Source organism: Pseudozobellia sp. WGM2 (genome assembly GCF_017810075.1).
Classification (GTDB): domain Bacteria; phylum Bacteroidota; class Bacteroidia; order Flavobacteriales; family Flavobacteriaceae; genus JADNYK01.
In genome coordinates, this window is the sequence record NZ_JADNYK010000003.1 from 230,687 (window position 1) to 288,357 (window position 57,671).

Genomic DNA, 57,671 nt, shown 5'->3' on the forward strand with positions numbered 1-57,671 from the left:
CACATCACCAAAAACATGAAAAAGCGTGGCGGGGGTATCACCAACATTGAACTTAAAAATAAAACTGACAAGCTCGACCATTACTTTCAACTGCATTGTACTTTTGAAACCCTAGATGCCATGGGGGCAAACTTTATTAACTCATGCTTAGAAAGCTTTGCCGAAACCTTAAAAACTGAATCTCTAGCCAATCTTGACTTCTCTGAAAAAGAAAAGAATATAGAAATTGTCATGAGCATATTGTCGAACTATGTACCGAACTGTGTCGTCAGGGCCGAGGTGAGCTGCCCAGTTGACGAACTCAACATAGACCACCAAATGCCTTCTAAGGAATTTGCACAGAAAATAGTGCAGGCAGTGAATATAGCCCAAGCAGAACCCCATAGGGCGGTCACTCACAACAAAGGCATTATGAACGGGGTCGATGCGGTAGTATTGGCTACAGGCAACGACTTTAGGGCCATAGAAGCAGGCGTTCATGCTTATGCAGCAAAAGAAGAGGGTTATTCGAGCCTAACACATGCCGAGGTTGAGAACGAAATTTTTAAATTTTGGATTGAACTTCCCCTTGCCTTGGGCACTGTTGGAGGTTTGACCAGTTTACACCCTTTGGTAAAACTGGCTTTAGAAATCTTAGGAAAACCATCAGCTACCGAACTTATGCAAATAGTAGCCGTAGCCGGTCTGGCGCAAAACTTTGCAGCGATCCGTTCTTTGGTGACCACAGGTATTCAAGAAGGCCATATGAAAATGCACTTATTGAATATTCTAAACCAATTAGGTGCCACCGAGATCGAAAAAACGACCCTGACCAACTATTTTAAAAAACATACGGCAACCCACAGCTCAGTGGTAGAAGCTTTTCAGAAATTACGACAGTGAGTACAAAAGAGTTTTATAGTAGCGGAAAATTGCTTATTACAGGGGAATATGCCGTTTTAGACGGTGCTTTGAGTCTCGCCGTACCAACACGTTTTGGGCAAGCTTTGAAAGTTAGTCCGATTGCTTCTCCAACAATAGAATGGAAAAGTCTTGATCAAGCAGGAAAAATATGGTTCGAGTGGACCTATCAAACAGAAAATTTAATCACCGACGATGACAAGGCCCTTGAAAACGATACTGCCAAGACACTTTTGAAATTAATTCGTGAAGCAAAGAAACTGAATCAAAATTTTTTAATCGGTGCTACAGGGTATAATGTTGAATCTAGATTGGAGTTTCCACGTAATTGGGGGTTAGGTTCATCTTCTACATTGATCAATAACATTGCACAATGGGCAGAGGTAGACCCTTTTGAACTTTTATGGAACGCCTTTACGGGCAGTGGATATGATATTGCCTGTGCACAGACAAATTCTCCGTTGACCTATAAAGTACTTGATCAAAAACCATTATTCAAAGCTGTAGATTTTTCACCCACTTTTTCAGAGAATCTTTTCTTTATACACTTAGATAAAAAGCAGAATAGTAGAGAAGGCATAGCCCGCTATCGAGACCAAAAGGGCAATAAAAAGATATTGACAGAGCAAATATCATCGATAACAGAAGATGTACTTAAGTGTTCAAATCTTAAGGGTTTTGAATTTTTGATAGAACAGCATGAAAAATTGATTTCAGAATACATTCGCCTACCTACCGTCAAAGCAGAACTATTTTCCGATTATTTCGGAACACTCAAAAGTCTTGGAGCTTGGGGAGGTGATTTTATTTTGGCCACCGGCAACGAACAAACACCGGCTTACTTTCGCAAAAAAGGTTATAGAACCGTATTATCATATAAAGAAATGATAGCATAAAAAAACCCTCATAAAGAGGGTTTTTAATTAGTTATATACGTTTTTCTAGTAGAAAGCAGATCGATTATCCTCAATTTCAGAATCGTCTTTCAGTGCTTGGTAGACCGAAGTATTAACTCTAGCTTCTCTAGAACTTCTAACTGAATTGGAATACGTACTATAATTATCCAATTTCGGTCCTTCAGTTTTCTTGGTGACCGTTAATTTGAAGACTCCTGTATTACCTTCAATGAGCTCAGAAGTGGCTCCTTCAGCTAAAGCATAAGCAGTGCCGACAACCGCAGGTTCAGAACCTGCACCTGGTATCGTAGGTGACTTTACATTCAATGCAGAAGCTGTTGAAACATTCGTATTATTATCCTTGGCCAAATCATCAAGAGATTTACCCTTGTTGTTTGCTATAATCTGTGCTGCCTTACGTTCTTTTCTGATAATGGGCAGTACTGTTGGTGAAGCATCTTCAACGGCCATCAAACCTTCTTCATACTTTTTTGTCAATTGCACTACGGCGTAGCCGCTAGGCAAGTCAAAACGTTTGATATCTCCTACACTGGTTTCACCGTTGAAAGCCCACTGAACGATACTACGTTGTGAAGATAGACCAGGCAGATTTTCATCGGTAGATTTAATTTGATTGACCGGCCGTACCGAATAACCTGATTCTTTAGCCAAATCGGGGAATGCATTATCGGAAGAAATAGACTCCATCTCAAATTTAGTAGCGTCGGTAAACAAGGTATTGACCGTTTCTTCTGAAGGTTCGATTTCACGAGCTAAGGTAGCTACTTGAACGATATCTTGCTTATCGTCTATTTTAATAACATGAAAACCGAAATCGGTTTCTACCATACCGATGGTACCAACACTGTTGTCGAAAGCGAAATCATTAAATGCAGGCACCATAGTACCTTCTTGAAAGTAACCAAGGTCGCCACCGTTCGGTGCAGATGGGCCATCAGAGTTATCACGCGCCAACTCGACAAATTTCGCATCTTTCTTTCTCGCTTCACGTAACAAACGTTTGGCTTCCGCTTCCGCTTCCTCTTTAGTACGTGTAACCTCTGGGTTGGCTCGTTGAGCACCTTCATACGCAAGAAGAATATGACTGGCCTTTACAGAACCATTGCCCTTTCGCCCCATCATTCTAGAAACTTTAAAATAATCCCCATCTCTGTAAGGGCCGTAAATTTCACCAGTTTGTAAGGTCATTAGAGTATCGGCAACTCTTGCAGACAAACTATTCTTTGCCTTATAAATCGTATCGAACTTGATATCTGAATGCCTATCTAAAAAAGCAGCCATGTCATCGGTAGTTTTAAAACCTTTGATCGTATCGTTTTTATCGGTCTGTGCGTTGTATTCTACCGTGTCATCAAGTAATTTACCCAAGGCATCTTCAACCTCTTTTTCATCAGCAGCGGAAGCTTTCTCCTCAAAATAAACGAATTGTATATCACGAGCAGGTTCTTGCTTATAATCATCTTTATGTTCGTTGATGTACGACTGAATTTCACTTTTGGAAACTGAAATTGTGCTATCAGGTATAGAAGAGTACGGCACACGCACGTATTTCACATCTATCTTATCATTACCCAATTTATAATCGAATTCACCTTCTTTAAGCGTAGCACCTACCCCGGCCTTGATCAAATTGAAATAAACCTGTTGCTTGGCATTTTCAATAATCGCTTTTTCATCTTGCAACCAAAGATTATACTGGGCAGGGTTGTTAACCTTAAGATCTGCGATAAACTCCCTGAATTTATTCTGATCAAAAACACCATTTTCATTTTGAAACTGTGGACTTTGAGAATAACCGGGAATAGTACCGATATAGTTCAATATTTGATCTTGCTCGATATCGATACCCAGACCTTCTAACTGTTGACCAAGAATTGCATTTCTCACCTCTTGTTCATATACTTGGTTCACCGTCTGCATCGTCGAGGCGTTCGGGCCTGAACGTCTTGATGCCAGGTCTACCTTTTGACGAAACTCGTCTATTGATATATCTTCATCATTAATTTCGGCTATACTTGAACCTACTTTACCACCACTAAAATCACTATTGGTAAAAACACCGGAAATCACAAAAGCGAAAAGTGCCAAACCTATAATAAGAATTAGAACCGTTGTTCGTTTTCTTATATTCTCTAAAATTGCCATCTAAGGAGTTTTAAAATCAGTGTGCGAAATTAGTATTTTCTTTTGGAATATTAAAGACTTTAAGAACCACGCTTTCAGGTTTATTACTTATATCTCAGCGATACTCTTAAATGGAGTTCAATAAATAGTATAAGCTTAGCTATTCTTTATCGAGAATTTGCAGAGACACCAAGTCGATTTTGGTGTTGGAAACTTCTAAAATTTTAAAGAGGAAATGTTCAATCTGAATCTCAGAGTCTTTCTCGGGTATTTCGCCCTTATCGTTAACTATAAAACCACCAAGAGTTTCATACTCATCACTTTTGGGCACTTCAAGCTTATAAGTTTCATTGATATAATCAACCTCTAACCGAGCAGAAAATTTATACGATCCGTCTTCTAGCTGTTCTTCTATCAAATCGGTTATATCGTGCTCATCTTCAATTTCACCGAACAACTCTTCAACAATATCTTCAACGGTCATTAAACCGGAAGTACCACCATATTCGTCTAAAACCACGGCTATACTCTTTCGCTTTTTGGTCAGAACATTTAAAATGTCTTGAACAAGCATTGTCTCAGGCACAAATTCTACAGGCAGCAAAATACTTTTTATCGTTTTCGGCTTCTTGAACAACTCGTATGAATGTACATAACCTATAATATTATCGATGGTATCTTTGTAAATCAATATCTTAGAGAGGCCTGTTTCAGTAAATAATTTGGCCAAATTCTTAGGGGTTTCATCAAGTTCTACCGCCTTTATTTCGGTACGGGGCACCATGACCTCCCGAGCTTTTACTTCTGCAAACTCAAGGGCATTTTGAAAAATTTGTATTTCAGAGTCGACCTCATCTTCTTCATTGACGGTTTCCATCTGCTCATTAATATAATCTCCTAACTCTATTTTGCTAAAAGACAGTTGCACCTCATCGCCATCCGTCTTAAAGAACACTTTGAGTATTAAATCTGAAACCCAAATAACAAAGTCGGAAATCACCGAAAACAGAAGATAAAATAGATAGGCAGGTACTGCCAAAAACTTAAGTAAGTTATTAGAATAGATCTGGAACAAAACCTTAGGCAGAAATTCGGCCGTAAAGAGAATGATCAAGGTAGAGATTACCGTTTGCACCAAGAGGCTAAAATCTGTCAAAATCAGATTTATAAATTCACTGGAAGATGGCAACATACTTTGAAACCAATACATCAAAAGGTCTCCCATAAAAAAACCATAGATGACCAATGCTATATTGTTACCTATGAGCATGGTAGCAATAAACTTAGAAGGCTTTTTGGTCAGCCGTGTCAAAACCTTGGCCAAGATACCTTCTTGCTTTTTCTCTATTTCAATATGAATCTTATTCGCCGAGATAAAGGCTATTTCCATACCCGAAAAAAAGGCGGAAAAAAGAAGGGAAAGAATTATTATAAAAATAGCAGTTTCCAAAATCACTGCTGGTTATCGCGCTTGCGCTGTTCAAATTTTTTACGGTAATTTCTTCTGAACAAGAACATACCTATAGAGACTACGGCAAAGAAAATAAACAAATAGGCACTTTGTCGGTCTACATTCCAGTCTGTATAGATACGGTACAGCGAAAAACCGCATACCGCTAAATATAAGTATTCGGTATATCTTAAAATATTAATCATTCGTTTCTTCCTTTATCGTCATTAGACCAAAAGTCTTGTGTGCATTAAAAAAACTAAGGTCTTTATTGAAATCCATTCCCTCACCATCCATCACCGTTCCATCTTCAGGATTGGTAAACTTAAACTTTTCTTGAGTGAAAATCCAATCACTATCTTGATCCCAAAAGAGCTGAGGCGCTTCTAACTTTTTACCATCGTGGCTTTCAATTACCACATTGCCTTGCAAATCTATTACATTTGTAGCTGAATAGATAATTCCGTAGTCGGCCTTTATAATACTTTTATCGCCACTCTCATTATAGAAATCTATTAGTAAGCCCTTCGGAAACGTACGGTACGGAAATTTGAGATTTTCGTAATCATTATTTATCGGACTGGTCAGCACTGCAATAACCCGAGTACCCGTAGAATCTTCAGAACCTAACTCTTCCTTTGCTTCAGTATAGGTTAAGGTGAAATCTTCTGTAATCCCCATGGGGTATACCAATGGCACTTTCTCTTGCCCAGATCGCTTATAATTATCGTCACATGAAAAAAAAAGTATTGCCATGATAACTACCATGGCAATACTTTTAAAATTTATTTGAAACGATTGTTTCATCTTATAGATTAGGCACTTTAACGCTACCACCAACCCAACAACTAAAGCTTACCGTTTTACCGGCCATACCAGAGTTGAATATATCGGTTTTAGACGGGGCCTTTGCCGCGTAACTTTTAGCCGATTGATTGGCATTCGAACTTAAAGATGGATCAACACGACCTGCTTGTCTGGCCAAATCTGCTGCTTTCCAATAAATCGCACGCTTTTCAAATGGCGTACTACCACAATCGTTAGCACTAGTCGCATATAAATTAGCGATTAATAAATATGCCTTACCGTTTGCTTGATTGGCATTTATCGCCATTTGCGCATATTTTCTAGCGGTAGACTTACTACCTTTTCTCTTATTGATAATTGCAACTTTATAGGCTATATCAGATTTCTTGTAAGGATCTGTTTCTAAACTCATGGCTTTATCGAAATCTTCTAAAGCACCTTTCGAATCACCATTCTTCATTTTTAAAGTACCACCATAAACATAGGCACTTGCAGATGGATCTAAAGCCAACTGAGCCTCGAACAACTTCTGGAATAGAGGGTCATCGGTACATTCTTTATTAAACATTCTACCGACAGCTCTTTTTACCCAAGTAACGTCTCCTTTTTTCTCTTCAAAACTCTTTTCGTAAAGCGGAATCAAGTTTTCACAATCAGCCAAGGCACCCAATTTAGAATCGACACTACCGGCAATCTTACCGTAAGACTCCGAGTTGGTCGTAGCAACCCGTAATTTTCTTTTCTCCTTAGAAGTTAGCGTACCTGTCGAATCTTTTGGAAGCAATTTTGTAATGATATCAGTCAACTGCTTGTTCTCTTCTTCTATTTTGTCATTCACATTATCGTAAACATCGAATACTTCTTGAAGTTCTTTACTTCCACTCTTATGCAAATCAACTAGACTAGAGAAATACAGATAAAGAGCCCTAGGGTTTTTGAAGTTCTTAGGGTCTTTTTGAAATGCTTCATCTAACATAGCATAGATTTCTTCATCAGAGCCCATTTTGTTTTCGTACATAAGCAATGCCTTGTCGATAGCCACTACTGCAGGAGTGTATCTTTTTGGAAAGTACTTAGCACTATTATCATAAAGCGCCATCATATCTTTGATGTAGCCATCTTTCTCGGCACCTGAAGATTTTTCAATCTTATCGTCCAGAATCTTTTCTCCCAAAGAAAAGTTCGCCTTGTTCAAATCAGGACAGTTTTCATAGACCATTTTCCATGGTGTATATGCCGCCTCATAATTCTTTACCTTGGCATGCTCTGCATAGATTGAAAGGTTGGTCATACATTCTGGGTTCTGGGCCTGTGCATTAACTGCCACAATGAACCCGAAAAGCATAATTGCAGTAGAGTAAATTTTAGTTTTCATTTGTTCAATTTTATTTATTTTCAAAAAGTCAAGCACAAATTGCTTTCAAAAGCTATTTATCGAATAAACTTCATATGAGCGCTTTGTGTCTAGGTTTCCGTTTTTGAGGGGGTTAATGTACTAATTTTTTGCCAAGCGAGCCATTTGAAATTTAGAAATTAGGCTCGAGCATCTTGTTTTTAAGGTTGTTTTTCAACATTATGAAAATTTAGAGCTGATTTTTAACAAAACCTCAATACTTTATTCTCTAATTTATCTTGCGCTTTCTGAACCAGACATCGTTTAAAGAAAGGCCTACATTCACCTTAAAGTAACTTTCTTCGATCAAGTCTGCCGAAGTGGTACCTCTTCGACCGAGCTCGAAACCTAAATTAAGGTTCGATAGATTGTTCCCAAGCGGAAGACCTAATCCAAAAGTTATGCCAAAGTTGTTTACTTCTTTATCGTTTACCACCATACCGGTCTGATCCATTCTTACACCGGCCCTATAAGTTACTCTGCTAAGATAGCTTTCGAAAGAACTACTATTGGGAATATAGAAACCTCCCAATGCAAAAGTACTTGCATCGTCATATACCAGATTATCTATTTCTAAAAATACATTTGAATAGTCAGACAACTGCTGATAGCTGTATTCGAAACCTAAGAACCATTTCATTTTCTCACCGTAACCTAAGCCCACGGTGGCTGTTGTAGGTATTTTAATTCCGGTTTCTTTCAGGCCTTGCGCCTCTAAATTTACATCTATGGCCTCAACATCTTGCTGAGTCAACAATGAAAACGAACCTATTCTTTTTGTATTTCTTGCGGAAAGGTTCGCCTGTGTATTTATGCGTAACGATGTATAAAGCGTATGCTTCTCATCCACTTCAGGTGTATAATACACCGCATAATTCAGATCCATGCCATCAATTCTAGAGCTACGCTCATCTTTGACCCCATATTGCACATTCTCGGTACTTTGAATTCTAAGACTCTCAACGACACCAAAATTGTAGTTGGCCGAAACACCTACACTAAAATTTTTGAACACTTCATAACCTAAAGAAAGGTATATACGGTTCAGGCCACCTTCGCCACTATATTCATTAATAATACGCGACCCTTCAGCACCCTGCTCATCAACAAAACTGTAACCTACCGAAGTATAGGGCATAACACCAAAACCTAGACCCAATCCTTTCTTAAGCGTAAAACCCAAAGAAAGATAATCGAGATTGGTGACCGCACTACTCTGTTGGTCGCTAAAGCTTTTCAATTGGGTCTGTTTGTGTGAAATACCTGCAGTATACGTGGTAATACCAAAACTTTCACCAGCCTTGATACCTAACTTACTGTAGGCAGCAGGGTTTCTTAAGTTCACATGTATACTATCGGCATACACCCCAATGCCACCCATCATTTGATTTTCTACCGTCGAAGAGGCACTTGTTTCACCAAGACCAAAATAAGAATAAGGAGAAACGGTACCATTTTGGGCGTAACCGTTCAATGCGACTAGGCACACTAAAACAAAAACTATTTTTTTAACCATTTAATGTTTGTTGTATTCCAACAGATAGTTCAACCCTTTAAGGAGAAATTTGGAATCCGCAAATATGGTATTTTTTAACCGTTTTGACAAAAATGGGGCATCACCGCCTGTTAAAATAACTGTTAAATCTGCAAAACGCGTTTTGTAACCGCTAATGACCCCGTCAATTTCATGGCAGATACCATTTACAACACCACTATGTATACTGTTATCAGTAGAATTTCCTATAAAATCAAAAGGTGCTTTAGGTTCTAACAACGGTAGTTTAGCCGTTTGTACTTGAAGCGCCTTGTAACGCATTTTTAAGCCTGGTGAAATAGCCCCGCCTAAATATTCACCATAGTCATTAACCATATCGTAGGTAACACATGTACCCGCATCGATGACCAATGTATTTCCCCTAGGGTTATGATAAAAAGCCGCAGTAGCTAGGGCTATTCTATCAACCCCTAATGTTTGCGGAGTAGCATATGAATTCTTATAGGGAGTTTTGGAAGAGGGAGTCAATTCGTGCACATCACAAAAAACTGTGAGAACTGCTACCACCTTAACATCAAGATTACCTACACTAGACACGATACCGTTAGATATTTTCGGGTAGTGATCACAAACCTTCTTTACTTGTACAGGTATTTCTTCACCATCGACTTTTTGATAAAAGATAAGAGCACCTTTATCAAAAACCGCAAGTTTCACAGAAGTGTTTCCGGCATCTATAATTAAGTTCATATTACAAAGATCAAAAAAAAGAGTGAGAACAAATCACCTTTTTTTCGAGAAATTGTTTGGATATCGCAAAATTGAAATTATATTTGCAGCCCCTTACAGGGATGGTGCCTTAGCTCAGTTGGTAGAGCAATGGACTGAAAATCCATGTGTCCCTGGTTCGATTCCTGGAGGCACCACAAAAAATCCTTACGATTCGTAAGGATTTTTTTGTTTTTACAAGTATATTGCATAAAACTCCTGTTTTGAAAGCAATAGATATTTCAACACCTATTCCTGAGCTAGAAAACTACCTTTCCAAAAATTCTTGGCTCAATTCCGGAGAAAAAATAGAATCGGTCGAACAACCTGGCGAGGGCAATATGAATGTTGTCGTACGGGTCAAAACCAATGAGCGTTCTTTTATTTTAAAGCAATCGAGACCTTATGTTCAAAAATTCCAACAGATTTCAGCACCCTTAAATCGAATCGCTGTTGAGAAGAACTTCTATCAAGTGGTTCGAGAAAATGCAGTTAGCGCACACATGCCGAAAGTTATCGGGTATGACAGCGTTGAGAACCTTTTACTTCTTGAAGATCTAGGGCACTGCGAAGATATGACCCTAATCTACAATAATAAGACAATAGCAGCGGCACATCTTGATCGATTGGTTTTTATTCTTGGCCTCATACATCGCACAGAGGTCAATACTAACTTTCCTGAAAACCTGCAGATGCGTTTTTTGAACCATAAACATATATTCGTTCTTCCGTTTTCAGAAGACAGTGATATGAACCTTGATGAAATTCAAGAAGGGCTACAAGAACTCTCTATGGCTTTTAAGTCGAGTAAAACCATTAAATCTGTAGTTGACCAAATAGGCGAGAAATACCTTTCTCCCGGCAGTACGTTAATCCATGGCGATTACTACCCCGGCAGTTGGATGACCGAAGCAGACAATCTGTATATTATCGATCCGGAGTTTGGTTTTCCCGGTTTTCCCGAGTTCGACCTTGGGGTTATGGCCGCACATATTATTATGGCCACCGGCAAAAAAAGTTATTTGAACAGAATACATTCTATTTACCAAGGTGAGGCCGACAAAAAATTAATGGGCCAAGTTGCGGGTATTGAGATTGCCAGGCGTATTATCGGACTTGCACAACTACCTATGGAAAGAACACTTAAAGAAAAAGCCAAGCTCTTAAAAAAGGCCCGCAAACTAATTTTGGCTCAATGACTAAATTCTTCTCAGCGGCATTATTTCTTCTCTTTTTTCTTTCTTGCCAAGAACCTACTCCCAAGATGGATATTCCATCTCCGAAAAAGCAACAACATACGGGTTCAAAACCCAATCTAAGCAAAGAAGAATATTATGATAAGGTATTAGGAGCATTGGTAGGTTCAGCCATAGGTGATGCCATGGGTGCTTCGACCGAAATGTGGCACAGAAAAGATATTCAGTTAAAACACGGTTATATTACAGGCCTGACGCCGGCAGTCAGAAACCAATCGCCCGAAGGCACCTGGGACCATAATCTATTGGCCGGTGCAACCACTGATGATACCCGATGGAAATTGGCCATGGTAAAATATCTAACCCAAAACAAGGGAGAACTCAACGGTGAAAGTTTTATTAATTTCATTATTGATTACTACGGCTCACTAACCCGCACCTTATCCGATGGAAATCGAATTCCGGATACTGATTTTCTTGATGTTCAAATAGAAAAGATAGACTGGGTCAAAGAATGGGCACGTGTTTCAATGGCCTACAAAAAGAGCGATGCAGAATACCAAAAGGCACTTAACCGTTTTTACGGCGGCGAAATGTCTTGCGCAGGGCAATTATACACTCCTATGTTCGGGCTAATTACTTCCGACCCTGAAGAAGCCTATAATTTAGCCTATGAGCACACTTTGTTCGATATTGGCTATGCTAAAGATATTTCTGCCCTGGTTTCTTCGATGACTCAAATGGCCATGCAGACCAGTGATATAGATTCTATAATAAATACAGCAACATTCGTCGACCCGATCGGTTATCAAGACAGCAGGTTGGTAGGGCGTATTTCTCATGATGTCGCAGAAACATCTGTAAAGAGTGTCATGGCTATTAAAAATTTGATTTTCGTCGACTCGCTATTAGCAAAAGACTCTTTACTTTATCGTGTACCCCTGGGGTTCTATGAATCAAAACAGGAGTGGGCAAAGCAAGAAATGGCTTATCAATTTTTGGAAAAAGACAAAAAAGCCATTGCCTTTCACTCAGGTGAAATTTGGCAAATTCTAATAACTGCTCTTGAATTCGGAGAAGGTGATTTTGAAAAAACCATGCAATTTATCGTTAACTACGGCCGTGACAACGACACAGTTGCCGCAGTGGCCGGCATGATACTTGGTGCTAAAGACGGCTACTCAAATCTATCACCGGCATTGCGCACACAAGTACTTTCGGTCAACAAAGATAATATGGGCATTGATCTTCAAGCTTTGGCCAAGGAACTCACCGAAATACAGGAATTCAATTAGGTTACCAAATACTTTCAATTTTACTGATTTTAAAATTATTGAAGTTCAACGCCTCATCTTCTAAATTCTCTATGGTCAATTTTGTATACACCTCATTCGGAAACAACTGTGCAGTCATCACGTACTGACCTTTATTAATAAATATTTCAATCGAAGACCGGTCTATGAGCATTCGAACCTCATAAACTTCGTCAGGCAAATTGGGCACGGGCATTATTTGAACCCCCTCTCCAAAATCTTTTTGAAAATCGACTTTACCCGAGTTTGATCGATTCAATAAAAACTGTTTGCCCCCTCCTCTCATGCTCAGCAAAAGCTCTTGACCTAATTCATTCGATAACTTTAATTGAAAAGTTTTTGCGTCTGTGTTGAAAATAACCTCAGCCTGCTGAAGCCCCCTATTTTCGATTGTTCGAGTAGTGTGGGCCCCTATGACCAAATTCTCTGAAGAAGATTTAGTTATGACCTCGTTAAATTGGCGCACAGGATAATTGGAGAGGTAATATTCTCCGTTTACTTTTTTCAAATCAAACTTACGGGGCACTGTCATTGCGCTACGCCATTTCTCGGTAGGGGTGGCTTGTGCATAGAGCCAGTTGCTCATCCAACCAATAAAAATCTTCTCATCATTTGGGGCGTTGCTGTAGGTTACCCCAGCATAGTTGTCTGTTCCCCAATCGACCCAGCGATTTGCTTTCTGCTCGGTAACAAAGGTGCTTCCATCAAAATCGCCAACAAAATATTGTGTACCGCTACCTCCGTTCGGAGCTCCGGGATTGATACTTATCAGAAGCACCCATTTTTCTTCATCAGAATCAGCTACTTTTAACTTAAAAAGATCAGGACACTCCCAAACTCCGCCATGGGCTCCCTTTTCTTTTCCGAATTCACCGCTAAGTTGCCATTCCTTTAAATCTGTAGAACTATAAAATTGCGCATGGTCACCGGCTACCAAGGTCATTACCCAGCGCTGAGTTGGTTCATGCCACATGACCTTGGGATCGCGAAAGTCTCTAACACCCTCATTACCTATCACAGGGTTATTTTCATACTTTGTCCAGCTATCCCCATTATCTAAACTATAGGCAATACCTTGGGTCTGAAATGTAGAATCTCCCCGTTTTTCACCCTTCGGGTCATGATACGTATAGATTGCGACCAATGGCGGGTTCTCATCAGTACCGAATCCCGAAGAATTTGACTCATCAAGTACGGCGCTACCAGAAAAAATGTAACCCAATTCATCAGGGTACAGTGCAACGGGTTTGTGCTGCCAATGTATCAAATCTTTACTTATCGCATGACCCCAATGCATCGGGCCCCAAACTATACTATCAGGATAGTATTGATAGAACAAATGATAAACCCCTTCGTTATAAACCATACCATTGGGGTCGTTCATCCACATTTTTTCAGGGGAAAAATGAAATTGCGGCCTGTAATCTTCACTATAGTACGGATTTGATTTTTCAGTAATTTCAGAAGGCTGCTTTTCTGTTTTATCCCTACAAGAAGGAAAAATTATAACCAGGGAAAAAAGAATAAACCAAACGGAGCAAAATTTCATAAGTTAATTTTAAGAGGAAACACGACAATTAAAAGCCTACCTAAAATACTATCTTTACGTCAATAATCTATGGTTACTATGAGATTTAAAATTAGCGTTCTTTTGGTTTTTCTTTTGGCCGATTCCCTTTTAGCGCAGAATAAGATGGACAAGGCCATAAAAAAATGGAACAAAGCAAGTGTACCCTATATTCAAGTAGAGGAACTTGAAAAATCAGACGATGTCTGGCTTTTAGATACTCGAAAAGTGGAAGAATTCAGTGTCAGCCATATCAAGAATGCCCTTTGGGTCGGTCATAAAGAATTTGAAATCGATTCAATAAACGAACATATCAAGGACAAAGACAAGAAGATAGTGGTTTACTGTTCAATCGGCGTAAGGTCGGAAGATATAGGAGAAAAATTATTACAAGCCGGCTACTCGAATGTGCAAAATCTTTATGGCGGTATTTTCGAGTGGAAAAACAAAGGATATACCGTATATGATATAGAAGGAAATGAAACAGAGAAAATACATGCTTTCAACAAGCATTGGGGCAAACTTTTAAAGAACGGCGATAAGGTGTTTGATTAAGAACATGCTGTAAGCAATCAGCCCCGATTTCAACTAATAAATGGAAAAACTTCGGGTTCACTTCGAAAAAATTAAAAAATTTTGAGCATAATTCTTCCTATAGATAAATTGCCGGAGCTTTCCGCTATCAATTATCACAACTTGACTTCTAAAAATTTACTTCTCATTTTTACCAGAAATCCACAGTTGGGCAAATGCAAAACTCGTTTAGCCGCTACCGTGGGCAATCAAACTGCGCTAGATATCTATAAATTTTTACTGAACCACACAATAAACATTACTAAAAACCTGAATGTAGCCAAACAGGTTTGGTATTCTAAAGAAGTGTGGGAAGATGATATCTGGGACGGTAAAATATATGATAAAAAATTACAGAAAGGCGATGATTTAGGCACTCGAATGGGTAATGCTTTTCAAGAAGGTTTCGAGCAAGGTTTTGAACGCATTATTATTATTGGTAGCGACATGTTCGACCTCAATCAAAAAGATTTGGAAAAGGCTTTTAAAAAACTTCATGACCATAATTATGTCGTGGGCCCTGCTGATGACGGCGGATACTACCTTCTAGGAATGACCAACTATAAAAATGAACTTTTCATAGGAAAAAATTGGGGCCAAGACACGGTTTTGCAAGACACTTTGACAAACCTCAAAAATGAAAAATGTCATATATTGGATACCAGAAACGATGTTGACCTCTATGAGGATATTAAAGACATAGATGCCTTTCAACCTTTTTTTAAAAATATTGAAGAATGACGCAAAAGCAACTGAAAGATTCGACTGCTTATCTACAAAGTAAAGGGTTCGACAAGCCAGAAATCGGTATTGTTCTGGGTACCGGCCTCGGCAAATTGGCCGACCAAATCGAAAACCCCATAATCGCCCATTACAATCACATTCCTTTTTTTCCTTTAGCTACTGTAGAGTTTCATTCGGGCAAACTTATTTATGGTACACTCGAAGGTAAGAAGGTCGTAGTTATGCAGGGGCGTTTTCATTTGTACGAAGGATATGATTTCATTGATATTACCTACCCAATTAGGGTGATGCATCAACTAGGTATTAAAACCCTGTTCATTTCGAATGCCGCTGGTGCTATCAATCTTGATTTCAACAAGGGTGACCTTATGCTCATTGAAGATCATATTAATCTTCAAGGCGGCTCGCCATTGGCGTTTAAAGGGGTTAGTAAATATGGAGAACGTTTTACCGACATGGCGGAACCCTATGACCCATCGATGAGAAAAAAACTTCTCGAAATTGCAAAGAACGAGAATATCGTTTTAAGACAAGGTGTCTACGCATCGGTAGTAGGACCTCAATTGGAAACTAAGGCCGAATACCGAATGCTTAAAATTATTGGTGCAGATGCGGTAGGCATGAGCACGGTGCCCGAAGTTATCGTTGCCAACCATTTGAATCTGCCCATAGTTGCCGTTTCAGTACTTACAGATGAATGTGACCCCGATAGTCTAGAGCCTTTAGATGTTCAAGAAATAATTGATACAGCCGCCAAGGCAGAACCTAAAATGGTAAAATTGTTCAAAGAACTGATCAAACAAATATAAACTGCTAGGGCCCACCATTTGTTATACTGTTCGACTAATGAAAAAGACGCCAACTATCAGTATAATCATTCCGGTTCTTAATGAAGAAAATTATATCAAGAAGTTGCTTGACTATTTAAAACCCTATCAAGCTTCATATTTGCTAAAAGAAATAATAGTAATCGATGGGGGCAGTTCAGACCATACCCTAAAAATTATATCGGAGTATAAAGTAAAAGTTTTTCATTCAGAAAAGGGTCGCGCAAAACAAATGAATCTTGGAGCAAAACATGCCACTGGGGATATTTTATATTTTCTTCACGTGGATACCAAGCCCCCAGAGAATTTTCACTTTGATATTCTTCAAGCAGTGAAACATGATTTTAAGGCTGGTTGCTTTAGAATGCGATTCAATAGTCGAAACTTATTTCTCGCTTTCTTCGCGTATTTCTCCCGATTCAATCATATTATTTGCAGAGGGGGCGATCAATCTCTCTTTGTTACTCGACATCTTTTCGAAAAGGCCGGAAGGTTCAATGAAGAGTACATTATTTACGAGGATACCGAATTTATCGGCCGGTTATACCAACTGTGTAATTTTAAGGTAATACCCGACTACATAACTACCTCAGCCAGAAAATACGATCAAGTGGGTACAGCCAAGTTACAATACTATTTCGGGGTTATTCATTTCAAACGGCTATTTGGGGCGACGCCGGAAAACTTATATCGATACTACAAAAGAAAAATAACCGTCTGAATACTATTTTTCATAATCTAAAATAACCCCTTCCGAAATCCATTTGGCTAATGCCTGCCGATTATCGGGGTCTAAGATTCGACGCTGATCTTTCTTACTTCGAATATTACCTATTTCTATAAAGGTCATTGCCGGATGTGTTTTTTTGACCAAGTACAAAGATGAACGGTCTTCAAAAGTACCCGAATAAATCCGATTGGGTTGAAATTTTTTATACTTCTCTTGAAACGTTTTATGTATACTTTCCGCTAACTTTTTACCGTTCTTACTTTTTTCATGGTGATAGAAGAAAACATCTATATTCTGCCCCCTACTTCTACTATCAACGTGGGTAACGATTAAACGTTGATACTTGCCACGATTTTCCCTATAAAGTTCATTCACAATTTCGACCCGTTGCTTCAAGCGTGCCACTTGATTCAAGGGTATAGTCTTATTTGGGTAGGCTACTTCGTCATGATCAATTTTTAATACACGCTCGTCACGAATGCCATCATTTTCATCTCTAATGATAATGTATACAAAAGCCCCATGCGACATCAGTTCTTTTGCCAATCTTAAGGTAATATCATATGCATATTCATCTTCAGCGATCATTTGATTGCCATACTTCGCCATAGCACCGGGGTCAGGGCCACCATGCCCTGAGACCAAGTAGTAAACATTACCCTTCAACCGCTCACTCTTTTCTAATACAGTCGCATGTTTTTTACCAAAAATCGCAAAATCTTCACCCTCGATTTTTTTAATCTTAGTACTATTCTTTTGAATAGTCTCTACCACTTCGACCGTATCGAGTTCAACAGGGGGAATCAGATATTTACGACCTGCATACAAATGAATGCTGTCACGAAGGTTATCAACATTCATGGCTATAAAATCATCGTAGTGATCATAAGGATCGATACCTTGTTTTCTCAAAAGTGAAAGTATGCCGTCACCTTTTTTGGCCACTACTACCTTTAATGAATCTTGACCATAAATAGTATTCTCAGCACCGAAAAGAAGTGCTAAAACAAAAAATGTTTTGAAATATCTAAAAAAGGTGTGATTCATTTTCTATTCTTGAATACCTTGAAAAAAACAAAAACAATGCCTAAAATTACTCTGATAGCGCAAAAATAAATAACCCTCGTATATCCGCAGACAACCATTAAAAAAATTAGTTAACTATTTATTCAACAATACTAAACTAATAATGTTCCTATCAATTTTCAGCTTTAAAGCATTTCATTGACATTAACTTTGTATAAATTTTCGTTTTATTACGACCTATTAACCACTTCAACAAATCAAACCAATTCATATGAACAAACATTTTGCATTCTTTAGCATTTTGTGCTTCCTACTTTTTACCGCTTGTAAGACAGACAAGAAAACTAACCCGAACATGGCCGAAGAATCAAAAATATCCGATTCTACTGAAGTAACTTATGGACCGAGCAAAAGTGAACGGTTAATTCAAGCCTCGATTAAAGCACACGGAGGTCAATTATATAATAACGCCCACTACGGTTTCACCTTTCGAAATAAATATTTCACTTTCAAAAACAGCGATGGTAAGTTCACATATACCATGGAGGAAACAAAAGAGGATGTGAAAATCAAGCACATATTGTCAAATAATAAACTTACTCAAACCCAAAACGGGAATCTGGTCAAGCTAACCGAAAAAGATAGTATCAAATATACCGAGGCGGTAAACTCGGTAATCTACTTCGCTACCTTACCCCATAAACTGAACGACAATTCGGTAATCAGTGAACATTTGGGTCAAACTAAAATTAAAGGCAAATCTTATGAAGTGGTAAAAGTTCACTTTAAACAAGAAGGAGGAGGCGTTGATTTTGAAGATGTTTTTCTTTATTGGTTCAATGCCCAAACAAAGACGATGGACTATCTTGCCTATAAATACAAAACCAATGATGGTGGTGTACGATTTAGAAGTACCTACAACCCTAGAACCATTGATGGAATACGTTTTCAAGACTATATTAATTACAAAGCTGAAATCGGCACCCCAATGCAAGACCTACCCGAACTTTACGAAAACGGCAGCTTAAAAGAGCTTTCGCGTATTGAAACAGAAGATGTGGTAAATTTGAACAAATAGTATATTCATGCCGACACTGGAAGTCATTAAAATGGGAAATCCTTTATTACGAAGTGTTTGCCAACCTGTAACCAACGACGAAATCGCATCACAAGAATTTCAAGCATTTATCGACAGCTTGATTTTAACTATGCAAGAAGAAGACGGAGCGGGTATTGCCGCACCTCAGGTTGGGATTTTAAAACGGCTTTTCGTTATAGAGATGGATGGTAACAAGAGGTACCCAGATGAAGATAATTTTCCAATGACTGTTATCATCAACCCTGAAATTAAGATTTTATCGAATGAAATAACCGATAGTTGGGAGGGTTGCTTATCTATACCGGGAATACGAGGGAAGTTAAAACGGTCTAAACAAGTTCAACTTAGTGGAGTGGATAGACACGGAGAACCTTTTGAAAAGATTCTCGATGGTTTTCCTGCGATTGTTGCACAGCACGAATTAGACCACCTCAACGGTATTCTTTTCATCGACCGCATGAAAACGATGGAGACTTTAACTTTTGAAGAAGAATACAGCAAGTACTGGAATGTTTAAAGGTTAAAAGTATTGTCCTATACCAAAGACCAAGCCTCTTGCAGCATCTTTAGTAATACCGTACCCGTAGTCGATTCTAAAAATCACATTGAATATGCGTTTATGCATTACGCGCAGACCTATCCCAGGATAAACCCGTAAATTTCTGCTATGGGTAAAATCATCAAAACCACCACCGGGATTTCGCCACGTGCCTCCGTCGACAAATACATTTCCCTGAAGAACAAACCAATTTCTATCGATCAAGGTATGACGGTACTCCGTATTAAGCACGATTGCTCCTGTGCCCCGATCTATAGTATTGCCCACACCCCGTAAATTCAGATTGTTATCAACGGTAAAGGGTGCGAATGGTGTATTTATATTACTGGCCAAACCTAAACGAAGTCGATTGGCCCAATTGCCCTTGGCACCAATTCTTTTAAAATAAATGAAGTCGTTAAACCCTATTAAAAATTCGGGCAGGTTCTCATCTGTACTTCCAACATATTGAAAATTCAAGGCGCTTCGGAAACCTGATATGTATTGATAAAAGTAGGTGACGGCATCATAGTTATATATCAATTTAAACAAATGCTTATCAACATCTAAGTTCTGCGGCACACTTGAACTTATAGCCCCAGAAAGGTAACGGTAATTCTCTGTAAACAGGCTGCCCCCAAGTTCTATTCTGTTTTTGAAGTTAAATTCGTAAAGTCCCATTAATTCAACTCCTCGATTACTATACCTGTAATCGGCAGTATTGCCCTCAAAAAAAACAGGCTCTTGAGTCACAAAATTGTTGTAACTCAATGATAGTCCGATTTTGTTACTGAACAAATAAGGTGCTCGCAAACCAACTCCGAAAGAGTTAAATACATCATGTTGGTAAAAACCGCCCAAAGTTATGTTTCTACCCAATAAGTTAAATTCTTGTAGACCTATTCGAAATGCAAAATCGTCGTTGGATGATGAAAATAAATTCGCGAAAGGTATCAGCGTAAAATTTTCGGCAACCTCATAAACAATTTCGTACTGCCCTACTGTGGATGAAGAAACCTTAAAAGAGGCGTGTGATATAGAAGGAAGTCGAATCAAACGAGTTACATCTTCGGCCAATAAAACGGAATCTAATGGCATACCCGACTTTACGTTCAAAAGACTTTTCAGAAATGACGGCTTACTTTTAGAAGCGCCATCAATCTCAACCGAGTTCACTACACCCTCTTGGGCCTGAACGAAAGAACATATAAAAAAAAGAAGATATAAAGATCTAACATTCATGAATTAGAAATCTCAAAATACTAAAATAGGGTATTGATTTGGCATGCAAACTTAAAGACCATTCAAATTAGCTCAATTAGCATTAAAGTCAATTTCTGAAAAAAGATTCACCCAATTGTCTTCACTTACAGCAAGCAAAGTAAAGTTATAAGAAGTATTCGCCTTTAATGCAGACGGTGTTCCTTTCGTAATATTGAGCACTACATTCTCCAGTTCATAGTATTGAAATGACTTATCAAGTGTATACGTGCCCGAAAGCAAATTGTTATTCACATCTGAGACCACTTGAAAATATATTCTAGAGTCTGAATATTGGCCATCATCCCAAGAAAAAACCGGCATTCTTGGTTCGATTTGGTCTACGGTAACATTTTGAGGTAAATATTCTGTCGGTTTGGTCGTCTGCTTTAATCGAATAGGATTCGACAAATGGGTTCGACCACCTTCTTCAAAAGAAACAATGACCCATTTTTCTTCGGAAACAGCGACTTCAAACTTTTCAAGATAACCATTGAAAACATCGGTCGTAGGTAGGTCGATGCGATAGTAATTACCGAAATCGTTCTTATCGACATTAACATTCTCTGTTTCAAAGTACTTAACATTGCTAGCACCATCTCTTGGATAAAAGAATACACTAACCAAATCATCATTTTCATTACTAGCTGCGCATGCTATAACATTATTAAGAACCGGATTATCATCTGATAAAGATTCTTCTAATGTAGAATCGCGATTGTCCATGTCAGTCGAGCATCCCACCAAAATTGTGACCAGTATGAGAAAATAAAATCTTCGCAAATCAATATTTTTCATAATATTCTTTTATGATGTCTTGAGCTGGTTTATTCTGTGGAGTAAAGCGATTGTCATTCGCCCCACCAGATTCTTTGTGGTTTATAAACCATTTCCAAACATAGCCGCCGGCAAACCAGTCTTCCTCCCAAAATTCTTCAAAAATAGCTTTGGTAGCGTTTACTTGGCCCTGCATATTTACTGGGTTATCGTGACGGTCGACCAACCAAGGTTTCCATGCCGTTTGGTCTGTACTCCGATAACCGAACTCGGTAAACAATATTTGTTTGTTCTCAGCTTTTGAAAGTTGTTCTATCTCAGGTTTATGCCTTTGCCAGCCCTCTCGACATTGTGCAACGGTCGGGGTTTCATGCTCACATAAAGGAAAATATGCATCAATACCAATATAATCTAAATCTTGCCAGAAAGGGGTGCGTTTATACTCGTCCCAATTGGCGGCATAGGTAAGTTTGCCCTTATATACCCTTTTGATTTTGACGATAAGCTCTTTCCAAAATTCGGGTCGATTGGTCACAAATTTTTCTAATTCTGTACCGATGCAATAGATATCTACCTTAGTTTCCGATGCCAGTTCGGCATAGTTAAGTATGAATTTCTCGTAAGAGGTTTCAAACTTCTGCCAATCTTCTTCCGATTTCATTTCAAGGCTTCCGGTAAATATTCCTTTCCAAATCCATATTTGAGGCTTCAACAGCACTTTAATACCGTTTTTATGCAATAGCTCAATATATTGCTTTGCCCCCTTTTTGGTTTCACCATGCCACTGTCTTTCGGTATCGAAAACGACCTCAGGGTTTTCAGGGTTGCGAATAAAGCCAAAAGGCATGACTGCCGCATGATTGGCATGTATGTTCATCACTTCTTGCACATGCTCCTGAGCTACGGCTTCACGTGAAGCCACAAAACTCACCCCATTAATTTTTTCATGAACTTGACTCGCGCAAGAGAATTGCAAAAGACATAAAAACAAGACCCCAATTAATCTCATATATCGGTTTTTCCGGGCCTAAAATACAGTATTTCTATGTATTAGCTTAAAAAAGAGCCCTCAGGCCTAGGCTAAACGTCTGGCCCAGACCTTGAAAACTGCTGCCACGAACAAAATTATTATACGATAGCTCGATGTTAAGCTCATTGGTCAGTTGGTATTTACCCCCCAGACCAAGTGCGGTATAATTTTGCGAAAAGTTATTTCCATTGGCATCGGGGTTATCGTAGCCGATGAAAAAAGATTGTTGGGCATTAATAAATACCGTAGACTTGGCGGACGGAAAATAGCTTAAGAAAACACTTAGCGGTACTACCACACTGTTATTGGCAAAACGCTCTCCTATATTCTCTGAATTCGGGTCGGCATCCGCTCTCTTCTCACCAAAATTAAAACCTAGGTCAGCTTCGGTGAACAACTGCCAGTTGTTATTACCAAAAGTACGGTCAAAGAAAAATTTGGTTTCCCAGAAAATACTTCTTTTATCGAGATAGGGGGCATTAGGCACATCTTCGAACACCGGAAAAAACAACGAACTGGTGAATGAGAAGTTACCCATACTCGCAAAAGGCTGTACCCGAATCGATGGTGCCAACGTGGTGAGGCCGCTTCTGGCATCTGTACTATTATTTTCAAAACTGAGAGCACTCAAGGCCTTGGCCCCATTATAGGTATTTGCCCTTACTTGAAAGATAAGACCAACATTGATTCTAGATGTTTCACTAATACCAGTATAAACTTCTGTAGTATTAGTGAAAAATGTCTGACGAGGAATATCTACTGCCCTGCTTCCTTCTTCTGTCTGCCGCGTTTGGGTATATAGTCCATTGAAAAATTTAATGTCCCATTGCCCACGCTTTAATAGTTTTGAAGGAGTATAAGTCTGTATGTTACTGCTTTGAGCGGCCGGTTGGTCATCATCCTGAGAAAAAACAGGAATAACCGTTAATAATAACATCGATAATGAAAAAACCTTGGCCATTGGTTTCATAAAGTTGGTTTTTAAGATTGGTCGATACTGTGTAGAGGCCTATTTTACCTCATTAAGAGTCCAATCATAGGGATAATAAGAAACTTTGGTATTTTCGGGCAACTCTTCAGACCTGAATTCATTAATAAAATCTACTAAAGTTTGTCCACTGGTAAAGTCATCGTTATACCATTCAAAAATTTGAGAAACCTTAACCTTATTCTTATTAACCCTAATAAACATTGGGTCATTTATTGCCAACTTGGTTTGTCGCTCTAATTGTTCATCAAGTTTAGTGGGTCTGTATGCCTCGTTAATAATTGGAGGACACCCCAAACCGGCACATACCAAAACAAAATGAAAACGGGGCTCATCAGGAAAATTACCACGTAACAATTTGTTCTCGACCTCATCGAGAGTAACATTTTCGCCCCCAAACTTATGTTTCTTTACATCGAAAAAACCTTTTACATCTACAGGAGATTTCAAAGGATAATTTTCAACTATACTTTTTATCACCAATATATTATAGCCGTTTATCCAGAATGCCTGAAACTCATTGGCATTTTCTTTATCTACCCTTATATCAGCTGCCAAGGTCAGTAATTCATCTAATTCAGAACTATCGTTCTTAATTTCTTTGTAATCTACCTTTCCATCTTTGACATAAGTGGAGAAAAAAGATTCGGCCTTATCTAAATACGCATTGACTGATTGGGAATATCCGTTGCCCAATGCGAAAATACAGGTGAACAGAAGAATTAGATTTTTCATTTAATAACTTATTTATAAAAATTTAGGTCGCATTTTATTCCACCTTCTTACAATTGAAAAGCCACAAATCAAACATTCTCAAGTTCAATTTCAAATATTGTACCGAAAGATGACCTAATTTACCACTTCATGAAAACGACCTCTTTGATGAACTAACATCAAAAAGGTCTTAAAATCAACTAACAGCTATTGAGCCATTGCCGTAGATTGGGTGTTAAAAGAAAATGTGACACCCACATTAAAGAAATTGGTGTCACCGATATTTCTACCGTCAATTAAAGTACCATAACCCGCACTTAAACCAATTAATGTTGTAACCGGAACATATGCAGAAACACCCAAACGCGTATAATTCACTCTAGTTTCAGGAAAATTACCTGCAAAACCAGGCCCCATGATATCTACTCCGTCCGATGAAGTTGCTTGATGATCCACCCAAAGTTCTCCGTAGAACTTAGAACCGGCATAACCCACTTTGGCCATCGCCAAAATTGCATTCGGCACATCATAATCCTCTCCGTTATTCACATTAAAATCGTCATCTGTTTTACCCCTGAGACTATAACCTGCAACAAGAGTGGTGAAAAAACCTTGGTTCAATTGTAAGTGTCCACCAATGTGAAGATTGGTCTTAAAAGCACCATTACCAATAGCCAAAATACTGTTGGCATCGTACCCTCCCGGAATATCAAAACCTAATGCCGTGATTCCATCAAATTTACCACCCTCAAAAGCGGCCCTGAAAGGCCTATATTTTGCTGCTATGGAGATGTCTTGAAAACCGGACTCTTTGGTATTACCACTTATGGGATCAGGTGTTCCTTCTCCTTTTGCCGAAATGTAGGGCGCATTGACTACCAAGGTCAAAGCATCCGTCAACCCCCATTTGGCGTACAAACCAATAATATCTTGAGTTATTTTTTCGTGAGCGGGTACTGGGCCCATCTTTTCTTCACCAACATAAAATTCATCATACGAAGCCCCTGTGTAGGATGCAGTGAGAGAAACATCACCTTTATTGCTGTAAAAGCCATCTATCAAGCCTTGAGCAGCTAATGAATTTGCACTAAAGGCCGCGCCGAACAAAACTAAAGTGCCAATACTAATTTTTAATTTGAATAATTTCATTTTCAAGATTTTAAGGGGTTAGATTTATTGACCGAAAATGAACGAACATTCAAAACGAACTGACCTCACGTATTTATGTTTGATTCTTACTCATGAGACTTCAAAATTCATTTTGAAGAAAGGGACTGAAAATCAATTTTTCTTTCATCATTTTCATTTTCAGCCACAAATAAAGCCTTAACTTATCACAATTCTATAACAGAAACTACACATTAGTGTCCTTATTTAAAATCTCTAAAAATTAGATTTTATCGGTAAGAATTAGAAAACTTATCGACTGAAACTAGTATTAATTCCCACAGGTCAACATGGATAAGATTGTAATTATTGGAAATGGGATCGCCGGTGTTACGGCAGCCCGGCACATTAGAAAACTATCGAACAAGCAGATAGTTATTGTCAGTGCAGAAACTGATTACTTTTTTTCACGTACAGCTCTCATGTACGTCTACATGGGCCATATGAAGTTCGACCATATTAAGCCTTACGAAGATTGGTTCTGGAAAAAAAACAGAATTGACCTAATAAACGATTACGTTACAAGCGTTGACCATCAGGGTAAAAGATTGATTCTTCAGAATGGAGAAGATGTGACCTATGACAAGTTGATTTTGGCCACCGGATCAAAACCGAATAAATTTGGTTGGCCGGGTCAAGATTTAGAAGGAGTGCAGGGGCTAGTCTCCAAGCAGGATCTAGACCTACTTGAAAAAAATGCTCCCAATAACAAAGTATGTAAACATGCCGTGGTTGTGGGTGGCGGTTTAATCGGCATCGAACTATGCGAAATGCTAAGGAGCAGAGAAATACCCGTGACATTTTTGGTGCGTGAAAAAAGCTTTTGGAACGGAGTGCTACCGGATGGTGAATCTGCAATGATCAATGAACATATTTTAGAGCATCATATCGACTTGCGCCTCGGCGTTAACTTAGATGAAATTTTATCCGATGAAAAACGAAAGGTAAGGGCTATTACCATAAAAGAAACAGGCGAAGAAATAGCTTGTGACATCGTCGGCCTTTCAGCAGGGGTAACACCAAATATTGATTTTCTGAAAGATTCAGGAATAGAATTGAATAAAGGCATTAAAGTTAATCGCTTTCTAGAAACAAACATTGAAGATATTTACGCAATTGGCGATTGCGCCGAACAGCACGAGGCCATTGGCAATCGCAGACCTGTGGAAGCCGTATGGTACACAGGTCGCATGATGGGTGAGACAGTTGCCCAGACCATATGCGGCAATAAACGCGAGTACAACCCCGGACATTGGTTCAATTCAGCCAAATTTCTTGATATCGAATACCAGACCTATGGTTGGGTTTTTAGTACAAATGGAAAAAAAGAGCATGAATCACATTTTCATTGGAGACACGAAACGGAGAAAATCTGTATAACACTCTCTTATGATACCAATTCCGGTAAATTTTTAGGTATTAACACCTTTGGCATCCGTATGAGACATGAGGTTTTCGACCGATGGCTGACTGATGAGCGACAGGCCGATTATGTTATCGAGCATCTAAAAGACGCCAACTTTGACCCTGAATTCTATGCCCAATATGAATCGGATATTGTTGGCAAATACAATTCGGAAATGAATAAAAACATTCAACTCAAGAAAAAAAGTTGGAAACGTATTTTAAGCCTCGGAGCATAACCGATAAGACCCATAATAAATACTTAGATACATGAGCACTTACGACAGAAGCATGGCCCTTACCGGTGAACCACCAAAAGCATTGAATCTACAACAAAAATTGGCGACTTTTATTGGGGTTACAGGGTTGGGCATTCTAACCCTCGCCGTGTTCAACGTCTATTTTCCGAACAAAGCATTTTGGCTGACTATTTCTTTGGTGGCAATTTCTGCGGGTATAGTGTGGTTTTCCGTTGCTGCATATGCTCAAAAGCATAAGGGCATAAAAAATGATGGCGTCATGTTCAAGTCTATCTCAAGCCGCGGATTTTGGGGCTGGATCGCTGGTATTCTTCTCACAGGGTTTTATATTGTATTATATTTTTATCCGCAGTATTTAGGTCTTGTGAAAGAGGGTGACAATACAGGCGTTATTGCACTCTTCGACCCCTTAAGCAAATTATTGAGTGGTAACTCCGCAAGCCAATGGTTCGTTTACGGCACCTTGTATACCATAGCTATTTTGGCCTTTGGCATCAAATTTCTCTGGAAATATCGTCATAATTCATACGAGAAAATACGAACGTTGAGCGTTATGTTCTTTCAGACCTCCTTCGCGTTTTTAATTCCAGAGTTTATGGCCCGGCTAAACAGCGATACGTTTTCACTGCCCTATTACGACCTAAAAAACATATGGCCCCTGAACTATTATAACTTTGAGCGCTACCGCGTAAACAGTTTCATCGATGCCGGCGATATTGGTCTGGCTTTGTTGATTTTCGGTATTCTATCCATATTTGTAATCACCCCCATTCTTACCTATAAATACGGTAAACGCTGGTACTGCTCTTGGGTCTGCGGTTGCGGTGGTCTAGCCGAAACGGCGGGCGACCCCTTTCGTCATTTGAGCGACAAAAGTCAGTTCGCTTGGAAAGTCGAGCGTTGGGTAGTGCATAGCGTAGTGGTGTTTGTAACGCTTATGACCACCGCCGTAGTCTATTCGTACCTTGGTGATGACACAAGTAAATATTGGTTGACAAAAACTTCGTTTCTCATAAGTGTGGCGGTAATCCTGACCTTGGTTTTCGCTTGGGTAATGATTTATAAAAGAGAACAATTACAAAAAGACGCGCAATACGGGGCCGTAGGCTATTTTGTGATAATCATGGCCTTGGTAAGTTTTCATTTTTTCAGTGGAGACGGTAACGTATTTCTGTTCAAGGCCGAAACACTTAGAACTACATATGCTTTTCTTATAGGTAGCATCTTTTCAGGGGTTATTGGTACGGGGTTCTACCCTATTTTCGGCAATCGGGTCTGGTGCCGATTTGGTTGCCCTATGGCTGCCATATTAGGTTTTCAACAGCGACTGTTCTCAAAGTTTCGTATTACTACTAATGGCGGTCAGTGTATTTCGTGCGGAAATTGCTCGACCTATTGTGAAATGGGTATCGATGTACGCGCTTATGCCCAAAAAGGGACGAATATTGTTCGGTCAAGCTGTGTCGGATGCGGAATTTGCTCTGCCGTTTGCCCACGCGGTGTTCTGAAATTGGAAAATGGACCTTTGGAGGGAAGAATCGATAGTAAAGAGGTCTTATTGGGCAATGATGTCGATTTGATGGATCTCGTTAATAACAAGTAAATTATGTTGCGTAAACTCTCTTTTGTCATCTTGACTATTTTTTTTCTTGCAAGCTTTTCCGAACAGAACGGTACCTATCAAAAAGAGTATTATGACAATGGAAGACTTAAGTCTGAAGGTTGGACCAAAAATGGAATAAAAGTCAATTATTGGAAATTCTACCATCCCAACGGAAAATTATCCGAAGAAGGGCACTTTCAGAATAATAAGCGCATCAAATATTGGCACTTTTACGACCAAGACGGAAAACACCTGCAAGAGGGGCACTACCAAAAAGGAACAAAAACAGATTGGTGGCTTTTTTACGACTCTAACGGCAAGGTAAACCATAAATGTCAATTGAAGAACGGCAAGAAAAATGGATATTGCCTAAAGTACCTTGATGAACAACTTACCTCTGCGGAAAAGTATCAAAATGGAAAAAAAGTCAAAGAATGGTTTAGTTTTGCCAGCTTTAAGCGAGAAAATAATTTATCAGACTTAAATTAATGCCGAACCAACTTAACAATTTGCCCGATATCAAGGTAATCATACCTGCCTTTAACGAAGCGGAATCTATTGCCGAGGTCATTAAAGAGATTCCTGATTCGGTATCTGAAATTGTAGTGGTCAATAATAATTCTTCCGATAAAACTGTTGAAAATGCGAAGGCTGCAGGGGCAACGGTACTGTCAGAGAACAGAAAGGGTTACGGCTATGCCTGCCTAAAGGGAATGGATTATATATCGAAACAATCCAAAGCACCCGATATTCTCGTATTTCTCGATGGAGACTATTCAGACTATCCCGAAGAGCTAGACAAATTAACGGTACCAATTATCAAAGGTGAGTTTGATTTTGTAATAGGAGCACGTGTAAAGCGACTAAGGGAAGAAGGAAGTATGACTCCGCAGCAAATTTTCGGTAATTGGTTGGCCACATTTTTAATGAAGGTCATGTTTGGGGCAACATTTACCGATTTAGGTCCGTTTAGAGCTATAAGGTATGATAAATTGCTCTCACTGAACATGGAGGATAAAACCTATGGATGGACGGTGGAAATGCAATTAAAGGCTCTGAAAAAGAAATTAGCATATACCGAAGTACCAGTACGTTACAAAAAAAGAATTGGAGTGTCTAAAGTTTCAGGAACCGTAAAAGGTAGTATATTTGCAGGCATAAAAATTCTAGGTTGGATTTTTAAATACAGCATTAAATAATATGGGATTATTAATCTCTTATATCATCTTGGCCATATATAGTATAGCGCTATTATTGATATTTTTTTACAGTCTGGCACAGTTGAATCTACTGGTCAATTACTTGGGCTATAAAAGGCGAAACCAGACCGCTCCGAAATTTAACCTTCTCGACCCCAAAGAAATTCCTTTTGTTACCATTCAACTTCCAGTTTACAATGAGGAGTATGTAATGGAACGCCTCTTAGAGAACATATCAAAAATAGAATACCCCAAGAGCAAACTTGAAATACAGGTGCTTGATGATTCTACCGACGATTCGGTAATCGAAACCGCCGCTCGAGTAAAAGCCTTGCAACAGACCGGGCTCGATATTCAACACATTCGTAGGGAGAATCGTAAAGGTTTCAAAGCAGGTGCACTTAAAGAGGGCCTCGAAATTGCAAAGGGTGAATTTATAGCCATCTTCGATGCCGATTTTATGCCATCGGGCGATTGGTTAAAGAAGACCGTAATTTATTTTAAAGACCCTGAAATCGGGGTTGTTCAAACACGATGGGGTCATATTAACCGAGAATACTCGACCTTGACCCGAATACAGGCATTTGCCCTTGATGCTCATTTTACTTTAGAACAAGTAGGCAGAAATGCCAAGGGGCATTTCATTAATTTCAACGGTACTGCAGGCATCTGGCGTAAGAACTGTATTATTGATGCAGGTAATTGGGAGGGTGATACCCTTACCGAAGACTTAGATTTAAGTTACAGGGCACAACTAAAAAACTGGAAATTCAAATATTTGGAGGATGTCGAAACCCCAGCTGAACTTCCCGTAGTCATCAGTGCCGCTCGTTCACAACAATTCAGGTGGAATAAAGGCGGAGCGGAAAACTTTAGAAAATCGGTGTTGAGCGTAATCACCGCAAAGAACATTTCGTTCAAAACTAAGTTTCACGGTGTAATGCACCTGTTGAACAGCTCTATGTTTTTATGTGTATTCTTAGTCTCTATTCTGAGCATACCTGCGATGTACATCAAAGCTCTTTATCCACAATTCGACATGGTATTTAACCTGCTCAGCTTTTTTGTTCTGAGCACCATCATTTTATTTGTATGCTATTGGTTTACCTACAAAAGTATTCAGGGCAGTAGTTTTGACAATTTTGTCGATTATATCAAAATATTCTTCACCTTCTTTTCGGTAGCACTCGGTTTTTCACTTCATAATTCGATTGCGGTTCTAGAGGGTCATATGGGCAAGCGCAGCGAATTTGTTCGAACTCCTAAATTCAACCTCAATAATCTAACCGATTCTTGGAAAGGCAATAAATATTTGACGAAAAAGCTGTCACCAAACATGATTTTAGAGGCCGCGCTGATGATTTATTTCCTTTTTGGCATGTACAGCGCTATTCCCCTGAATGACTTTGGTTTATTTCCATTTCATTTTATGTTGTTCTTAGGTTTTGGGTTTGTTTTCACTAAATCACTTACGGCCAGGGCTTAGAATTTTTCTTTACAATCCTTGTGCAATTTTAATCTTTCGTTACATTAAATTTTCTTATTTTTTCGCTTGCAATTAAAATGCGGATTAATGCCCAATCAACTTGCCAGATATTGGAACCTTCATAAAATACCGATTCTTTTGGCACTGGTGAGTTTAGCCTTTTATTACTCTTTTGCCCACCATCTCGTTCGCACTGATTTCATCAAACTCATCACCCTTTTTACGGCACTATTTTTTCTCTGCTTGAGAATCATACGCTTTGAAAAATGGAACCTTAAGTTTCTACTGATTATCGGCATCATTTTTCGAATGGTATTTCTCACGGTAGAACCCAATCTGTCCCAAGATTTTTATCGTTTTATTTGGGACGGGCACTTGGTAGCGAATATGGCAAACCCGTATGTCGCAGTGCCAGATATATTAATTCAACAAAAAGATTTAATAATACCCAATGGCCAAACTTTATATAATGGTATGGGCGAGCTGAGCGCAAAACATTTCAGCAATTACCCCCCACTCAATCAATTGTTTTTTTCTTTGGCGGCCCTTATCGGTGGAAAGAGCATTCTGGGCTCTGTAATTGTCATGCGCATCATGGTTATACTTTCCGATATCGGAATTGTTTACTTCGGAAGAAAACTGCTTAAAAATCTAAATCTCTCACCGCATCTTATTTTTTGGTATTTCTTAAACCCTCTAGTCATCATTGAACTTACCGGAAATCTTCATTTTGAAGGGGTAATGTTATTCTTTTTCGTTTGGTCGCTCTACTTGTTGTCGGTTAAAAAATGGTTATTGGCAGCTATACCTTATGCGCTATCGATTTGCGTAAAACTAGTACCATTGATTTTTCTTCCGCTCTTTATCAAACATCTAGGTATCAAGAAAAACGCCATTTTCGACTTGGTCATTCTAGCTATTTGCATCTTGTTTTTTATTCCTTTCTATACTCCAGAGTTCTTTGCCAATTATTCTAGAACGGTGGGCTTGTGGTTCTCTAACTTCGAATTTAATGCGGGGCTCTACAATGCAGTAAAACAAATTGTATTGCAATTTGATGGTAAACCTTGGTTACTTATAAAGACGTATGGTACGATTACCAAAATTGTAGTTGTTCTGGCAGTTCTTGTTTTGACCTTCTTTCGAAAAAACGAAAAGTTATCGGTATTGGTCAGTTCTATGCTTTGGGCTTTGACCCTCTATTATTTGATTACCCCTACCGTTCACCCGTGGTACATCATATTTTTAGTGGTGTTAGGTATATTCGCCGACTATCGATTTGCGATTATTTGGTCTGCGGCGGCTACCCTAAGTTACTTCGCATATTCCCACCCAGAGTTTAAAGAGAACCTTTGGCTGCTAACCGTTGAATATATTGCCGTATATGTATTTATCGTTTACGAAATTATCAACTCAGGTAGGCTAAAAACTATTTTTCATAAAAAATAGAGGTCAATTGTTGTGGTTTCATCGTAATCTTGTACATTTGACCCTTCCAATGAAAGGACAAAACTACATATCATCAGTAACTATGAGCGTTAATGCTCCGGTACGTCCGATTCATAACCGTCGCCGCCCGTAGGGGTGTCCAATATCTTATGGAAATAGGTGAGTCCATTTCCGCACTACTTCGAAAATCCTTTTTTATTTACCGTTTAATTTTGACTAGCAATGAAAATTTTAATTGCTAACGAATCACATTTCAAATACGCTACCATAATAAGCGATACCATAACCGAATCTGCAAAGGTTCGAGGTACCGGTATTGCCAAACGAACCCCTGAGTATATTCAGAAACGTTTACAAAATGGTAACGCGGTCATTGCCTTAGATGGCGATAAGTTCGCAGGCTTCTGCTATATAGAAGTTTGGGGGCATGAGAAATTCGTTGCAAACTCTGGTCTTATTGTTCACCCTGATTACAGAAATCAAGGTTTGGCCAAAGAGATTAAAAATAGAATCTTTCAACTCTCGAGAGAGAAATTTCCTAATGCCAAAATTTTCGGAATCACTACAGGTTTGGCCGTTATGAAAATGAACTATGAACTCGGTTACAAACCGGTCACTTTTTCAGAATTGACCGATGACCCCGAATTCTGGAAAGGCTGCCAAACCTGTAAAAACTTCGACGTACTTACGCGTACAGAACAAAAAATGTGTCTCTGTACGGGCATGCTCTACGACCCAGAATCGAAAACCAAAACAGAAGAAAAAAGCAAACCCAACCGCAAGGGGTTTGAAAGATTAAAGAGTATTAAAGAAAGCTTGTTCTTAAAGAAAAATTCAAAATGAAAAAATTAGTTTTAGCCTATAGTGGCGGATTAGACACCTCGTATTGTGCCAAATATTTATCAAAAGAAAAAGGTTATGATGTACATGCCGTAAGTGTAAATACCGGTGGCTTTTCCAAAGAAGAAATATCTGAAATTGAAGAGAAGTCGCTACAATTGGGCGCTAGTTCTTACACCTCTATTGACGCTGTTCAAACCTTCTACGATAAAGTTGTAAAGTACCTGATTTTCGGTAACGTACTTAAAAACAATACGTACCCCCTATCGGTAAGTGCCGAAAGGATTGTACAGGCCATCGAAATTGTAAATTACGCGAAGAAAATAGGCGCTGAATACATCGCTCACGGTAGTACCGGTGCCGGCAACGACCAAGTAAGGTTTGACATGATTTTTCAAATTATCGCTCCGGAAATCGAAATCATCACTCCGATTAGAGATAATAAACTTGCGCGAGAAGAAGAAATTGAATACTTAAAAGAAAACGGGGTCGATTACCCATGGGAAAAAGCCAAGTATTCTATTAACCGAGGACTTTGGGGAACTTCCGTTGGCGGCGATGAGACCCTTACATCAGAAAAACCATTACCTGATTCGGCCTACCCAAGCCAATTACAAGAAAAAGAACCAAAACAGGTAAAATTAACCTTCGAAAAAGGGGAATTGGTCGCAATCGACGACAAAAAAGACGCTCCTGTTAATAATATTATCAAGCTTGATGCCCTGGCATCTAAATATGCTATCGGGCGCGATATTCACGTAGGAGATACAATTATCGGCATCAAAGGTAGAGTGGGTTTTGAAGCACCGGCTTCGTTGATTATCATTAAAGCCCACCATTTATTGGAGAAACACACCTTGACCAAATGGCAGCAGTTTCAAAAAGAACAACAAGGTAATTTTTATGGCATGTTATTGCATGAAGGCAACTATCTAGATGCCGTGATGCGCAATATCGAAGTCTTTTTGACCGACACCCAAAAAACGGTTTCGGGTGATGTCTTCGTAGGCTTGTACCCATTTCAATATCGATTGAACGGTATTTCATCTAAACATGATTTGATGAATGCCTCTTTTGGAAGCTACGGCGAAGTAAACAAAGGATGGTCTGCCGATGATGCCAAAGGATTCATCAAAATACTTTCCAATTCAGGAAAAATATACAACCACGTAAACCCAAGCGATGATTAAAACAGGTATCATAGGAGGTTCGGGGTATACGGGTGGCGAACTGATTCGAATTCTTTTGAACCACCCAAATGCTGAAATAGACTTTGTTTTTAGCACCACACGGGCCGGTAAAAAGATTACGACCGCGCACCCTGATCTGTTGGGTACCACCGACATACAATTTACGGGCGCCGTAAACCCTGATGTAGATGTGGTGTTTCTATGTTTGGGGCATGGCAACTCTTCCAAATTCTTGCAAGAGAACGAATTTTCCGAAAGCACTAAAATCATTGACCTTAGCAATGATTTTAGGCTCAAAAAAGATGCTGTCTTCGAGGGAAAACAATTTATCTACGGGCTACCGGAACTTAAAAAAGAAGAGATTCAACAAGCCCACCATATTGCCAATCCGGGTTGTTTTGCAACGGCCATACAATTAGGTCTTTTGCCCTTGGCAAAGGCAAACCTTTTGGGCAAAGACGTACATATTAATGCGGTTACTGGAAGTACCGGAGCAGGTGTGAGTCCGTCGGCAACATCCCATTTTAGCTGGCGAAACAATAACGTAAGTTGGTACAAACCCTTTACACATCAGCACTTAGGAGAAATCAATGAATGTTTAAATTCGCTCCAAGCCGAAACCGGTGAGTTAATGTTTCTACCGAATAGAGGTAACTTTACAAGAGGTATTCTTGCCACCGCATACACCAAATTCGGGGGCACGATTTCTGAAGCCGTGGAGCTTTTCAAAGATTTTTATAAAGATGCCCTGTTTACGCAAATAGCGGATGAGCCGATTCACCTGAAACAGGTGGTAAATACGAATCAGTGCCATGTACATTTACATAAACACAACGATACCTTGTTGGTTACCTCTGCTATTGACAACCTCTTAAAAGGTGCGTCTGGCCAAGCCGTACAGAATATGAATCTGATGTTCGGTTTTGATGAAAAAGCTGGGCTAGCCTTGAAAGCAGGAGTTTTTTAGAAATAAAAGTTTTGAATTGGTAGAACTAATATATAAATGACCATGAAAATAGCCATTATTGGAGCCGGTAACTTGGGGCTTGCCATTGCCAAGGGAATTTTGAATTCGAACGGGGCCACCACTATGTTTTTGACCAAGCGTAATACTGCTGAAATCAAAGATTTTGAAAAATACGGAAATGTGACTGTCAGTGATGATAACCGCGAGGCGGTTAAAAATTCAGATATTCTAATTTTGGCCGTTCAACCCAGTCAGCTAGAGGCTATTTTACTCGATTTTAAAGATTTGCTTTCGGAAAACCATGTCATCATATCGACTATAACCGGTTTTACCATCGAGAAAATGGAAGCCATTTTAGGCAGTGACCACCATATCATACGAAGCATGCCCAATACGGCAATCTCCGTAGGTCAATCGATGACCTGTATCTGTAGCAATCAAAAAGGTAAAAAGAAGGTACAACTGGCCAAGGCCATTTTTAATAGAATGGGGCATTCGATGGAAATTCCCGAGTCACAAATGCAGGCAGCAACCGTAATTTGTGCCAGTGGCATTGCATTCTGGATGCGTTTGATCCGTGCCACAACACAGGGTGCCATTCAATTGGGCTTTGACGCTAAAGAAGCACAAGAATTGGCCATGCACACCTGCCATGGTGCAGCAGGCCTGCTCATTGAATCGGGCAGCCATCCGGAAGCCGAAATCGACAAGGTTACCACTCCGAAGGGCTGTACCATTCAGGGACTCAATGAGATGGAGCACCAAGGGTTAAGCTCCTCATTGATTCAAGGTATTGTGGCTTCCTTCGAGAAAATCAGTAAAATAAAAGAAAACCAGCTCTAATCAGCAACGCATATTATGGAATTATTTGATGTATACCCACTTTATGATGTAACTCCCGTATCGGCCGAAGGTATCGTAGTGACCGATGAAAATGGAGAAACCTACCTTGACTTTTATGGGGGGCACGCCGTTATTTCTATCGGCCACTCGCATCCACATTATGTGCAGCGTCTGAAAAACCAACTAGATAAAATTGGTTTTTATAGTAATTCGGTCAAGAATCCGCTACAAGTAGAGCTGGCCAGCAAACTCGGGCAGCTTTCAGGCTGTGAAGATTACAATCTATTTTTATGTAATTCAGGTGCCGAAGCCAATGAAAATGCATTAAAACTTGCTTCCTTTCACACTGGAAAATCTAAGGTAATCGCCTTCACCAATAGTTTTCATGGTCGAACTTCGGCTGCAGTTGCCGCCACCGATAATCCAAAAATAAATGCGCCCATCAACCAGCAGCAGAAGGTAACTTTTTTGCCTTTTAACGATTTGGGGGCTTTACAAAACGAACTTGAAAAAGGAGACGTCTGTGCGGTAATTCTTGAAGCTATTCAGGGTGTTGGCGGACTCGATGAACCTACTACCGAATTTTATAAGGCCATGGCTTCTTTATGCAAAGTAAACGATGTTCTCATTATTGCTGACGAGGTACAATGCGGTTTTGGTAGAAGCGGTAAATTTTTCGCATTTCAACATCATGACATACAACCGGATATTATTTCGGTCGCCAAGGGTATGGGCAATGGTTTTCCTGTTGGGGGAGTATTGATCCATGAAAGCCTTAAGGCATCTTACGGTCTTTTGGGCACTACATTTGGCGGCAATCATTTGGCCTGTGCAGCGACATTGGCTGTTTTAGAAGTCATAGAAAAGGATAATCTCATCACCAACACTTCTCAATTGGAGAAGTACTTTCGGGAGAAAGCAGCTGAAATTCCACAAGTTAAAAGAGTAAAAGGAAGAGGGTTGATGCTCGGCCTCGAGTTCGATTTCGAAGTTGCCGATTTGCGCAAAAGGCTCATCCACAATCAACATATTTTCACAGGGGGTGCCAAAGATAAACATGTACTCAGAATATTGCCTGCGCTGAATATCATGAAAGGTCATTTCGACCAACTCTTCGATGCGATTAAAAGAGAGTTGTCATAAACCTGTTTTATGCCAAACGAAAGGAGTAAAATTAAATAGGAATGAGTAGAAAGAGAATCCTTTTAAAAATAGGGTCGAACACCCTAACAAAAGAAACCGATCAGATTTCTAGGGGTAAATTGGAAGATATCGGAAGGCAAATTTCCCTTTTGAAAGATGACTATGAGTTTATATTGGTTAGTTCAGGCGCAATTGCCGCAGCAAAGCAGTTCGTAAAGTTAGAGCACAACGGGCAAGAAATTGTGGTAAAGCAGGCCCTAGCTGCTATCGGACAGCCCCATTTAATGCGAATGTTTCAAGAAAGCTTTCGAGAACTGGGCCTTTTTACCGCCCAATGCCTACTCTCCTATTCCGACTTTGAGAACAAAAAATCAAAAGCCAACATAAAGAATACCATTGATATTTTGGTGGCCAATAACTTTATTCCCATCATCAATGAAAACGATACTGTGGCTGCCGATGAAATTCAATTCGGCGACAACGACAAACTTGCAGCGCTTACGGCTGCGCTTTTAAAGGTAGACCTTTTGCTTATTGCCACAAATACAGACGGCATTTACACCAAACAATCTTTAGAAAATGGCATACCCGAAACCATCACCGAGGTTTCCGGTTTAGAAGGAATCAAAAAAGAAATCAGTGGTTCAAAATCTTCTCACGGAACGGGTGGTATGCTCTCAAAAGTAGAAGCTGCTACCATCGCCAAAAAAGCCGGTATTGAAACTTGGATAGTTAACGGTTTAAAAGAAAACTTCATTACGAGCGCGCTACAAGGAAGTGCCGATTACACAAAAATTAAAATATGAAACATTACCTCTCTATAAAAGACATCGATTCATTGACCGATTGGGTCTCTGAGGCTCGAAACCTTAAAAGTAATCCCACTGAGTTTAAAGCCTTGGGCAAAAATAAAACAATCGGCCTGTTGTTTTTCAACAATAGTTTAAGAACTCGATTGAGCACTCAAAAGGCAGCTATGAACCTTGGTTTAGATGTGATTGTTATGAACTTCGGTAGCGAAGGGTGGGCTTTAGAATACTCAGATGGAACCGTAATGGATCAAGGCACTTCTGAACATATAAAAGAAGCGGCACAAGTAGTTTCACAATACTGCGATATTATCGCGATTCGCGCCTTTGCCGGATTACAGGACAGAGAAGAAGATGAATCTGAAAAAGTTCTAAACGGATTTAAAAAATACGCCAGCGTACCGATAGTAAATATGGAAAGCTCAGTGGGTCACCCGCTTCAAGCGCTAGCCGATGCCATTACTTTAGCCGAACAAAATATCAAGAAGAGACCGAAGGTGGTATTGTCTTGGGCACCGCACCCAAAAGCATTACCCCATGCCGTTGCCAATTCATTCATTGAAATGATGCAGCTTCAAAATGCCGAATTTGTGATTACCCACCCCGAAGGTTACGAACTTGACCCTAGAATTACACAGAAGACCACTATCGAATACGATCAAAAGAAAGCTTGCGCCGATGCTGATTTTATTTATGTAAAGAACTGGAGCAGCTATAAGGACTATGGAAAGGCATCTAATCAAGACCCAGACTGGACAATGACCAAAGAAAAAGTAGGTGACGCCAAGTTTATGCACTGCCTGCCTGTAAGAAGAAACATGGTGGTCGAAGATGCGGTTCTAGATAGCGATCAGAGTTTGGTCATAGAACAGGCCAATAACAGAACCTACAGCGCACAAATTGTATTAAAGAAAATCTTGGAGAACAATTAAATCTACCTGAATATCAAAAAACTAGAGAACAAAGTATGTATCGTTACCGGTGCGACCAGCGGCATGGGCAAGGCCATTGCTCAGTCGTTCGCCGCCGAAGGTGCAAAATTGATATTATCGGGGAGAGACCAAGAAAGGGGCGAAAAATTATCAGACCAGCTTTCAGGATCGATTTTTATTGTTGGCGATGTAGGTGAAGCTTCATATAACGAGTCTTTGGTCGATGCCGCGTTAGAAAATTTCGGAGCTGTTGATATTTTATCATTAAATGCGGGAATTCTAGGATTGGGGAACGTGGTCGACCTTTCAGAATCTTTATGGAACCAAACTATTTCAACCAATTTAAGCAGCATCTACTTACTCGCTAAATTTGCCATTCCACACCTGAAAAAACAGAGTGGTACTATTTTAATCAATTCTTCGATTGCAGCTTTCAAAAGTTTTCCGAATCACCCGGCCTATTGCGCCTCAAAAGCAGGGGCGGTAGCATTGATGAAACAGATGGCCGTAGAATATGCCCCTGAAATTCGGGTGAATGCCATTTGCCCTGGACCGGTTGATACTCCTCTTCTATGGAAATCGGCCAAAGCCTTTGATAATCCTGAGGAAGCCGTGGCCGATGCTGAAAAATCAACTTTGTTAAAGAGGCTGGGACAACCTAAAGATATTGCAAACCTGGCACTGTTTCTTGTTTCTGAAGAAGCATCATGGATTACGGGAACAGCAATGACCATTGATGGAGGAATTTTAAATGCATAACATGAAACGACATCTATCTATAATTAAAATAGGCGGAAACGTCATCGAAAATAAAGTAGACCTTTCGAAGTTCTTGCAGTCTTTTTCCGAATTGGAGGGACCAAAAATATTGGTTCACGGTGGCGGTAAGCTCGCCACACAGCTCGGAAAAAAATTGGGAATCGAATCCAAACTTATCGGCGGACGTCGTATCACCGATGAAAAAAGCCTTGAACTGATCACCATGGTTTATGGCGGGCTCGTAAATAAAAACATAGTAGCGGAGCTACAATCGCTAGACTGTAATTCTATTGGGCTCAGCGGTGCAGATGGCGACACCATTCAGGCACACAAACGCCCTGTAAAAGAAATTGATTATGGCTTTGCCGGAGATGTTGATGGCGTGAGCGCCGACATGATTACAAAACTTTTAGAAGCAGGGCTAACCCCTGTTTTTTGTGCGATGACACATGATGGAAACGGACAATTATTGAATACCAATGCAGATACCATAGCTTCCGAATTGGCTATTGGCATGAGCCAGAACTACGAAACGACACTTTACTATTGTTTTGAAAAGAAGGGTGTTTTGAGGGATGTAAACGATAATGAATCCGTAGTAAAACAAATTGACAGCGCATCATATCAAGAATTATTGGCACAGAAAGTAATTGCCGATGGTATGCTCCCAAAAATGGAAAATTGCTTTCATGCCTTAAGACAAGATGTACATCAAGTGCGTATTGGCGACACTAGCATGTTAGACCCTAAATCGACATTATTCACGACACTTACGCTATAAAAAATGGAACAAGCAGCATTAACGCAAAAAGCGATAGATTTATTAAAAGAACTGATTTCGATTCAATCGTTTTCATCTGAAGAAGATAAAACTGCCGATGCCATTGAAAATTGGTTCAAGTCTTTTGACATTCCTTTTGAAAGGCATTTGAACAATGTTTGGGCGGTAAACAAGCATTTTGATGAAAGCAAACCTACACTGCTTTTAAACTCCCATCACGATACGGTTAAACCAAATTCGGCCTATACGAGAGACCCTTTTAACCCACATATTGAAGACGGAAAATTATACGGTCTAGGCAGCAATGATGCCGGAGGTGCATTGGTTTCGCTTATCGCGACCTTCACACACTATTTTGCAGAAGAAGACCTCAACCATAATATTTTGATGGTAGCTTCTATGGAAGAAGAAAGTTCAGGCCCGAACAGTTTACGTGGGCTTCTACCGAAACTCTCAAAAATAGACGTGGCGATTGTCGGTGAACCTACGCTTTTGGATTTGGCCATAGCCGAAAAAGGATTGGTTGTTTTTGATGCAATTATAAAAGGAACACCTTCACATGCCGCACATCCTAACGATAACAACTCCATTTACAATACCATTGATGTTTTACAATGGTTCAAGAACTATAAATTCGATAGGGTTTCCGAGGCATTAGGTCCAGTAAAATTGACCGTCACCCAGATAAGCGGGGGTTCTCAGCACAACGTAGTGCCCGCACAGGTTGATTTGGTCATTGATGTTCGGGTAAACGATAAATATACTAATGCCGAAATAGCGGAAATTTTAAAGAAAGATGCACCTTGTGAGGTAAAAGAACGCTCATTGAGGCTCAACTCTTCGGCCATTGATAAAAACCATCCATTGATACAATCAGGAATTGCTTTGGGACGAAAAACCTATGGTTCCCCTACTCTTTCCGACCAAGCTGCCTTAACTTGCCAATCGCTCAAATTAGGACCTGGCGACAGCACACGATCACACTCCGCTGATGAATACATCTACGTCAAAGAAATAGAAGAAGGAATCGATTTGTACATTAAATTATTGAAAGGATTTCTTTCAAACAACAATTAACAATAACCAATTAGCAATAGGCACTGTTCACTGCTTATTGATAATTGATAACTGATTACATATGAAACTCTGGGACAAAGGCTTTAGCACCGATAAAAAAATAGACCATTTCACTGTTGGAAACGACCGTGAACTTGATTTACAATTGGCAAAATACGACGTCATCGCTTCGCAAGCACATGCCAAAATGCTGGGTAAAATAGGTCTGTTGACCGAGGAAGAAACCTTAGCTCTGGTAAAAGAATTGGATGCCATTGCCGAAACCATTGAAAACGGCGAGTTCGTAATTGAGGATTCTTTTGAGGACATGCATTCGAAAATCGAGTATGTACTCACTGAAAAACTTGGCGACACCGGAAAAAAAATACACACTGCACGGTCTAGAAACGATCAAGTTTTGGTGGCCATGCACCTATATTTGAAAAACGAACTCTCAGAAATAAAATCAGGCACCAAGGAACTGTTTGATTTGCTTTTGGAACTTGCTGAAAAGCACAAAGACGTTTTGCTTCCTGGGTATACGCACTTGCAAATTGCAATGCCATCTTCTTTCGGCTTGTGGCTGTCTGCTTATGCAGAAAGTCTTATTGATGATTTGTATTTTGTTGATGCCGCTTATAAGGTAGCAGACCAAAATCCGTTGGGAAGTGCTGCAGGGTACGGAAGCTCCTTTCCTATAGACCGTAGTTTTACGACTAAAGAAATGGGTTTTGAGACTTTAAAATATAACGTTGTTGCCGCTCAAATGGGCCGTGGAAAAGTGGAAAAAGCAACTGCTTTTGGTATGGCGAACATTGCCGCTACCCTATCAAAACTGGCTATGGACATCTGTTTGTACATGAGTCAAAATTTCAACTTCTTGTCTTTTCCAGATGAGTTGACAACCGGTAGTAGTATTATGCCGCACAAGAAAAACCCTGATGTTTTTGAATTGGTACGTGGTAAATGCAACAAGCTTCAGAGTATTCCCAATCAGTTGACTTTGGTTATCAATAACTTACCAAGTGGTTACCACCGTGATTTGCAATTGGCGAAAGAAATCATTGTTCCCGCCATTCAGGATATGAAGGCGTGTATTGAAATTCTAACCTTTAGTCTTAAGGAAATGCAAGTAAACAAAGGCATTCTGGAAGACCCAAAATACGACTATCTCTTTAGCGTCGATACGTTAAACGAATTGGTACAGAGTGGACTGCCTTTTAGAGATGCCTATAAAAAAATGGGGCAAGAAATTCAAGAAGGCACCTTTACACCAAAGCGAGATATTCACCACACGCACGAAGGTAGTTTAGGTAATTTATGTTTGAAGGAGATTAAAGGGAAGATGGACAAGATTTAATATTTTAGCAACAATCGAATAGCATTTATGAGTAGACCAAAACAGTTTCCCGCCCCTTCCTTATTTGTATTACTATTTTGGTCTACGCTTAATCTACAGGCACAAGACACCTATCAAAGAAACACTTCTGCCGATGTTCAGGGCTATATATTCGGGCTCACTCTAAATGACGAATCGAACCAAATTAAAGGTGAGGCTGAAATTACTGTTGATTTCAAAAATGAAGTGAATCCTTTTGCGTTGGATTTGGTGGCGAAATCGGATACATACGGTATGCAGGTAACCCAAATTTTTGAAGGCGATAAGATTGCGAATTATTCTTTTGAGCAGAACAAGATCAACATCGTTCCTACTTCCTCCGAAGAAAAAACAAGAACGTATAAAGTAATTTACGAAGGTATTCCAAAAAGGGGACTTGTCATTGATACCACTAAATTTGGGCAACGTTCTTTCTTTGGTGACAACTGGCCCAATTTGGCACGACACTGGCTTCCGTCAGTTGACCATCCATCGGACAAAGCTACTATTGAGTTTAGGATTACTGCTCCCGACCATTACGATGTTGTAGCTACCGGAGAAAAAATCGAGGAAAGCAATCTGGGTAACGGATTAAAATTGACTACCTACAAAGAACCAGCCCCTGTTGCCATGAAGGTCGTAACCATTGGCGTTACAAAATTTGCCAGTACCCTTCTGGACGAGGTTTATGACATTCCCGTTTCGGCCTGGGTCTACCCTGAAAATAGACTTGATGGTTTTTCCGATTATGGTGTAGCTACCAAAGTATTGAAATATTTCATTGATAACATTGGTCCGTATTCGTATGCAAAGCTGGCCAACATGCAGGCCAAGACCCAATGGGGTGGTCTGGAAAATGCGGGTACCATTGCCTATTTTGAAAATTCCGTTACCGGAAAAAACGAAGTGGAAGGACTCATTGCCCACGAAATAGCCCACCAATGGTTTGGTAATTCTGCCAGTGAAAACGACTGGAACCATGTTTGGCTCAGTGAAGGTTTCGCCACCTACTTCGCTATTTTATATCAAGAAAGTGTTTACGGCAATGAAAAAAGAAAGGAAGAGTTAGAATTGGACCGCAAGCAGATTATCGACTATTATCAAAAGAACCCATCACCCATTGTAGACCCTTCCATTACTGACCCAATGAAGGTTTTAAGTATAAACACCTACCAAAAAGGAGGTTGGGTATTGAATATGCTGCGCCATAAGTTGGGTGATGAGATTTTTAGGAAAGGTATTAAGGCCTATTACAAGGCTTTTCGAAACTCGAATGCAATGTCAGCCGATATTCAAAACATAATGGAAGAGACATCCGGTGAGGACTTAACAACATTCTTTCAGCAATGGCTATTTGTAAAAGGGCACCCTGAAATTAAGTGGGACTCGAATTACAAAGGGGGTAAATTACAAATCAACCTCAAGCAACTTCAAGAACACCATGTATTTCAATTTCCGATAGAAATTGGAGTGATAAAGGATGGTAAGACAACTATCTATAAAACAGAAATTACTTCCGCCCAAAAAATCCACACTATACAACTTGATTATGAACCGGACGATATTATTCTTGATCCGGAATCTTGGCTATTGTTCGAAGAAGTGCACTAAACTCAATCGCAGTTATTTTCATGTATTTATAAACTCAGATTTTACAATGCTTTAAACTGGCTCTTCAAAATATTTCCTACATTTAGTTTTTCACAACAATAGTTCACTATTCTTTTCCTCCCCAGAAAATAAAATTTAGAGATTAACAGACTCCATTAAATCTACTTGTTATGAAACTGAAAGTCGCCGAGTACAACATGCAATGGATGAAATATCTATTCGTGAACGGTCTTCCTATAAACGTTCCACCTCCATTGGATAAACCGGAATCAGATTGGAACGAACAAGAGCGCATTACCGTTAAAAGTCAACGATTGATATCTATTCTGGCACATTTAGATGCCGATATTATCGCTGTGGTCGAAGGCCCCGATACTTTGGCCAATGGCACTAAAACCGCCAAGGCCCAATTAGAAGCCTGGATGACCGTCTTTGGCCTAACTTCTCGAAATTATAAGGTGATTCAGGGCTTTACCTCTAGCGGACAACAAGAACTTTGCGCTATTTATGATGCTGATAAGCTGATCGTAGAACACACCCCTGAAGGCAAAAACAGTTTTAACGAGCCCTTTTTGGCCGATACGCTCGAACAAAGTATAAAAGAGCAATATAAACACTTTAGACCTCCCGTAGAACTTACGATCAAAAGTAAGGCGAATCAAAAGAAGCTTTTTAAAATGATTATCGCCCATGCCAAATCTAAAGGTATTTTTGACCATGTAGATTATGCTCGTTACGAGCATCTTTCGAACCTAAACCGTCGAAAACTATATGCCGAGTGCATACATATGCGAGAACGGGTCGATAAATGGATCAGTGAGGGCGATAAAGTAATTGTTACCGGAGACATCAATGATGGTATGGGTAGCGATTTTTATGAGAATCGTTTTGGCAAAAGTGCAATCGAAATATTATTGGGCAGTGTTTATGAACCTGATTTAGTACTTAAAAGCGCCTTGGGAAGGCCCAAGTTGGGCAAGTTTGGTTGGTCACCGAGTTCCAGTTCATTTACCGACACTATTACCAACAACTGGTTCACTGTACTAATCGATCATATTTTGGTCAGTCAAGATATTAAAATAGAAAAAAGTGCGGTACTGAACCCCTATTCAGAGCCTCACAAATCCGATTTAGGCCAAGACCTCAAAGATGCCCTTAAAAAGGCTTCTGACCATTTTCCGGTGTGCGTAGAAATTGATGTTTAAAATTTTCGTCAAGAGGATACATATTTAAGACAAACGTTTCTTTTTTTTTAACATTTGTCTTCATTTTTTATTGGTCACACCATGATTATCAATCACTTTACAACATAAATTTCAAGAAAGAAGGGTACTCGCTTACATTTGGTACTATAGTATTTTCAACCTAAATATTAGCATCCCAATCTTTCTTACGCATGAAAAAACTTATTGTTCCCGCCCTAATTTTACTAATTGCAAGCTGTAGTAAAGACGCCGAAGAAATTCTAAAAAAGGATACGTTTACCGAAACTCCTTCTGAACCCACGAACGACGAAAATGAAGAAGAGGAGATGCAGGATGAAGATGGGCAAGAAGAACAGTCAACAGAAAACTCATCGAACAAAGCCCCGGTATTAACTCTAAAAACTTATTTGATAAACGAGCATTCAGCTCCACAGACCTTTATTGGTTTTATAGAGGCCAATGATGAAGATGGTGACGAAATCACCTATTCCATAGTATCTGATACTGATATTATAATCGATGAAACGACCGGCGAACTTCAAGTTGGGCCGAACCTTCATTTAGATTATGAAACCATTAATAATTTAGAGTTTACCATTGCTGCTTTTGATGGGGAAACGATAACTGAGGAAGACTACAATCTAATTATAGAAGACATTGACGAAACTACGCTATTAACTGATGATGAAGAAAAGCTTATTACCTATTTTCAACATTTAGTGTATTGGAAGGGAGATGCCAACACCCAAGTTGAGCATAATCAAAAATGGAAATCTTCTATGAAGATTCACTTAGACGGCACTATTTCTAATGAGTTTTCTACAACCGTAGACGAAGTACTACAAGAGTACAATACTATTTTCAACGATAGTTTCAATATTGTTACAGTAGAAAACGAAGGTCAAGCCAATACCTCGCTCTTTTACGGTACCGAAGCCGAATTGGAAGGTGTTTGGCCAGACATGTACGATATTGTTGAGGGTGGCGGGTATAGTGGCTATGCCATAACACCTTCGTTATCAAGTGAGCTTAACAATTCTAGAATCTGGATATCTAACCCAGCAGCTGTTCTTTTAAAGCACGAACTAGGTCATGCCTTGGGCTTTGGCCACTCTAATAAATGTGAAGAAGAAAACAGTTTTTTGTGCTCACAAATTAGTACTGACAATGATTTTCTACCCATTGAAAAAGATATTATCCGCTATGCTTACCACTTAGGTGTAGATGAGGGTCAAAGCGAAACCGAAATTGAAAAAGTTTTGGCCGACTTAATAGTGAATGAAAGATAGTATTCTTCTGATATAATCTTTTTAAGAATGTTGTCTTATTTCGTATTTCCCTTTAAACATACAATCATGATCAAGAGCCTGATTTATCTTGTCTTTTTCCTTTTCGGAATTTCTTTAGTAGCCCAAACGACACCAATACCTGATGCGAATTTTGAGCAATTTCTTGTTGATCAAGGTATCGACACTAACGGGGTCAATGGAAATATTCTAAATGCAGATGCACAGGCGGTAACGGTTTTAAATGTAACCAGAAACGATATTACCGATTTTACGGGGTTACAAGCCTTTGTGAATATTGTCTCTTTGAATTTAGGCACTAACAAATTCGCAACTCTACCATTATCTACCCTGACCGACCTAGAAGAATTAGTTTTTGACGATAACGATGTCTTAGCATCACTTGATTTTTCAAACAATCTTAATCTAAGAATATTACATATGCGATCTACGGGTAGTGGCACCTTCGGTCCTATCACTTCAATAAATTTAGAGAACAATCTGCTGTTGGAAGAATTTGTTGAGTATGCCAATGGTAATATTACGGAGTTGAGGTTGCCCCAATCAGGAAATTTAAGAGATTTAAACATCAGTGCCAGAAACGTAGATCCTATTGATCTTACAAACCAAAATGGTTTAGAAAACTTAACCTTAGGCCAAACAAATATTGGTGCAACCGTAATTTTGCCTACCGAAAAAACTGTTCTAAAAAGTTTAACCACTCTAAATAGAAGTTTATCAAACGTTCCATTAGATGGTTTCATTAACCTTGAAACAATTCGTCTTCAAAACTCTTATGTTGAGACTCTTGAGCTACCGAACAGTCCAAAACTGAATTATATTAGAATTCTGAACCATAAATTACCTGCAGTATTTTCATTCGCCAATGCCAGTAATTTAGAAATGCTAGAAGTAACTGGGAATTATTTGAACACCCCTTTTGAAGTAGATTTAAACTCCAACCCACTTTTAACATCTTTAAATCTATCGAATAACAAAATGGTTAATTTAGATATTACCCAGAATACACTGTTAGAAAATGTCAATATCAACACTAATGAACTGCCTACAATCGATTTAAGTCAGAATGTTCTACTTGAAGACCTCAATGCATCTAAAAACAAAATTACAACCTTAGACTTGTCACAAAATGTGGCACTAGAAAATCTCAATTTGAACACAAACGAACTTCCGACAATAGATCTAGCCGCGAATATAGAACTCAAGAACCTGAATTTGGGAACAAACCAAATTCCTACGCTTGATATTACCCCAAATATTAAAATTAACAACCTTAGTATAGACAATAACCTTTTCACTACAACTGGCCTAGATTTAACTCAAAACGTAGATTTGAGAAGTTTGAATGCTGAAAGAAATCAAATAGAGTCTTTAGACCTTACCCAAAACCTTGACCTCAGTACAATTATTTTGAATTATAATCTTTTTCCTGGTACAGCTATTTTAGATCAATTTTATACAATCCGTGCTGGTGATGACGGAATTCGTTCTGGCAAACTAGAAGTAAGCCATAACCTTTTAACGGGCAACATTCCTGACTTTACTGAACTTATGCATCTCGGATCTGACAATAACGTTTGGACAAGATATTTTGAACTTACCATTGACAATAATTATTTTGAGTTTGGTGATATAGAAGGTGAACATCAAAATTTAGTTGAAATGTTGACCACACTGGGTAGCTTCAATATTCCAGTTATGAGACAATATGAATATGCCCCTCAAGCCAAGGTCAATGCAGTCGAAAACCCGACGCCTAATGCCGGAGAGAGTATTACATTGACTACGAATGTACGAGGCGCAGAAAATCATTATCAATGGTTTAAAGATGGTGTTCCGATTCCAGATGCAACCGATTCACCAGAATACACGATTACCGATTTAAACACTTGTGACGACGGCGTTTATCATTCAGAAATTACAAGTGATTTAGTGCCTTTTGAAAACAGCAGTCCTCCCGGAACAAATGGCAAAAACCTACTTTTGGTCAGAAACGATATTACTTTAGCTGTAAACGCTACAAAAGCATGTGTTACTCTTGCCAACCCTGTAAACGGTGCATCTAACGTACCTATTAGCACTGGAATTGAATGGAACGAAAATCTGGGAGCCTGCGGGTATAAAATTAGCGTGGGCACATCAAGTGGAGCTACAGATATAGTCAATAACGAAGATGTAGGAGAGGTAACGGTATATAATTTTGCAACTGACCTACCCCCTAATCAAGAGATTTTTGTCACCATTACACCGTATTTTGATGATGGTGATTTTGCCGGATGTACCGAAGAATCTTTTAATACAAATGCATCTTCTGTAGCGCCCGATTGCACCTTGCTAAACACACCTAGTGATGGTGCCACCGGTATTCCGACAGATATTCCGAGTATATCATGGAATCCGGCCAATGGTGCCGACACCTACCAAGTCAGTATTTCAAGTACTAGCGGAAACAATGATATGGCGCTAACCGATGTAGGCAATATACTCACTTATTCATTTTCATCCGATTTTGTTGAAGATGATGTAGTGACCGTAACAATTGTTCCGAAAAACAGCGTTGGAGATGCAATAGGTCCTTGTACTTCGGAAAGTTTCACGGTAGGTTCTGCCGAGCCGTCAGTTCCGAACAGTTGCACCGATTTGGTAAGTCCGTTAGCCGGTGCAACAAATGTTGCCGTTGATAAAGGTAGTATTTCTTGGAATTCAGTTTATGCGGCAACTGGGTATAAAGTTTCCATAAATGGTAGTATAAGTACCGTAAACAATATCACCGATCAAGATGTTGCCACGACAATGGTTACTCTTGCCGGTGATTTCGCAAATGAAGAAACTGTTTCCGTAACAATTATACCTTTTAATGACCAAGGTAATGCAGCTGGTTGCACGACCCAAAGTTTTACCATCGCAAGTGCTGCACCTCAACCACCACTCTGTACAAGTCTGGCTAGTCCGGCTAATAACGACGCCAATGTCCCAACAGACATTTCAAACATCACTTGGAACAGCGCTGCAAATGCAACAGGATACAAATTGGCTATTTCATCCACCAGTGGTAACAACGATATGGCACTTACAGATATCGGTAATATGCTCACACATACCTTTGCTGCGCCTTTTCAAAATGATGATGTAGTTACCGTTACCCTAATTCCGTATAACGGAGCTGGTGACGCAACCGGACCTTGTTCTTCGGAGAGTTTTACTATCGAAAGTGCTGTACCTCAACCGCCATTGTGTACAAGTTTAGCTAGTCCGGCAAACAACGATACCATTATAGCTACGGACATTTCAAGTATTACTTGGAACAGCGCTGCAAATGCGACAGGTTACAAATTGGCTATTTCTACCACGAGTGGAAATAACGATATGGCACTAACCGATATCGGTAATAAACTATCGCATAGCTTTGCTACACCTTTTCAAAATGATGATGTAGTCACGGTAACTCTAATACCATACAACGGTGCTGGCGATGCTACAGGGCCTTGTGCTCCTGAAAGTTTTACTATTCAGTCTATTCAAGTTTCACCTAACTGTGCAACTTTGATATCACCGATAAATGAAGGCACTAATATCCCCATAGACACCAATATAGATTGGAATGAAGTAAATGGGGCGGTCGGTTATTATCTAACGGTTGGAACTACTTCAGGAGGCAATGAAATTCTAGATTATGAAGATGTCGGAATGTTAACTTCTTATAATCTACCTACAGAACTACCTCATGGAACCTTAATTTATTTAAATATAACTCCCTACGATTCATCAGGAAATATTACCGGTTGTGAAGAACAGACCTTTACAACTATGGTTGAAACGGAAGAACCGGAAGAGCCAGTTGCCGAATACGAAACCAAGTATGGAATCTCACCCAATGGTGATGGTACAAACGACTATTGGCATATTGAGAATATAGAATACTACCCCAATAATACAGTAACCATTTATAACCGATGGGGCGATATGGTCTTTCAAGTTGAAAACTATAACAATGTATCCAATGTGTTTTCGGGCATAGCAAATATGCGAACTAAATTAGGTGCCGACCAATTACCGAGCGGCACGTACTTCTTCAATATTCAAATTGAAGGTGCAACCATATTAAGTAAAACACAAGGTTACCTTGTATTAAAGCGATAAGACGGCATGCGGAAATTATTTAACAATATCGCTCTTACATCACTTTTCATATTTGTGGCTGTAATTAATGGTAGAGCACAACAGACTCCTACTTTTTCCGAGTATAATTATAACCCATATTTAATAAACTCTGCATTTGCCGGCCTAGCGCCTAGTGCAGAGATAGGTATCAATAATTCAGGTTTTTTCAATCAGATCGAAGGTAGCCCAAGAAATTTCGCCTTAAGTTTTCACACTCCCTTAAACAGAGGAAAGTTAGGGCTTGGAGCTGGAATAGTACGTGATAAAATTGGAGTTACCACCTCTACGAGTGCATTTGCGACCTATTCGTACAAAATATTCTTTGACACTAAAAGTAATAGACCATATTGGCAAATATATACTCCAAACTCGGTATCGTTCTCGATATCACCCGGTGTGCAGCAATATCAAGAAAATTTATTGGAACTAGGTATCATGAACGACCCTAATTTCGCTATGAACATTAATGCAACCATACCAACTGTAGGTATTGGTTTTCTCTTGAATCTAACGAATGTATATGTAGGCCTTTCCACTCCAAACGTAATTGGCGATATGCTATCTTCAGATGAAAACGTAGATATTAATGTACCGTATTACGGATATCTGGGATATCGCTTTTTTTCAAACCAGTTTGAAGAACTGATGATAAAGCCCAATATACTTTTGAAATATGAAAATGGAGCCCCTTTTCAAGCAGATATTAACCTTGCTGTTAGCTTTAGTAACTTCGAGCTTGGTACCGGGTACCGCACCAATTCGTCAATCAACTTACTCGCTGGCATCTATTTTCTGAAAAACTTACGCTTTATCTATAACTATAACCTAGCTACAAATGATTCTCCCCTTGGCAATACCCATGGGCTCATTCTTAACTATAGATTTGGCGATGGCTATAAAATTGATTAAATAAAGGCCTAAAATTAAGAGCCCACAGTCTTAATTGATCATTTTAAGATTAGCAACCTCTTGTTCTGTAAGATAACGCCAGTGACCACGAGGCAAATCTTTTTTGGTGAGGCCAGCGTAAACGGCCCTATCCAATTTAATTATCTCGTAACCCAAGGTTTCAAAAATTCGTTGTACGATGTTGCTTCTACTACTAAAGATTTCCATACCCACTTGGGTCTTCGGTGAGTTTTCAATAAAACTTACGTCTTGCACCTTAACAACCTTTTCATCAACCAATAAACCATCTTTTATTTTCTTAAGATCGGCACTTCTAAGCGGTTTGCTCAACTCGATATGAAAAATTTTTCGAAGTCCGTTCTTAGGGCTGTTCAGACGTTTGCTCATTTCCCCGTCATTGGTAAACAAGAGTAAGCCCGTATTGTCTTTACCCATTTTACCAATTGGTTTCAATTCGGTTTTAGTAGCTTTTGAAATTAAGCCCACAGCTGTGCGTCTTCCGTGCTCGTTTCTCGTAGATGTCGTAAAATCTTTTGGTTTGTTCAGCAGCACGTACTCCCGTTTTGCCGGATTTAAGAGACGACCATCAAACTTGACCTCATCTGCTAGTTTCACTTTATAGCCCATCTCTGTTATGGGCTTTCCGTTTACCGTTACATTTCCGGCAGAAATGAAAATATCGGCCTCTCTTCTAGAACAAACTCCTGAATTTGCCACATATTTATTTAACCTGATCAGGTTAGGGTCTCCCTGTTTTTCAGTATTGTGCTGTTTTTTTACAGGAGCGTTTCCTCTTGCGTAACTTTTTTTACGAAAATTTCCGCCTTGTCTTCCCGATGCTCTCTTTCCGTCATTTGATCCCGATCTGCTCATATCTAAAATTTGTGCAAAGGTAACCTTAATCTTTGAACTCCAATATTTAAAGCCTAAATGATAACGATAAGAATGAATATTTCAGCTAAAGTATTCTATTGAGTACGAGGTCTATATCAATTAGCAATATGCTGAACACGCCTACGATAATGATGAACTTGATAATATTGTGCAAACCTACATAGTGTAATTTAGTATTTGCCCTCCACAGCATAACTACCAATAGTACAAGAAGACCAATGCAGACCAAGAAATAAAAGTGCATATAACCTACATCAAAGTATTCAGTCAATAAGAAAGCAGGTATTAGGGTAAATAAAAAAAGTAGGCTAATACATATCTTTGAAAACCGCTGACCGTATAAAATTGGTATGGTCTTATAGTTCTGAGCCATGTCACCGGCTATATTTTCTAAATCTTTCAGCATTTCCCGAATTAAAATCAAGAGAAATAGAAATATGGCATGAACAAAAATCACGGTATCAAAATTCTTGTAATAGACGAAAACTGCAAAAAACGGAGTAATCGCTAATGTTGCCGAAACAAAATTGCCAATAAAGGCAATCTTTTTAAGCTTATGCGAATAGAACCAAATACCAAATACATAAGCGGAGAAAAAGAGTACCGCTTTAAAAGACACGTAACTTGCGGCAAATGTTGCCAAGAAATTGAGAACAAAATAAGTTATCAGTTTGAACTGCTGGCTTACCAAGCGATCTAGCATGCTTTTTCTTGGCTTGTTGATCAGGTCTTTTTCAGCATCGTAAAAATTGTTTATGATGTAACCACTGGCAATCACCAGTGCCGAAGAAAAAACAATTATAAATAGATTAAAATCGAAAACTACTTTTCGCAAGGGCAGTTCTGGAGCCAGAATATAAACCGCCGCCAAGTACTGCGCCAAGGCAATCATCAAGACATTATAACCACGCACCACAGAGAAAAGACTCAATAACTTTAACAGTAAGAGCCTATTTTTTCTGCTAAACATTGATTACGCTTTTAGCGATATAAACTAAATATTTTTTGGAAAATCAGAAGTTGTAAACCACTTCTAATTTATGACCAATCAAAGACTTTTTGGCCTTTTCGATATCTTCAGTAAAACCTAAAATATAACCGCCACCACCAGAACCACAGAGTTTCAAATAATACTCGTTAGTTTCGATACCATGTTTCCATAATTCATGAAACTTGGTAGGAATCATCGGTTTAAAATTGTCAAGTACCACATGTGATAATTGTTTCAGGTTACCAAAAAGTGATTTTACGTCACCTTTGACAAAATCATCGACACAGGCATCGGTATGCTTAATAAATTGGTTCTTTAGCATACTACGAAATCCTTCTTGTTTCATCTTTTCCATGAAAATCTGAACCATTGGTGCCGTTTCACCTGTCGACCCACTATCCAATAAAAACACAGCACCTTTACCATCTGCATTTTGTGCAGGAATACTGGCAGATTCAATGTTATCTTGTGAATTTATAAGTATGGGTAGACTCAAATAGCTGTTCAATGGATCAAGACCTGAAGACTTGCCGTGAAAAAAAGACTCCATCTTACCAAATACTTTTTTAAGCTTCAATAGTTTTTCTCGGGTAAGATTCTCTAAAACGGTAACCTTATCTTGAGCATATTTATCATAAATTGCCGCTACAAGTGCCCCACTGCTACCTACCCCATAACCTTGAGGAATAGAACTATCGAAATACATACCTTGCGCCACATCAGCTTTTAAGGTCTCAAAATCAAATGACACCAATTCAGGACTGTTCTTCTCTACAATCTCTAAATAACCGATAAATTCTCGAAGACTTTGATTTGACTTCTTTGCCTCTTCTGACGGATTTTCATCTGTTTTCAAAGCTCCCTTAAAAAAGTTGTAGGGTATGGAAAGTCCTTTAGAATCTTTGATGATCCCGTATTCTCCAAAAAGGAGGATTTTAGAATAAAATAATGGTCCTTTCATTATATGGTTGATAAGGCTGGTGCAAAAATATGAAATTAACTGTTGAGTTATATAGGTTTTCTAGCAAACACCCCTAACGGGGTACAAATTTTCGGTAAAAAACACATATTTATTCTTTTAAAAGGGCTGCTCTCAAATATCAAATAAACAACTCGTCATATATCTACGTAAAAAACCTTAAATGGGATTCAAAAATTGTTCTCAGAATCATAAAAACCTTATACGCCACAAAAAAAATTTATATAGCAAATATCTTGAGTATGTAGACCCTATATTTTGCAGCAATCTGCCATTCAGTTATTACGGCCCTGAAACTATGATCGATGAATCTAAAAATGAACCCTCGACAGGTGTTATATGTTCTATTAGGTGTAATTGGAATTCTTTTAATTTCAAACCTAATTGCTATTTTCATAAAACTCGCAATGAACGAATCTTTATTGCAAAAAACCGCCGTTTTATTCGATTTCAATGAAGAGACCAACATTCCTACATTTTACTCATCATTAACATTATTGGCTTGCTCTTTATTACTCTACTATATTTATCGCAGCAAAATATTAAAAGACTATTCCGCTAAAAGCTGGCTCATGTTATCGGGGGTTTTCCTTTTTCTGGGTATTGACGAAATGGCCTCTATTCACGAGCAAATAATGGTCTTATTACAGAATTCTTTTGAATTTACGGGAGTTTTTTACTATGCTTGGATAATTCCGTACGGCATTGCCATAATTATTTCAGCTATTGTTTATCTTCCTTTTTTATGGTCGCTTCCAAAACAGATAAAAGCTCTTTTCATCTTATCGGCGTGTCTCTTTATTGGTGGTGCTGTGGGAGTTGAGATAATTGGTGGTCAGCATGACGAAATGTATGGTAAACACAATCTTACTTATTCGCTGCTTTATACTATTGAAGAACTTTTAGAAATGATTGGGGTCGCCATTTTTTTATATGCACTTCTCGTATACATCGAGCTATACAGCGGTTTTGAAAACCTTAAAATAAAAGTTGAATCAGTTTCTCAATCGTCGAACAAAATACAGGAAGCTTCGGTTTAAACCTTTACCTTTGTCTAGCTCCAAAACCCACACAATCATGAATGTACTGACCATTTTGGCAATAAATGGAGAGTTCATCATCTATAAAGTCATATATTACTTTCTTCTCGCTTTCGGGATAAAGCACATGCACATTGGCACCGGCATCTAAAGTGAAACAGATATGTGAATGTGATTTTTTTCGAAATTTCCATATTTTATTGATGATTTCCAGCGTATTGGGTTTCATTAAAATAAAATAGGGCATACTGGTCATCATCATTGAGTGCAAGGTCAAGGCTTCGCTCTCTACAATATCGATAAAACCATCTATATCTCCTTCTACAAGAACTGATTTCAACTTACCCAAATTCTCATGAGCCTGTTCGAAACGTTGTTCGGCAAATGGATGCCCGTGCATAAGACCATGCCCCACAGTACTGCTCACCTGCTTTGTACCTTTATCGACAAGTAAAACAGTATCTTGATAATTTTGAAATACGGAATGCACTTCTTTCGAGAAAGGAACTCCGTATAAATCTGAACTATCCTGAAAATCTTTATGGGCGCCCCACTCGACTAAAGGCCCTTCTAGACTCCGGCAGGCACTACCGGAACCTAAACGCGAAAGAAAAGAGGCTTTCTTCAAGAAATAGTCATTATTCATGTCGGGCACTATTTGTCTTTCCAGATCCATAAAGCACATTGCCAATGCTGACATACTGCTTGCTGAAGAAGCTATACCGCTACTGTGCGGAAAAGAGTTAGAACTCTCGATTACAAAATGATACTGCCTTAAAAATGGTAAATACTTTTCAATACGTTTGAAAAATGTGACAATCTTGGGTTTAAAATCTTCTTTAGATTCCCCCTCAAAAACAAAATCGAATGAAAACCCAGAAAAAGGCACTTCCAGTTTTTTATAGGAAACCGTAGTGGTAGTAGCACAATTGCTTAACGTGAAACTGATGGATGGGTTGGCCGGTATCTGGTTCTCTTTTTTGCCCCAGTATTTGACCAATGCAATATTACTGGGCGACTGCCAAGTTACTTTTCCGGATTTCAGGTCATTGGTATACGGTGAAGGAATAAA

Annotated in this window: 52 protein-coding genes and 1 tRNA gene (2 of these 53 running past the window's edge); 34 read left to right on the forward strand and 19 right to left on the reverse strand. The window is 39.2% G+C overall.

What is annotated here, in order from left to right; genetic code table 11:
• Nucleotides 1-882: the 3' portion of a hydroxymethylglutaryl-CoA reductase, degradative gene (locus tag IV512_RS08005; RefSeq protein WP_209402236.1), read on the forward strand. The gene continues 435 nt to the left of window position 1, outside the view; only the last 882 of its 1,317 coding nucleotides appear in the window; its start codon lies beyond the left edge, outside the window; it ends in the stop codon at nucleotides 880-882.
• On the forward strand, nucleotides 879-1,796 hold the full coding sequence (locus IV512_RS08010; protein ID WP_209402237.1) for a GYDIA family GHMP kinase: 918 nt from the start codon (nucleotides 879-881) through the stop codon (nucleotides 1,794-1,796). The genes IV512_RS08005 and IV512_RS08010 overlap by 4 nt, the downstream gene beginning before the upstream one ends.
• 45 nt (nucleotides 1,797-1,841) lie before the next feature.
• On the opposite strand, the gene IV512_RS08015 is transcribed toward IV512_RS08010, so the two are convergent.
• The 7 genes from IV512_RS08015 to IV512_RS08045 form a co-directional block, all read right to left on the reverse strand.
• The gene (locus IV512_RS08015) at nucleotides 1,842-3,962 is read right to left on the reverse strand and encodes a peptidylprolyl isomerase (RefSeq protein ID WP_209402238.1); all 2,121 of its coding nucleotides are present in this window, start codon (nucleotides 3,960-3,962) and stop codon (nucleotides 1,842-1,844) included.
• A gap of 139 nt (nucleotides 3,963-4,101) precedes the next feature.
• Nucleotides 4,102-5,391 carry a hemolysin family protein gene (locus tag IV512_RS08020; RefSeq protein WP_209402239.1) on the reverse strand — a complete coding sequence of 430 codons (1,290 nt, stop codon included), beginning with the start codon at nucleotides 5,389-5,391 and terminating at the stop codon, nucleotides 4,102-4,104.
• Nucleotides 5,392-5,393: 2 nt separating this feature from the next.
• Nucleotides 5,394-5,597 (reverse strand): hypothetical protein, encoded by a 204-nt coding sequence (locus IV512_RS08025; protein ID WP_209402240.1) that lies wholly within the window; start codon nucleotides 5,595-5,597, stop codon nucleotides 5,394-5,396.
• Entirely contained in the window at nucleotides 5,590-6,198 is a 609-nt protein-coding gene (gene lptC, locus IV512_RS08030; RefSeq protein WP_209402241.1) for an LPS export ABC transporter periplasmic protein LptC, read from the reverse strand. The genes IV512_RS08025 and lptC overlap by 8 nt, the downstream gene beginning before the upstream one ends.
• A 1-nt stretch (nucleotide 6,199) precedes the next feature.
• Complete coding sequence (locus IV512_RS08035; RefSeq protein ID WP_245224699.1) at nucleotides 6,200-7,573, reverse strand: M48 family metallopeptidase; 1,374 nt, start codon at nucleotides 7,571-7,573, stop codon at nucleotides 6,200-6,202.
• Between the two features lie 247 nt (nucleotides 7,574-7,820).
• Nucleotides 7,821-9,107: a hypothetical protein gene (locus IV512_RS08040; protein WP_209402242.1), complete on the reverse strand. Its 1,287-nt coding sequence runs from the start codon at nucleotides 9,105-9,107 to the stop codon at nucleotides 7,821-7,823.
• On the reverse strand, nucleotides 9,108-9,836 hold the full coding sequence (locus IV512_RS08045) for a type III pantothenate kinase (protein WP_209402244.1): 729 nt from the start codon (nucleotides 9,834-9,836) through the stop codon (nucleotides 9,108-9,110).
• 103 nt (nucleotides 9,837-9,939) lie between these two features.
• Between IV512_RS08045 and IV512_RS08050 the strand changes: the two genes are divergently transcribed.
• The 3 genes from IV512_RS08050 to IV512_RS08060 all read left to right on the forward strand — a co-directional run bounded on the left by IV512_RS08050 (nucleotide 9,940) and on the right by IV512_RS08060 (nucleotide 12,345).
• A tRNA-Phe gene (locus tag IV512_RS08050) sits at nucleotides 9,940-10,012 on the forward strand.
• 66 nt (nucleotides 10,013-10,078) lie between these two features.
• A complete protein-coding gene (locus tag IV512_RS08055; RefSeq protein WP_209402245.1) occupies nucleotides 10,079-11,053 on the forward strand; it encodes a phosphotransferase in 975 nt (324 codons plus the stop codon).
• Complete coding sequence (locus IV512_RS08060) at nucleotides 11,050-12,345, forward strand: ADP-ribosylglycohydrolase family protein (RefSeq protein WP_209402246.1); 1,296 nt, start codon at nucleotides 11,050-11,052, stop codon at nucleotides 12,343-12,345. The genes IV512_RS08055 and IV512_RS08060 overlap by 4 nt, the downstream gene beginning before the upstream one ends.
• 1 nt (nucleotide 12,346) lies before the next feature.
• Here the strand turns inward: IV512_RS08060 and IV512_RS08065 are convergent, their stop codons facing one another.
• Nucleotides 12,347-13,912 carry a glycoside hydrolase family 32 protein gene (locus IV512_RS08065; protein ID WP_209402247.1) on the reverse strand — a complete coding sequence of 522 codons (1,566 nt, stop codon included), beginning with the start codon at nucleotides 13,910-13,912 and terminating at the stop codon, nucleotides 12,347-12,349.
• Nucleotides 13,913-13,990: 78 nt separating this feature from the next.
• Between IV512_RS08065 and IV512_RS08070 the strand changes: the two genes are divergently transcribed.
• From IV512_RS08070 to IV512_RS08085, 4 genes are all read left to right on the forward strand, one after another.
• Nucleotides 13,991-14,485, forward strand: coding sequence for a rhodanese-like domain-containing protein (locus tag IV512_RS08070; RefSeq protein WP_209402248.1), 495 nt, complete (start codon nucleotides 13,991-13,993; stop codon nucleotides 14,483-14,485).
• An 87-nt stretch (nucleotides 14,486-14,572) separates the two neighbouring features.
• Entirely contained in the window at nucleotides 14,573-15,244 is a 672-nt protein-coding gene (locus tag IV512_RS08075; protein ID WP_371743282.1) for a TIGR04282 family arsenosugar biosynthesis glycosyltransferase, read from the forward strand.
• The gene (locus IV512_RS08080) at nucleotides 15,241-16,056 is read left to right on the forward strand and encodes a purine-nucleoside phosphorylase (RefSeq protein WP_209402249.1); all 816 of its coding nucleotides are present in this window, start codon (nucleotides 15,241-15,243) and stop codon (nucleotides 16,054-16,056) included. Before IV512_RS08075 ends, IV512_RS08080 begins: the two co-directional genes overlap by 4 nt.
• Before the next feature lie 37 nt (nucleotides 16,057-16,093).
• Nucleotides 16,094-16,795, forward strand: coding sequence for a TIGR04283 family arsenosugar biosynthesis glycosyltransferase (locus tag IV512_RS08085; protein WP_209402250.1), 702 nt, complete (start codon nucleotides 16,094-16,096; stop codon nucleotides 16,793-16,795).
• Nucleotides 16,796-16,798: 3 nt separating this feature from the next.
• Here IV512_RS08085 and IV512_RS08090 read toward each other — a convergent pair whose 3' ends face one another.
• Nucleotides 16,799-17,851, reverse strand: a complete 1,053-nt coding sequence (locus IV512_RS08090; protein ID WP_209402252.1) for an N-acetylmuramoyl-L-alanine amidase — start codon at nucleotides 17,849-17,851, stop codon at nucleotides 16,799-16,801.
• A gap of 250 nt (nucleotides 17,852-18,101) precedes the next feature.
• On the opposite strand from IV512_RS08090, the gene IV512_RS08095 reads away from it, so the two are divergent.
• Both IV512_RS08095 and def read left to right on the forward strand, forming a co-directional pair.
• On the forward strand, nucleotides 18,102-18,908 hold the full coding sequence (locus IV512_RS08095; RefSeq protein ID WP_209402254.1) for a DUF6503 family protein: 807 nt from the start codon (nucleotides 18,102-18,104) through the stop codon (nucleotides 18,906-18,908).
• Nucleotides 18,909-18,915: 7 nt separating this feature from the next.
• A complete protein-coding gene (gene def / locus IV512_RS08100) occupies nucleotides 18,916-19,446 on the forward strand; it encodes a peptide deformylase (protein ID WP_209402256.1) in 531 nt (176 codons plus the stop codon).
• A gap of 3 nt (nucleotides 19,447-19,449) precedes the next feature.
• Here def and IV512_RS08105 read toward each other — a convergent pair whose 3' ends face one another.
• The 6 genes from IV512_RS08105 to IV512_RS08130 all read right to left on the reverse strand — a co-directional run bounded on the left by IV512_RS08105 (nucleotide 19,450) and on the right by IV512_RS08130 (nucleotide 25,385).
• The gene (locus IV512_RS08105; RefSeq protein ID WP_209402258.1) at nucleotides 19,450-20,709 is read right to left on the reverse strand and encodes an outer membrane protein assembly factor; all 1,260 of its coding nucleotides are present in this window, start codon (nucleotides 20,707-20,709) and stop codon (nucleotides 19,450-19,452) included.
• Between the two features lie 72 nt (nucleotides 20,710-20,781).
• On the reverse strand, nucleotides 20,782-21,525 hold the full coding sequence (locus IV512_RS08110) for a hypothetical protein (protein WP_245224700.1): 744 nt from the start codon (nucleotides 21,523-21,525) through the stop codon (nucleotides 20,782-20,784).
• Nucleotides 21,512-22,513: a glycoside hydrolase gene (locus IV512_RS08115; protein ID WP_209402260.1), complete on the reverse strand. Its 1,002-nt coding sequence runs from the start codon at nucleotides 22,511-22,513 to the stop codon at nucleotides 21,512-21,514. The genes IV512_RS08110 and IV512_RS08115 overlap by 14 nt, the downstream gene beginning before the upstream one ends.
• A 46-nt stretch (nucleotides 22,514-22,559) precedes the next feature.
• Complete coding sequence (locus IV512_RS08120) at nucleotides 22,560-23,504, reverse strand: hypothetical protein (protein ID WP_209402262.1); 945 nt, start codon at nucleotides 23,502-23,504, stop codon at nucleotides 22,560-22,562.
• A 39-nt stretch (nucleotides 23,505-23,543) separates the two neighbouring features.
• The gene (locus tag IV512_RS08125; RefSeq protein WP_209402264.1) at nucleotides 23,544-24,257 is read right to left on the reverse strand and encodes a DUF547 domain-containing protein; all 714 of its coding nucleotides are present in this window, start codon (nucleotides 24,255-24,257) and stop codon (nucleotides 23,544-23,546) included.
• Nucleotides 24,258-24,443: 186 nt separating this feature from the next.
• Nucleotides 24,444-25,385 (reverse strand): transporter, encoded by a 942-nt coding sequence (locus tag IV512_RS08130; RefSeq protein ID WP_209402266.1) that lies wholly within the window; start codon nucleotides 25,383-25,385, stop codon nucleotides 24,444-24,446.
• A gap of 308 nt (nucleotides 25,386-25,693) precedes the next feature.
• Between IV512_RS08130 and IV512_RS08135 the strand changes: the two genes are divergently transcribed.
• The 22 genes from IV512_RS08135 (at nucleotide 25,694) to IV512_RS08240 (ending at nucleotide 52,695) form a co-directional block, all read left to right on the forward strand.
• Nucleotides 25,694-27,046, forward strand: coding sequence for an NAD(P)/FAD-dependent oxidoreductase (locus IV512_RS08135; RefSeq protein WP_209402268.1), 1,353 nt, complete (start codon nucleotides 25,694-25,696; stop codon nucleotides 27,044-27,046).
• A gap of 31 nt (nucleotides 27,047-27,077) precedes the next feature.
• Nucleotides 27,078-28,670, forward strand: coding sequence for a 4Fe-4S dicluster domain-containing protein (locus IV512_RS08140; RefSeq protein WP_209402270.1), 1,593 nt, complete (start codon nucleotides 27,078-27,080; stop codon nucleotides 28,668-28,670).
• Between the two features lie 3 nt (nucleotides 28,671-28,673).
• The gene (locus IV512_RS08145; RefSeq protein ID WP_209402272.1) at nucleotides 28,674-29,159 is read left to right on the forward strand and encodes a toxin-antitoxin system YwqK family antitoxin; all 486 of its coding nucleotides are present in this window, start codon (nucleotides 28,674-28,676) and stop codon (nucleotides 29,157-29,159) included.
• A gap of 20 nt (nucleotides 29,160-29,179) precedes the next feature.
• Nucleotides 29,180-29,869 carry a glycosyltransferase family 2 protein gene (locus IV512_RS08150; RefSeq protein WP_209402872.1) on the forward strand — a complete coding sequence of 230 codons (690 nt, stop codon included), beginning with the start codon at nucleotides 29,180-29,182 and terminating at the stop codon, nucleotides 29,867-29,869.
• Between the two features lies 1 nt (nucleotide 29,870).
• Nucleotides 29,871-31,355 carry a cellulose synthase family protein gene (locus IV512_RS08155; RefSeq protein ID WP_209402274.1) on the forward strand — a complete coding sequence of 495 codons (1,485 nt, stop codon included), beginning with the start codon at nucleotides 29,871-29,873 and terminating at the stop codon, nucleotides 31,353-31,355.
• A gap of 87 nt (nucleotides 31,356-31,442) precedes the next feature.
• Nucleotides 31,443-32,804: a mannosyltransferase gene (locus IV512_RS08160; RefSeq protein ID WP_209402276.1), complete on the forward strand. Its 1,362-nt coding sequence runs from the start codon at nucleotides 31,443-31,445 to the stop codon at nucleotides 32,802-32,804.
• A 222-nt stretch (nucleotides 32,805-33,026) separates the two neighbouring features.
• Complete coding sequence (locus IV512_RS08165) at nucleotides 33,027-33,647, forward strand: GNAT family N-acetyltransferase (protein WP_209402278.1); 621 nt, start codon at nucleotides 33,027-33,029, stop codon at nucleotides 33,645-33,647.
• Nucleotides 33,644-34,834: an argininosuccinate synthase gene (gene argG, locus IV512_RS08170; RefSeq protein WP_209402279.1), complete on the forward strand. Its 1,191-nt coding sequence runs from the start codon at nucleotides 33,644-33,646 to the stop codon at nucleotides 34,832-34,834. The genes IV512_RS08165 and argG overlap by 4 nt, the downstream gene beginning before the upstream one ends.
• Nucleotides 34,827-35,801 carry an N-acetyl-gamma-glutamyl-phosphate reductase gene (argC, locus tag IV512_RS08175; RefSeq protein WP_209402280.1) on the forward strand — a complete coding sequence of 325 codons (975 nt, stop codon included), beginning with the start codon at nucleotides 34,827-34,829 and terminating at the stop codon, nucleotides 35,799-35,801. The genes argG and argC overlap by 8 nt, the downstream gene beginning before the upstream one ends.
• Before the next feature lie 42 nt (nucleotides 35,802-35,843).
• Nucleotides 35,844-36,644, forward strand: coding sequence for a pyrroline-5-carboxylate reductase (gene proC, locus IV512_RS08180; protein ID WP_100870843.1), 801 nt, complete (start codon nucleotides 35,844-35,846; stop codon nucleotides 36,642-36,644).
• A 15-nt stretch (nucleotides 36,645-36,659) separates the two neighbouring features.
• A complete protein-coding gene (locus IV512_RS08185; protein ID WP_209402281.1) occupies nucleotides 36,660-37,787 on the forward strand; it encodes an aspartate aminotransferase family protein in 1,128 nt (375 codons plus the stop codon).
• A gap of 41 nt (nucleotides 37,788-37,828) precedes the next feature.
• Nucleotides 37,829-38,593, forward strand: a complete 765-nt coding sequence (gene proB / locus IV512_RS08190; protein WP_209402282.1) for a glutamate 5-kinase — start codon at nucleotides 37,829-37,831, stop codon at nucleotides 38,591-38,593.
• Nucleotides 38,590-39,528, forward strand: a complete 939-nt coding sequence (locus tag IV512_RS08195; protein WP_209402283.1) for an N-acetylornithine carbamoyltransferase — start codon at nucleotides 38,590-38,592, stop codon at nucleotides 39,526-39,528. The genes proB and IV512_RS08195 overlap by 4 nt, the downstream gene beginning before the upstream one ends.
• Before the next feature lie 12 nt (nucleotides 39,529-39,540).
• Nucleotides 39,541-40,287, forward strand: coding sequence for an SDR family NAD(P)-dependent oxidoreductase (locus tag IV512_RS08200; protein WP_371743283.1), 747 nt, complete (start codon nucleotides 39,541-39,543; stop codon nucleotides 40,285-40,287).
• Nucleotide 40,288: 1 nt separating this feature from the next.
• Nucleotides 40,289-41,068: an acetylglutamate kinase gene (gene argB / locus IV512_RS08205; RefSeq protein ID WP_209402285.1), complete on the forward strand. Its 780-nt coding sequence runs from the start codon at nucleotides 40,289-40,291 to the stop codon at nucleotides 41,066-41,068.
• A gap of 3 nt (nucleotides 41,069-41,071) precedes the next feature.
• Nucleotides 41,072-42,145 (forward strand): M20 family metallo-hydrolase, encoded by a 1,074-nt coding sequence (locus tag IV512_RS08210; protein ID WP_209402287.1) that lies wholly within the window; start codon nucleotides 41,072-41,074, stop codon nucleotides 42,143-42,145.
• 61 nt (nucleotides 42,146-42,206) lie between these two features.
• Nucleotides 42,207-43,484 carry an argininosuccinate lyase gene (gene argH / locus IV512_RS08215; protein WP_209402289.1) on the forward strand — a complete coding sequence of 426 codons (1,278 nt, stop codon included), beginning with the start codon at nucleotides 42,207-42,209 and terminating at the stop codon, nucleotides 43,482-43,484.
• Between the two features lie 27 nt (nucleotides 43,485-43,511).
• Entirely contained in the window at nucleotides 43,512-45,113 is a 1,602-nt protein-coding gene (locus tag IV512_RS08220) for a M1 family metallopeptidase (RefSeq protein WP_209402291.1), read from the forward strand.
• A gap of 170 nt (nucleotides 45,114-45,283) precedes the next feature.
• Nucleotides 45,284-46,318: an endonuclease/exonuclease/phosphatase family protein gene (locus tag IV512_RS08225; protein ID WP_209402293.1), complete on the forward strand. Its 1,035-nt coding sequence runs from the start codon at nucleotides 45,284-45,286 to the stop codon at nucleotides 46,316-46,318.
• A gap of 191 nt (nucleotides 46,319-46,509) precedes the next feature.
• Nucleotides 46,510-47,607 carry a hypothetical protein gene (locus tag IV512_RS08230; protein ID WP_209402295.1) on the forward strand — a complete coding sequence of 366 codons (1,098 nt, stop codon included), beginning with the start codon at nucleotides 46,510-46,512 and terminating at the stop codon, nucleotides 47,605-47,607.
• 66 nt (nucleotides 47,608-47,673) lie between these two features.
• The gene (locus tag IV512_RS08235) at nucleotides 47,674-51,765 is read left to right on the forward strand and encodes a gliding motility-associated C-terminal domain-containing protein (RefSeq protein WP_209402297.1); all 4,092 of its coding nucleotides are present in this window, start codon (nucleotides 47,674-47,676) and stop codon (nucleotides 51,763-51,765) included.
• A gap of 6 nt (nucleotides 51,766-51,771) precedes the next feature.
• The gene (locus IV512_RS08240; RefSeq protein ID WP_209402299.1) at nucleotides 51,772-52,695 is read left to right on the forward strand and encodes a PorP/SprF family type IX secretion system membrane protein; all 924 of its coding nucleotides are present in this window, start codon (nucleotides 51,772-51,774) and stop codon (nucleotides 52,693-52,695) included.
• Nucleotides 52,696-52,725: 30 nt separating this feature from the next.
• On the opposite strand, the gene IV512_RS08245 is transcribed toward IV512_RS08240, so the two are convergent.
• From IV512_RS08245 to IV512_RS08255, 3 genes are all read right to left on the reverse strand, one after another.
• On the reverse strand, nucleotides 52,726-53,568 hold the full coding sequence (locus IV512_RS08245) for a pseudouridine synthase (RefSeq protein ID WP_209402301.1): 843 nt from the start codon (nucleotides 53,566-53,568) through the stop codon (nucleotides 52,726-52,728).
• Between the two features lie 85 nt (nucleotides 53,569-53,653).
• Nucleotides 53,654-54,559 (reverse strand): geranylgeranylglycerol-phosphate geranylgeranyltransferase, encoded by a 906-nt coding sequence (locus IV512_RS08250; RefSeq protein WP_209402302.1) that lies wholly within the window; start codon nucleotides 54,557-54,559, stop codon nucleotides 53,654-53,656.
• A 43-nt stretch (nucleotides 54,560-54,602) separates the two neighbouring features.
• Complete coding sequence (locus IV512_RS08255) at nucleotides 54,603-55,541, reverse strand: mevalonate kinase (protein WP_100870829.1); 939 nt, start codon at nucleotides 55,539-55,541, stop codon at nucleotides 54,603-54,605.
• A gap of 425 nt (nucleotides 55,542-55,966) precedes the next feature.
• On the opposite strand from IV512_RS08255, the gene IV512_RS08260 reads away from it, so the two are divergent.
• On the forward strand, nucleotides 55,967-56,599 hold the full coding sequence (locus IV512_RS08260; RefSeq protein ID WP_209402303.1) for a hypothetical protein: 633 nt from the start codon (nucleotides 55,967-55,969) through the stop codon (nucleotides 56,597-56,599).
• A gap of 4 nt (nucleotides 56,600-56,603) precedes the next feature.
• On the opposite strand, the gene IV512_RS08265 is transcribed toward IV512_RS08260, so the two are convergent.
• Nucleotides 56,604-57,671, reverse strand: partial view of a diphosphomevalonate/mevalonate 3,5-bisphosphate decarboxylase family protein gene (locus IV512_RS08265; protein ID WP_209402304.1) — the 3' portion only. Its footprint extends 15 nt past the window's final position; 1,068 of the gene's 1,083 nt are visible here — the last part of the coding sequence; its start codon lies off the right edge, out of view; it ends in the stop codon at nucleotides 56,604-56,606.

Coding starts and splice junctions, on each gene's coding strand:
- IV512_RS08015 (WP_209402238.1), bottom strand. CDS start 3,962: ATGGCAATTTTAGAGAATATAAGAAAACGAACAACGGTTCTAATTCTT.
- IV512_RS08025 (WP_209402240.1), bottom strand. CDS start 5,597: ATGATTAATATTTTAAGATATACCGAATACTTATATTTAGCGGTATGC.
- lptC (WP_209402241.1), bottom strand. CDS start 6,198: ATGAAACAATCGTTTCAAATAAATTTTAAAAGTATTGCCATGGTAGTT.
- IV512_RS08035 (WP_245224699.1), bottom strand. CDS start 7,573: ATGAAAACTAAAATTTACTCTACTGCAATTATGCTTTTCGGGTTCATT.
- IV512_RS08040 (WP_209402242.1), bottom strand. CDS start 9,107: ATGGTTAAAAAAATAGTTTTTGTTTTAGTGTGCCTAGTCGCATTGAAC.
- IV512_RS08045 (WP_209402244.1), bottom strand. CDS start 9,836: ATGAACTTAATTATAGATGCCGGAAACACTTCTGTGAAACTTGCGGTT.
- IV512_RS08060 (WP_209402246.1), top strand. CDS start 11,050: ATGACTAAATTCTTCTCAGCGGCATTATTTCTTCTCTTTTTTCTTTCT.
- IV512_RS08065 (WP_209402247.1), bottom strand. CDS start 13,912: ATGAAATTTTGCTCCGTTTGGTTTATTCTTTTTTCCCTGGTTATAATT.
- IV512_RS08070 (WP_209402248.1), top strand. CDS start 13,991: ATGAGATTTAAAATTAGCGTTCTTTTGGTTTTTCTTTTGGCCGATTCC.
- IV512_RS08080 (WP_209402249.1), top strand. CDS start 15,241: ATGACGCAAAAGCAACTGAAAGATTCGACTGCTTATCTACAAAGTAAA.
- IV512_RS08085 (WP_209402250.1), top strand. CDS start 16,094: ATGAAAAAGACGCCAACTATCAGTATAATCATTCCGGTTCTTAATGAA.
- IV512_RS08090 (WP_209402252.1), bottom strand. CDS start 17,851: ATGAATCACACCTTTTTTAGATATTTCAAAACATTTTTTGTTTTAGCA.
- IV512_RS08095 (WP_209402254.1), top strand. CDS start 18,102: ATGAACAAACATTTTGCATTCTTTAGCATTTTGTGCTTCCTACTTTTT.
- def (WP_209402256.1), top strand. CDS start 18,916: ATGCCGACACTGGAAGTCATTAAAATGGGAAATCCTTTATTACGAAGT.
- IV512_RS08105 (WP_209402258.1), bottom strand. CDS start 20,709: ATGAATGTTAGATCTTTATATCTTCTTTTTTTTATATGTTCTTTCGTT.
- IV512_RS08110 (WP_245224700.1), bottom strand. CDS start 21,525: ATGAAAAATATTGATTTGCGAAGATTTTATTTTCTCATACTGGTCACA.
- IV512_RS08115 (WP_209402260.1), bottom strand. CDS start 22,513: ATGAGATTAATTGGGGTCTTGTTTTTATGTCTTTTGCAATTCTCTTGC.
- IV512_RS08120 (WP_209402262.1), bottom strand. CDS start 23,504: ATGAAACCAATGGCCAAGGTTTTTTCATTATCGATGTTATTATTAACG.
- IV512_RS08125 (WP_209402264.1), bottom strand. CDS start 24,257: ATGAAAAATCTAATTCTTCTGTTCACCTGTATTTTCGCATTGGGCAAC.
- IV512_RS08130 (WP_209402266.1), bottom strand. CDS start 25,385: ATGAAATTATTCAAATTAAAAATTAGTATTGGCACTTTAGTTTTGTTC.
- IV512_RS08135 (WP_209402268.1), top strand. CDS start 25,694: ATGGATAAGATTGTAATTATTGGAAATGGGATCGCCGGTGTTACGGCA.
- IV512_RS08140 (WP_209402270.1), top strand. CDS start 27,078: ATGAGCACTTACGACAGAAGCATGGCCCTTACCGGTGAACCACCAAAA.
- IV512_RS08145 (WP_209402272.1), top strand. CDS start 28,674: ATGTTGCGTAAACTCTCTTTTGTCATCTTGACTATTTTTTTTCTTGCA.
- IV512_RS08155 (WP_209402274.1), top strand. CDS start 29,871: ATGGGATTATTAATCTCTTATATCATCTTGGCCATATATAGTATAGCG.
- IV512_RS08160 (WP_209402276.1), top strand. CDS start 31,443: ATGCCCAATCAACTTGCCAGATATTGGAACCTTCATAAAATACCGATT.
- IV512_RS08165 (WP_209402278.1), top strand. CDS start 33,027: ATGAAAATTTTAATTGCTAACGAATCACATTTCAAATACGCTACCATA.
- argG (WP_209402279.1), top strand. CDS start 33,644: ATGAAAAAATTAGTTTTAGCCTATAGTGGCGGATTAGACACCTCGTAT.
- argC (WP_209402280.1), top strand. CDS start 34,827: ATGATTAAAACAGGTATCATAGGAGGTTCGGGGTATACGGGTGGCGAA.
- proC (WP_100870843.1), top strand. CDS start 35,844: ATGAAAATAGCCATTATTGGAGCCGGTAACTTGGGGCTTGCCATTGCC.
- IV512_RS08185 (WP_209402281.1), top strand. CDS start 36,660: ATGGAATTATTTGATGTATACCCACTTTATGATGTAACTCCCGTATCG.
- proB (WP_209402282.1), top strand. CDS start 37,829: ATGAGTAGAAAGAGAATCCTTTTAAAAATAGGGTCGAACACCCTAACA.
- IV512_RS08195 (WP_209402283.1), top strand. CDS start 38,590: ATGAAACATTACCTCTCTATAAAAGACATCGATTCATTGACCGATTGG.
- argB (WP_209402285.1), top strand. CDS start 40,289: ATGAAACGACATCTATCTATAATTAAAATAGGCGGAAACGTCATCGAA.
- IV512_RS08210 (WP_209402287.1), top strand. CDS start 41,072: ATGGAACAAGCAGCATTAACGCAAAAAGCGATAGATTTATTAAAAGAA.
- argH (WP_209402289.1), top strand. CDS start 42,207: ATGAAACTCTGGGACAAAGGCTTTAGCACCGATAAAAAAATAGACCAT.
- IV512_RS08220 (WP_209402291.1), top strand. CDS start 43,512: ATGAGTAGACCAAAACAGTTTCCCGCCCCTTCCTTATTTGTATTACTA.
- IV512_RS08225 (WP_209402293.1), top strand. CDS start 45,284: ATGAAACTGAAAGTCGCCGAGTACAACATGCAATGGATGAAATATCTA.
- IV512_RS08230 (WP_209402295.1), top strand. CDS start 46,510: ATGAAAAAACTTATTGTTCCCGCCCTAATTTTACTAATTGCAAGCTGT.
- IV512_RS08235 (WP_209402297.1), top strand. CDS start 47,674: ATGATCAAGAGCCTGATTTATCTTGTCTTTTTCCTTTTCGGAATTTCT.
- IV512_RS08240 (WP_209402299.1), top strand. CDS start 51,772: ATGCGGAAATTATTTAACAATATCGCTCTTACATCACTTTTCATATTT.
- IV512_RS08245 (WP_209402301.1), bottom strand. CDS start 53,568: ATGAGCAGATCGGGATCAAATGACGGAAAGAGAGCATCGGGAAGACAA.
- IV512_RS08250 (WP_209402302.1), bottom strand. CDS start 54,559: ATGTTTAGCAGAAAAAATAGGCTCTTACTGTTAAAGTTATTGAGTCTT.
- IV512_RS08255 (WP_100870829.1), bottom strand. CDS start 55,541: ATGAAAGGACCATTATTTTATTCTAAAATCCTCCTTTTTGGAGAATAC.
- IV512_RS08260 (WP_209402303.1), top strand. CDS start 55,967: ATGAACGAATCTTTATTGCAAAAAACCGCCGTTTTATTCGATTTCAAT.